Origin of the sequence: Dyella agri, assembly GCF_044904705.1 — a bacterium.
In the GTDB taxonomy this organism is placed as follows: Bacteria; Pseudomonadota; Gammaproteobacteria; order Xanthomonadales; family Rhodanobacteraceae; genus Rhodanobacter_A; species Rhodanobacter_A agri.
Map to the genome: position 1 here is coordinate 57,672 of NZ_JADIKL010000002.1, position 57,671 is coordinate 115,342.

The 57,671-nt window shown below is 64.7% G+C and carries 46 protein-coding genes, 1 pseudogene and 1 riboswitch (2 of these 48 cut by a window edge); of the genes and pseudogenes, 20 read left to right on the top strand and 27 right to left on the bottom strand.

From position 1 onward, the window contains the following. The 3 genes in view from ISP14_RS02945 to ISP14_RS02955 are tightly spaced (each overlapping or abutting the next) and all read left to right on the top strand, a layout consistent with a single transcriptional unit that may run on beyond the window. On the top strand, nt 1-606 hold the 3' portion of the coding sequence (locus ISP14_RS02945; RefSeq protein WP_404536167.1) for a DUF4194 domain-containing protein. 72 nt of this gene lie to the left of the window's left edge; the window shows 606 of its 678 coding nt (coding positions 73-678); the start codon falls outside the window, past its left edge; its stop codon occupies nt 604-606. Continuing rightward, nucleotides 603-4,325: an SbcC/MukB-like Walker B domain-containing protein gene (locus tag ISP14_RS02950; protein WP_404536168.1), complete on the top strand. Its 3,723-nt coding sequence runs from the start codon at nt 603-605 to the stop codon at nt 4,323-4,325. Before ISP14_RS02945 ends, ISP14_RS02950 begins: the two co-directional genes overlap by 4 nt. After that, a complete protein-coding gene (locus ISP14_RS02955) occupies nt 4,325-5,551 on the top strand; it encodes a hypothetical protein (RefSeq protein ID WP_404536169.1) in 1,227 nt (408 codons plus the stop codon). The genes ISP14_RS02950 and ISP14_RS02955 overlap by 1 nt, the downstream gene beginning before the upstream one ends. 478 nt (nt 5,552-6,029) lie before the next feature. On the opposite strand, the gene ISP14_RS02960 is transcribed toward ISP14_RS02955, so the two are convergent. The 13 genes from ISP14_RS02960 to ISP14_RS03020 form a co-directional block, all read right to left on the bottom strand. After that, nucleotides 6,030-6,767 carry a MobA/MobL family protein gene (locus ISP14_RS02960; protein ID WP_404536170.1) on the bottom strand — a complete coding sequence of 246 codons (738 nt, stop codon included), beginning with the start codon at nt 6,765-6,767 and terminating at the stop codon, nt 6,030-6,032. 849 nt (nt 6,768-7,616) lie between these two features. Then, entirely contained in the window at nt 7,617-9,047 is a 1,431-nt protein-coding gene (locus tag ISP14_RS02965) for a YfjI family protein (RefSeq protein ID WP_404536171.1), read from the bottom strand. A gap of 4 nt (nt 9,048-9,051) precedes the next feature. Then, nucleotides 9,052-9,372, bottom strand: a complete 321-nt coding sequence (locus tag ISP14_RS02970; protein WP_404536173.1) for a hypothetical protein — start codon at nt 9,370-9,372, stop codon at nt 9,052-9,054. Between the two features lie 14 nt (nt 9,373-9,386). After that, nucleotides 9,387-9,719 (bottom strand): helix-turn-helix transcriptional regulator, encoded by a 333-nt coding sequence (locus tag ISP14_RS02975; protein ID WP_404536174.1) that lies wholly within the window; start codon nt 9,717-9,719, stop codon nt 9,387-9,389. A gap of 128 nt (nt 9,720-9,847) precedes the next feature. Continuing rightward, the gene (locus ISP14_RS02980; RefSeq protein ID WP_404536175.1) at nt 9,848-11,431 is read right to left on the bottom strand and encodes a hypothetical protein; all 1,584 of its coding nucleotides are present in this window, start codon (nt 11,429-11,431) and stop codon (nt 9,848-9,850) included. A 22-nt stretch (nt 11,432-11,453) separates the two neighbouring features. Beyond that, nucleotides 11,454-13,997, bottom strand: a complete 2,544-nt coding sequence (locus ISP14_RS02985) for a S8 family peptidase (RefSeq protein WP_404536176.1) — start codon at nt 13,995-13,997, stop codon at nt 11,454-11,456. A 46-nt stretch (nt 13,998-14,043) separates the two neighbouring features. Next, the gene (locus ISP14_RS02990; protein WP_404536177.1) at nt 14,044-15,054 is read right to left on the bottom strand and encodes an AAA family ATPase; all 1,011 of its coding nucleotides are present in this window, start codon (nt 15,052-15,054) and stop codon (nt 14,044-14,046) included. Between the two features lie 508 nt (nt 15,055-15,562). Then, on the bottom strand, nt 15,563-16,489 hold the full coding sequence (locus ISP14_RS02995; RefSeq protein ID WP_404536178.1) for a hypothetical protein: 927 nt from the start codon (nt 16,487-16,489) through the stop codon (nt 15,563-15,565). 332 nt (nt 16,490-16,821) lie between these two features. Then, the gene (locus ISP14_RS03000) at nt 16,822-18,993 is read right to left on the bottom strand and encodes a helix-hairpin-helix domain-containing protein (protein ID WP_404536180.1); all 2,172 of its coding nucleotides are present in this window, start codon (nt 18,991-18,993) and stop codon (nt 16,822-16,824) included. Between the two features lie 2 nt (nt 18,994-18,995). Beyond that, the gene (locus ISP14_RS03005) at nt 18,996-19,766 is read right to left on the bottom strand and encodes a PP2C family serine/threonine-protein phosphatase (RefSeq protein ID WP_404536182.1); all 771 of its coding nucleotides are present in this window, start codon (nt 19,764-19,766) and stop codon (nt 18,996-18,998) included. Beyond that, the gene (locus ISP14_RS03010) at nt 19,744-20,421 is read right to left on the bottom strand and encodes a vWA domain-containing protein (protein ID WP_404536184.1); all 678 of its coding nucleotides are present in this window, start codon (nt 20,419-20,421) and stop codon (nt 19,744-19,746) included. The genes ISP14_RS03005 and ISP14_RS03010 overlap by 23 nt, the downstream gene beginning before the upstream one ends. 228 nt (nt 20,422-20,649) lie before the next feature. Next, nucleotides 20,650-21,198, bottom strand: a complete 549-nt coding sequence (locus tag ISP14_RS03015; RefSeq protein ID WP_404536186.1) for a hypothetical protein — start codon at nt 21,196-21,198, stop codon at nt 20,650-20,652. A gap of 834 nt (nt 21,199-22,032) precedes the next feature. Further along, on the bottom strand, nt 22,033-22,275 hold the full coding sequence (locus tag ISP14_RS03020) for a hypothetical protein (RefSeq protein WP_404536187.1): 243 nt from the start codon (nt 22,273-22,275) through the stop codon (nt 22,033-22,035). Between the two features lie 191 nt (nt 22,276-22,466). On the opposite strand from ISP14_RS03020, the gene ISP14_RS03025 reads away from it, so the two are divergent. The 4 genes from ISP14_RS03025 (at nt 22,467) to ISP14_RS03040 (ending at nt 25,675) form a co-directional block, all read left to right on the top strand. Next, a complete protein-coding gene (locus tag ISP14_RS03025) occupies nt 22,467-23,066 on the top strand; it encodes an anthranilate synthase component II (protein ID WP_404536188.1) in 600 nt (199 codons plus the stop codon). Beyond that, entirely contained in the window at nt 23,063-24,112 is a 1,050-nt protein-coding gene (gene trpD, locus ISP14_RS03030; protein WP_404536189.1) for an anthranilate phosphoribosyltransferase, read from the top strand. The genes ISP14_RS03025 and trpD overlap by 4 nt, the downstream gene beginning before the upstream one ends. Before the next feature lie 64 nt (nt 24,113-24,176). After that, the gene (trpC, locus tag ISP14_RS03035) at nt 24,177-24,971 is read left to right on the top strand and encodes an indole-3-glycerol phosphate synthase TrpC (RefSeq protein WP_404536190.1); all 795 of its coding nucleotides are present in this window, start codon (nt 24,177-24,179) and stop codon (nt 24,969-24,971) included. 20 nt (nt 24,972-24,991) lie between these two features. Then, nucleotides 24,992-25,675, top strand: a complete 684-nt coding sequence (locus ISP14_RS03040; protein ID WP_404536192.1) for an HAD family hydrolase — start codon at nt 24,992-24,994, stop codon at nt 25,673-25,675. Between the two features lie 80 nt (nt 25,676-25,755). On the opposite strand, the gene ISP14_RS03045 is transcribed toward ISP14_RS03040, so the two are convergent. Further along, nucleotides 25,756-27,399 carry an NAD(P)/FAD-dependent oxidoreductase gene (locus ISP14_RS03045; RefSeq protein ID WP_404536193.1) on the bottom strand — a complete coding sequence of 548 codons (1,644 nt, stop codon included), beginning with the start codon at nt 27,397-27,399 and terminating at the stop codon, nt 25,756-25,758. A gap of 239 nt (nt 27,400-27,638) precedes the next feature. Between ISP14_RS03045 and ISP14_RS03050 the strand changes: the two genes are divergently transcribed. Beyond that, complete coding sequence (locus ISP14_RS03050) at nt 27,639-28,502, top strand: aspartyl protease family protein (protein ID WP_404536194.1); 864 nt, start codon at nt 27,639-27,641, stop codon at nt 28,500-28,502. Nucleotides 28,503-28,547: 45 nt separating this feature from the next. Here ISP14_RS03050 and ISP14_RS03055 read toward each other — a convergent pair whose 3' ends face one another. The 7 genes from ISP14_RS03055 to rmuC all read right to left on the bottom strand — a co-directional run bounded on the left by ISP14_RS03055 (nt 28,548) and on the right by rmuC (nt 34,940). Then, nucleotides 28,548-29,054: a DUF1993 domain-containing protein gene (locus ISP14_RS03055; protein WP_404536195.1), complete on the bottom strand. Its 507-nt coding sequence runs from the start codon at nt 29,052-29,054 to the stop codon at nt 28,548-28,550. Next, entirely contained in the window at nt 29,051-30,337 is a 1,287-nt protein-coding gene (locus tag ISP14_RS03060; protein ID WP_404537108.1) for a TCR/Tet family MFS transporter, read from the bottom strand. The genes ISP14_RS03055 and ISP14_RS03060 overlap by 4 nt, the downstream gene beginning before the upstream one ends. 72 nt (nt 30,338-30,409) lie before the next feature. Then, nucleotides 30,410-30,745 (bottom strand): EF-hand domain-containing protein, encoded by a 336-nt coding sequence (locus tag ISP14_RS03065; protein ID WP_404536196.1) that lies wholly within the window; start codon nt 30,743-30,745, stop codon nt 30,410-30,412. Nucleotides 30,746-30,854: 109 nt separating this feature from the next. Then, entirely contained in the window at nt 30,855-32,048 is a 1,194-nt protein-coding gene (locus tag ISP14_RS03070; protein WP_404536198.1) for a GGDEF domain-containing protein, read from the bottom strand. A 228-nt stretch (nt 32,049-32,276) separates the two neighbouring features. After that, nucleotides 32,277-32,876: a GTP cyclohydrolase I FolE gene (folE, locus tag ISP14_RS03075; protein WP_404536199.1), complete on the bottom strand. Its 600-nt coding sequence runs from the start codon at nt 32,874-32,876 to the stop codon at nt 32,277-32,279. A 61-nt stretch (nt 32,877-32,937) separates the two neighbouring features. Continuing rightward, nucleotides 32,938-33,513: an FUSC family protein gene (locus ISP14_RS03080; protein WP_404536200.1), complete on the bottom strand. Its 576-nt coding sequence runs from the start codon at nt 33,511-33,513 to the stop codon at nt 32,938-32,940. Next, nucleotides 33,510-34,940 carry a DNA recombination protein RmuC gene (gene rmuC, locus ISP14_RS03085; RefSeq protein ID WP_404536202.1) on the bottom strand — a complete coding sequence of 477 codons (1,431 nt, stop codon included), beginning with the start codon at nt 34,938-34,940 and terminating at the stop codon, nt 33,510-33,512. The genes ISP14_RS03080 and rmuC overlap by 4 nt, the downstream gene beginning before the upstream one ends. A 123-nt stretch (nt 34,941-35,063) precedes the next feature. Here rmuC and ISP14_RS03090 point away from each other — a divergent pair, with 123 nt between their 5' ends. Continuing rightward, nucleotides 35,064-36,257, top strand: a complete 1,194-nt coding sequence (locus ISP14_RS03090; RefSeq protein WP_404536203.1) for an NAD(P)/FAD-dependent oxidoreductase — start codon at nt 35,064-35,066, stop codon at nt 36,255-36,257. Nucleotides 36,258-36,273: 16 nt separating this feature from the next. On the opposite strand, the gene ISP14_RS03095 is transcribed toward ISP14_RS03090, so the two are convergent. The 5 genes from ISP14_RS03095 to metF form a co-directional block, all read right to left on the bottom strand. Continuing rightward, a complete protein-coding gene (locus tag ISP14_RS03095; protein WP_404536204.1) occupies nt 36,274-37,176 on the bottom strand; it encodes a hypothetical protein in 903 nt (300 codons plus the stop codon). A 61-nt stretch (nt 37,177-37,237) separates the two neighbouring features. Next, nucleotides 37,238-38,413 carry a class I SAM-dependent rRNA methyltransferase gene (locus ISP14_RS03100; RefSeq protein WP_404536205.1) on the bottom strand — a complete coding sequence of 392 codons (1,176 nt, stop codon included), beginning with the start codon at nt 38,411-38,413 and terminating at the stop codon, nt 37,238-37,240. Between the two features lie 60 nt (nt 38,414-38,473). Then, on the bottom strand, nt 38,474-39,391 hold the full coding sequence (locus tag ISP14_RS03105) for a branched-chain amino acid transaminase (protein WP_404536206.1): 918 nt from the start codon (nt 39,389-39,391) through the stop codon (nt 38,474-38,476). A gap of 89 nt (nt 39,392-39,480) precedes the next feature. Beyond that, a complete protein-coding gene (locus ISP14_RS03110) occupies nt 39,481-40,044 on the bottom strand; it encodes a DUF4124 domain-containing protein (protein ID WP_404536207.1) in 564 nt (187 codons plus the stop codon). A gap of 52 nt (nt 40,045-40,096) precedes the next feature. After that, the gene (metF, locus tag ISP14_RS03115) at nt 40,097-40,921 is read right to left on the bottom strand and encodes a methylenetetrahydrofolate reductase [NAD(P)H] (protein ID WP_404536208.1); all 825 of its coding nucleotides are present in this window, start codon (nt 40,919-40,921) and stop codon (nt 40,097-40,099) included. A gap of 146 nt (nt 40,922-41,067) precedes the next feature. Here metF and ISP14_RS03120 point away from each other — a divergent pair, with 146 nt between their 5' ends. Next, nucleotides 41,068-41,625 carry a DUF3228 family protein gene (locus ISP14_RS03120; protein ID WP_404536209.1) on the top strand — a complete coding sequence of 186 codons (558 nt, stop codon included), beginning with the start codon at nt 41,068-41,070 and terminating at the stop codon, nt 41,623-41,625. 95 nt (nt 41,626-41,720) lie between these two features. Here ISP14_RS03120 and ahcY read toward each other — a convergent pair whose 3' ends face one another. Then, nucleotides 41,721-43,160, bottom strand: a complete 1,440-nt coding sequence (ahcY, locus tag ISP14_RS03125) for an adenosylhomocysteinase (RefSeq protein ID WP_404536211.1) — start codon at nt 43,158-43,160, stop codon at nt 41,721-41,723. Nucleotides 43,161-43,183: 23 nt separating this feature from the next. Beyond that, nucleotides 43,184-43,261: riboswitch (S-adenosyl-L-homocysteine riboswitch) on the bottom strand. A gap of 145 nt (nt 43,262-43,406) precedes the next feature. On the opposite strand from ahcY, the gene ppc reads away from it, so the two are divergent. The 10 genes and pseudogenes from ppc to ISP14_RS03175 form a co-directional block, all read left to right on the top strand. Continuing rightward, the gene (ppc, locus tag ISP14_RS03130) at nt 43,407-46,124 is read left to right on the top strand and encodes a phosphoenolpyruvate carboxylase (RefSeq protein WP_404536212.1); all 2,718 of its coding nucleotides are present in this window, start codon (nt 43,407-43,409) and stop codon (nt 46,122-46,124) included. Nucleotides 46,125-46,192: 68 nt separating this feature from the next. Then, nucleotides 46,193-46,747 (top strand): hypothetical protein, encoded by a 555-nt coding sequence (locus tag ISP14_RS03135; protein ID WP_404536214.1) that lies wholly within the window; start codon nt 46,193-46,195, stop codon nt 46,745-46,747. Between the two features lie 88 nt (nt 46,748-46,835). Beyond that, nucleotides 46,836-47,023 (top strand): annotated as a pseudogene (locus ISP14_RS03140) (phosphoenolpyruvate carboxylase); the annotation flags it as partial. A 60-nt stretch (nt 47,024-47,083) separates the two neighbouring features. After that, nucleotides 47,084-47,707: a TIGR00645 family protein gene (locus ISP14_RS03145; protein ID WP_404536215.1), complete on the top strand. Its 624-nt coding sequence runs from the start codon at nt 47,084-47,086 to the stop codon at nt 47,705-47,707. A 148-nt stretch (nt 47,708-47,855) separates the two neighbouring features. Further along, complete coding sequence (locus ISP14_RS03150; protein ID WP_404536216.1) at nt 47,856-49,109, top strand: efflux RND transporter periplasmic adaptor subunit; 1,254 nt, start codon at nt 47,856-47,858, stop codon at nt 49,107-49,109. Between the two features lie 149 nt (nt 49,110-49,258). Beyond that, nucleotides 49,259-50,023 (top strand): ABC transporter ATP-binding protein, encoded by a 765-nt coding sequence (locus tag ISP14_RS03155; protein WP_404536218.1) that lies wholly within the window; start codon nt 49,259-49,261, stop codon nt 50,021-50,023. After that, on the top strand, nt 50,020-52,434 hold the full coding sequence (locus ISP14_RS03160) for an ABC transporter permease (protein WP_404536220.1): 2,415 nt from the start codon (nt 50,020-50,022) through the stop codon (nt 52,432-52,434). The genes ISP14_RS03155 and ISP14_RS03160 overlap by 4 nt, the downstream gene beginning before the upstream one ends. Nucleotides 52,435-52,515: 81 nt before the next feature. Beyond that, nucleotides 52,516-54,978, top strand: a complete 2,463-nt coding sequence (locus tag ISP14_RS03165; protein ID WP_404536222.1) for an ABC transporter permease — start codon at nt 52,516-52,518, stop codon at nt 54,976-54,978. Then, nucleotides 54,975-57,404: an ADOP family duplicated permease gene (locus ISP14_RS03170; RefSeq protein WP_404536223.1), complete on the top strand. Its 2,430-nt coding sequence runs from the start codon at nt 54,975-54,977 to the stop codon at nt 57,402-57,404. Before ISP14_RS03165 ends, ISP14_RS03170 begins: the two co-directional genes overlap by 4 nt. Before the next feature lie 28 nt (nt 57,405-57,432). Next, on the top strand, nt 57,433-57,671 hold the 5' end (the start) of the coding sequence (locus ISP14_RS03175; RefSeq protein WP_404536224.1) for a sigma-54-dependent transcriptional regulator. It continues 1,153 nt past the right edge of the window; only the first 239 of its 1,392 coding nucleotides appear in the window; its start codon is at nt 57,433-57,435; its stop codon lies off the right edge, out of view.

Below are 57,671 nucleotides of genomic sequence, written 5' to 3' on the forward strand. Positions count from 1 at the left end.
CGTTTTGCCGAGCTGGCGAGCCGACTTCTGGCCAGCGGCGTCGTGTGGCGTGAGCATTCGCGTCCGGAGGCCGGCCTATACGACGATGCTATCCAGTGCGAGCAATTGCTGCGTGAATGGTTTGCCAGTATCGGTTTCGTTCTGGTGCACGACAGTGATGCTCGTCTATTGCGGCTCTACCCACCGGGCGACGCCGGTGGCGAGGATGAAGAGGACGGTGTGCGGCGACTTCGCGCGCGACTGTCTCGGGATTTTGTGGCTGCCGTTATCGCCCTGCGCTTTCTCTATACCGAGGCGCTGACCGGGCGGCGACCACTGGTAGACGAGCGGCTGGCGATCAGCCTGGAAGAGTTGTCACAGGCGGTGGTTTCGCTGTTGGCGCACAAGCTACCCAATACCACTAGCGATCGCGCGGCGCTGCTGCGCGAATTGCGCAAGCATCGCGTGCTTCATTTCATCGAGGGTGACGACATGGGCGATATGCAGATGGGCTTGGCGGTCTTGCGTCCGGTGATGAGTTTCGTCAGCGACGAGGCTCTCGAGGAGGCGTTGCAGTTGGCGGGGCGCATGCGCGTGGCGGCGCCTTCTAGCGGGGTGATGGAATGAAGATCGCAAAGCTGCTTACCTGGCACTGGGGCTCGCTGGAGAACCGCGAGTGGGTATTTGCCGATACCGTCCTTCTGACGGGAGAGTCCGGGTCGGGTAAATCCACGCTACTCGATGCTATCCAGACCGTGTTGACTGCGGCACATCAGCACGTGGTGCACTTCAATATCGGCCAGGACGAATCCACGCAAAGTCGACGTGGCGGCAAAGAGCCACGCACATTGGCTGCCTACGCGCTGGGCCAGCAGGCCGACGGCGTATTCCTTCGTCCCCGATCAACCAGCTACGCGGCGATCGTCTTCGAAGCGTCCGAGCATGCGGGGGAGTTGGTCGAACCCTTTACAGCGCTGGTCGGTGTGGAGGCTTTCGAGGATGGACGGCGTGCGGTCCTGCAAGGGACGCCTCAGTTCTTCATTGTGCGTCGCGCGCTGTCATTGGAACATCTGAATCTTCGCGCAGGAGAGTCGCTAACGGCCACGCCTATTCCGCTGAAGGAACTGTATGTGCAGCTCCAGCATCGGTTGCAGGTGGGTAGCGATAAGTCAGGCACGCTGATACAGCGCTTTCCAGACAAGGGCGGGTATCTGCAGCACCTGTATGGGGCGCTCATGGGAAAGACCGCGGTGGGTGAGAACGACGCCACCCGCGCGGCCAAGTCGATTGTCAAGGCCATGGCCTACAAGGAGCTCGGTAACGTCAACGATCTGGTCCGCGACGAGATTCTCGAGCCTCACGATTTCACCAAGGATCTGGACAAGATGCGCGAGCTGATGCGCTCGATCGCCAGTCTAAAACTGGAGGCGGAGCGCCTAGCGCAGAACTTAGAGCGATTGGATGTGGCCGCGGCGAGTGCCGATCAGGTCATGGACGAGGGGCGCCGGTTCGTTACCACAACCATTGCACACGCTCTGCGCGCGCGCAGCGAGGCAAGGGATGAGCTGGCTTCCGTGGAGCGCCAGATTGCCGTGCAGGATAAGAAGCGGGCGCGGCTAGTTGAAAAGTTGAACTCGCTTGGGGCACAGGAAAATGAGCTGCGAGATCAGCTTCACCTTGTCGATAGGCGCCTGGACGATAGCGATGTGGCCCGGGAGAAGCAGGCGCTGGAGACTCAAATGCGGCAGCAGGCGGACCAATTTCGCCTGCATTGGCGGCGGGTGCAGGACGCGGCTCGTGGTATCGGCGGAATGGCTAACCAACTCGAGCAACTGCTGGCGATCGATCTCTCGGCCGTACCCGCGCTGGCGGCGGCAGTGAACGCGTTACGTCCCGTTGCGCAGCAAGTCCTCAACCCCTGGCCAATGATGGGGCATGCATATTCACGTGAAGCCCAGCTGGATGTGGAACTACCGGCCGTTGAGGTCGAGGCGTTTGACGCGCAACTGGAGGCCTTGCGTCATGGTATCCATGATGGTGAAACCTCAGTACAAGGTGCGGTGTTGCGCGCGTTGACCGACGTGGGTGTGCGACTTAATCAGGTCAAAGACGATACGGTGCAGTACGACGCTGAACTGCGTGGCCTGCAGGCTGGCCGTGCACCGGGTCCGAGTGACTCGCGTGATGCGGTGGCGCTGATTGAGCGGGAGCTTCCTTCGGCCCGCCCCCACCTTTTGGCCCAGCTCGTAGAACCCCATCCGGGAACGACCTGGCAGCAGGCTATTGAGGGCTACATGGGGGGCGATCGCTTCGCCATCATCGTCGAAGCAGGCATGGAAGCGCGCTGCGCCCGATTAGTGAAGCGCCATTATCCCGTGCGCTCACCCAAAGTCGTGCAGGGACGCAAGGCAATGGATGACACTGAAGGGCGGCGGCTGGAAGAGCGCGCCGTCTTGCACGAGTTGGTGTGCAAACACCCGGTGGCCAACGCCTTCCTGTTGGCGCAATACGGTCGCGTTCGCAAAGTAGATAGCGAAGACGAGTTGGCCCGCACCCCGCAGGGGTTGATGGAGCAGGGGCTGGGAAGCCGGGGATACGGCATGTTCGCGTGTCGCGAGCCCGATGCGAAGCTCGCCTTCGGTGAAGCCGCGCGGCAACGCAGGCGCCAGTGGTGTGAGGACGAGCTGAAGCGGCTAGCGATGGAAGCACGTGAGTTGGAGGCGCTAAACAAGTCGCTCGGGGCAATCACTCGCATGTTCAACGGGTCCGTATTCACGCCGTTGACCCCGCTACTACTGGCCGTCTTGGAGAGCCAGGTTCACTACGTTAGTGCCGAGCAGGCGCTCAAGGCGCTCGACCTATCCGCGATCGATGCGCTGCTGGTGGAAAAGGACAAATTGAACGGACGCATCGCTGAAGTGAAGGCACGACGCGATGCCGAGTTGATACAGATCGGCGGCACCGACGGGGAGCTAACGGATCTGCATCGCCGTGAGAAGGCATTGGGGGAGCGCATACCCAATCTCGATGTTGACTGCACGAACGCGGCGGTGTGGGCCTCACGCTTCGCGAATGCCGTTTCCGCCTTTGTCACTGAGCGGCAGCTGTTGGAGGAGGCCCAGACGCTGGCAGACGACATGGGCACCAGTCTGGATGCGTTGCGTCAGCGTGTCCAAAGCCTTCGTGAGGGCGTGCCGCGCACCTTGAGGGAGCTTGCTCAGGCGGTGGGCATATATCTGTCCGGTGCGCGCGATGATAGCGAACGCTTCGCCTGGACGGATCCGCCGCGAAGCGTCGATCGACTGGAAGAGCTTCTGCCAACTGTTCTGCATACCCGTATGGCCATTGCCGAGCAGGCGAAGCGACAACGAGCGATCGGTCTTGCCGACAACGCGCGTTCCTTGCGTGAAGCCGAAGCACAGTTCAATCATGTCTTCACTAGTAGCTTCTGCTTCAGGGTACGCGATGACGTCAAAGAAGGTGCGAGGACCCTGCAGCGTCTCAACCATCACCTTGGCGACATTCGGTTCGGAAGCGATAGCTTCAAGCTTGACTGGGACTGGGTGCCGCGCATGCAGCAGGTGCAGGAGTTTTTCGAGGCCGTCGAGAGCGCGGTCGAAGGTCTAGAACACGATCACGGGTCGATCTTTTCCTCTCCCCGACTCACCGATGCCCAGCGCGCAACCGCGGAGGAGATTCGCCGTCTGCTGCTTGCCAACGACCAAGGTGCGAGTGAGCGCGCATTGCGTGAGTTAGCCGATTACCGCAACTACCGGCGCTATGACATCGTTCGTACCAGTCCGGTGGGCACAACGAGGCTATCGACCTGGGGCACGGGTTCCGGTGGCGAGCTGGAAACACCCTTCTACGTGGTGCGCTCGGCGGTTCTGGCGCATGCGCTTGGGCACTTCGGTCGCGACCGGCGCGAGGCGCCAGCCCTTCGCTTGATGCTCAACGATGAGGCTTTTTCCAAGATGGACGAGACGCGGTCGCGGAACGTGCTGCAATTTCTTTCCCAGACGCTGGGCTTGCAGCTCGTCGTGGCGATGCCAACCTCAAAGTCGGGGGCGGTGAAGCCCGAATTCGACAAGGAGTTCACCTTCTCCAAGGTGATGGCGCGGCGCGCGAACGGCGGAGGCTTCCAGGAGCTGTTCATCAGCGAAGCACAGGAAAAGGTCCTCAATAGACCGGCCCTAGCCAGGCTGTGGGAAGCACACGCAGCGCAGGCGCGAGATGCCGCACGCGCCAAATGGCAAAAGGCAGGGCCGGGAACTCCTTCCGACGGGTCCTCGACGGGGTCCGGAGGCTCGGTGGGTGGCGCGCCGCTTGGCTCCTCCGAGGCCTGATGATGGACGACGCACCGACACCTTCATTCCCTGCCGCGCTTTCGCGTGATCCCTTTCTGTTGGGACTGGCCCGGCGACTGCTGACCAAGGCGGAGCGCAGTACTGCGTCGGCTCCGATTCGCCTGGCGCTGGACCGCAAAGCCGCCTCCGAGCTGTACGACGCCGTCGATGATGAGAAGGTTCAGTTGTTGCGGATGCAACTTCATGATCTGTGTGCGACAGGGTGGGTGGTGTTGCATCTGGATCCTCCGCGCACGTTTGCCAGCTTCACAGACCGTAAACCTCGGCTTGAGCTATGCAATTTTGATGCTCTGGCCACATGGGCTGATTACGTACCGTTGGCCCAACGCTGGCAGTGGCAATGGCGACTGCATCTGGCTGCGCAGTGGGCGAACCATCCTGAGGCTGCCCCGGCCGATTCGATCGCCACGCTCGACTATTTGGCCCGCAATCCGCTGGCGCAGATGGAAGGGTTGTCGTTGGAGGAGGCCACCGACAGTCTTTCTACGTTAATCGGGCTGTGTCGCGCGGGCCGTGTGCTCGCTTTGCGCGAAGCTTCTGCACAGGCATTCCAGGGACGTTCCAAGTTGCTGGATCATCGAGAGGAACTCCTGCGTTTGCTCGGTGCAGCGCCAGGCCAGTTCACGGAGCCGCCCATCCAACTGCTTTTGGCGCCACCGGTTCCGGCTAGTGTCGGTGGGAGCGCCTTCAAAGACGTGCTGTTCGTCGAGAACCTGACCACATTCGAGCACATGGCCGATGTGCGTGCTCCGGCGTGGATGGATAGCCTGCTGATCTACGCAGCGGGTTTTCGCGGTAGCGCACGGCGGTTGAGAACGCGTCCCGGTTGCCGCCTGTATCTCCGCGCATTTGCGCCAGCCACTTCACTACTCGCCATCGAAGACTGGTTGTTCGATGAGCAACCGGAAAGCGGCGACACTGGGCAGCAGGCTCCCGTGCATTTCTTTGGCGATCTGGACTACGCCGGCATGCAGATTCTCGCTAGCCTGCGCGAGGTTTTCCCTCAGGCTGGTGCCTGGCGTCCCGGTTACGACTATTTGGCAAGTGGGCTTGCAGCGGGCGGTGGACATCGACCGGAGCAGGCCGCCAAGACGCAACAAGTCGACCCTGAGCGCACAGGTTGCGACTATGCGGATAGAGAACTTCTCCCACTATTGCGAGAGCGCGGGCGCTTTATGGATCAGGAGGCCTTCGTCCCAGGCTGAATGGTTGAGCAGCGGGCCAGATCAGAGCCTGGCTGCTGCCATTGAGGCACGTTTCCAAAAGAGGCTTCGTGGGTGCCCGCTTGCTCTAGTAGACATTGCCCGAAGCGCCTTACGCGCCAGCACAGAGTCGAGCGCGTTCAAAAAGCCATGTAATTGCACATGGATTTCCGCCATTGCCAGCGGCGGGCCAGGAGTCTCGACGTGGTTGTACTGAGCTTTGACTGAGGCGTGACATAGCGCGGATCTGGTCAGATGTCAGAACAAGGAGAGGGAGGGCTGGGCTCGCCGCATGCCCCAGGAGCTCTATATACGGCTTCATAAGGAAACGTGGACGCTCGGTCGTCTTACCGACGCTATTCCCGCTACGAATAGCACGAATAGCACCGGTTTGCGGGGCGGCGCTGGGAAAGGACGAGACAATCCGACGCGGAGCGGGATGCGTTGCTTGACCTACCCGGGCATCTCGAACGGCAAAATATCACTTGAATGTTGATCCTTCGTCTTTGCGCCGCTGCCTCTGGCGAGCATCGAGGTACTGTTGTTTGTCATGCGAAGACATGCGGCGAACCCTGGCGGGACCCAGGTAGGACTCTGGCTGTCGAGATTCTCCGCGTTGGCGCAGCGTTCGATGGTCAACGCGATCATGATGGCCGTGGCGTTCCAACGCTTCATTGATGTGCTCAGCCACGAGTTTGCGCTGTTCAATGACCCAGTCCCGATGCTCCGCTCGGTTCTTTCCGCCACTGTCCTTCCGGCATCCTCCCTTTTCGGGGTGGCTCGCGTTGTATCGACGAAAGGTGAGCTCAGCCGATCGTTCGATGTCATCCGGCATCCTATCCGACATCATCAGGTGTCCATGAGGGTGAAACTCGCCAGCTAACGCCGAAACAGGTGCATGTACGGCAAGTAGGAATGGTTTTCCAGCGGTTAGCGCGTGAGAGATGTCGATCGCGAGTCGCTTGTTCTGCTCGATCGTCAAGTCCTTAGGAAGATTGAAGGTCATGGATCGAAACGCTGGCGCATTCTTACGTTCGTACTTCTCCGAGGCCCTGAAGAAGGCCTTGGGGTCATTTCCCGCCCACGTAGGAAGGTTTCCGAACGCCGTAGTGACAAGGTCTTCGTGTTCGCCGTGGGCACCGGTTCGTGTGACGTAGTTGATGTGCTCCAAGGAAGATCCGCGCTTTCCGCTCTTGATCTCGAAGTGATATGGAATCATGCAATGCTTTCCCTTCTTTCGGGCATGGAAAAAGCCCGCAAGCATTCACCAGCGGGCGGTCTATGTGGCGATAGTTGTGCGATCAGATCCGGCTCAGGATGAGAAACGGAAAGTGCACGTCGTGCATCCACCGCTTATGCTGTTATCGAATGCATCTTCATGATTGTGCTTTTGGCAGCTACCAAGACGTTGTTGTCATCGGTCGAGCAGTCTGTGCAACGGCATGTCAGTACATACAGTTACCGTTGAAGATGTAGAAAATTACGTTGCCGAATTGAATTGGTTGGTTCAGTGAAGATCCGCGGACGGTCTTGTCACCTAGTGCGGTCTATCCGCGGCGTGCAAGGTCGATACGTACAGGCCTCGTTGTGGCACGTACGAATTCGCGAGAGATCTTCACCGTAGCCCTTGGTGTGGCGATCAACGCCATTGCGCGGAGTTGCTGGGCAACCGGACTCGCTAAGCACATCGTGCTGCACAACGGAGCCGGGCATCGGTAACGTGATGCGAAGTGCTGGAGGACTCTCTAGCTGCGGACGTCTCTCCGCCTTTTAGGTGATTGCCTCATGAATTCGATCGGCTTTTCGCCTTTCAAGCTGCGTGATGCCGAAGGCAGGCTCCGCTGTAGCGTTGTACGAGTGACGGCCTGGTGCTTAGTGCCTTGACGTTTGATGAGGTACCGATGGGAGGTTGTCAGCGAAGGAACGACGCGGCGCGGGTGCGTCTGGCGTGATGGGTAGGCAGTCCGGGGTGCATGTGGTGAATCGATGACCTGCTGAATCAGGTTGCGACGTCGACGCAAAAAAAGAGGCCCCCGTAAGGGGGCCGTTGGCATGAGGGCGATCTGGGTTAGATCGGGTTTTCGTAGAAGAACTGCGGATTGAATACAATGATCTGCGTATTGTTCTGGCTGCGCTGAATCTCGATGGCCCGCATCATGATCAATTCGTCAAGAGCACGGTAGTAGCGTTCGCCACGTACACCGCAGCGCTGGCGAACATAGTTCTTTGATACCGAATTCATGTTGCGGCGGTAATAGCGGCTATAGAGGTAGCCGTACACGGCCTCTGCATCGATGCTCTCCTCGGAACGTTGCATCTCCGTGGAGAAAATGGCCTTGTACTCGTTCAGATGCCAGCAGGCGATCGCCTCCGCGCGGAGCAGCGTGTCTACCGAGATCTTGCCAGGCACGTCATCGAAGACATGCATCGTGGTGGCGATACGGCCGACGATGTCCATGTATTTTGACGCGAAGTCGCCGATGTCGCTCAGAAAGCTGCCCGGTTTGAGATCGGCTTCGACCTTGTATGCAATCTGAAACCACTCGATCTTCGCCTGCTCATCGAACTCCAGGAGCGCGTGCTGCATCGGCGCGACCTCACCGGCATCCAGTTGGAGAAGCGCGGTAATGCGGTGGTGAAACGGTACAAGATCGATCAGGCCTGTATTGATGGCGTTGGTGTGCCGGTAACCCTGGATGGACGGAGAGCGGGCGAACAGGTAGCGCGCGAAGTGGCCGGAACCGTGGGTGATGGCACCATGGCGCTGGAGGAACTTATTGAATACCGTGGGCTGCACCATGATGCTGATGCATGCGCGGGGATTACGGACGATGATCGTGTCGTGCTTGGCGCGATCGTACGTCAGGATGGCGGCACCGTCCCAAATCTTATTCAGTACGCCAAGATGGCGCATGATGTCACCTTCGAGAAGGATCTGTCCCTCGTCGACCATGAAGGCTGCCGTCGCCCCATCGCCCTCCAGGGCTTCGTAGATGGCACGCTTGGTGATGTCCTGCCGAATGAGGCGACGCAGGCGCGGCTCGTTCGGTTCCAGTGCAGCATGTGCCTCGGCTTCAGCTTCAGCGTCGGTGGTGTCCTTGCCCTCGCGAGTCAGCTTCTTGATACGGTTCTTCAGGCCGGCATGGATCGACGACCAGGTGGTGTGAGCGGACTTGAACGCCTTGATGCTCTCGGCATGCTTGAGGATGTTTTGAGTCTCCTCCTCGTAAATGGGGCTGCATGCCAAGTTGTCCGCCGTCGTCTTGCGATCACCGGAAACGGCGAAGATCATGGAGTACAGTGTCGACGGATGGAATTTGCCGGTAGCCGGGTGTTTCCAGCTCGCTTTACCGCAGATGGCAACGTTGGCCGCATTGAGGATGGAGGTGCCTGCGATGATATCGGTGCAGGCGACGATATCGGCGAGCTCCAACGCCGCTTTGGAAAGGTTGGGCGTCAAGCTGGCGATCGGGTAAGCGTTGGGGTTGTTCTGGAACATGGGGTTACTCCCGTCCGTGGGTGGTCAAGGTGAGAGACTCGACGGCAGCGTGGCTGCGGCCGTGATCCTCCTGGCGGTGACGGCGCTCGGCATTCAGCAAGTTCGTGAAGGTGCGGGCGCAAACGCAGGTCTTAGCGATCTCGTTGAAGAGCTCCCGGGCTTCCGTCAGCGTTTTGCCATTGGCGAGACACTGCTCGATTTCATGAAACAACTCATGAAAGATCTTGCGCGTCTGTGCGCGCTTGCTGGGCTTGCTCTTCTCCGCAAGGCGAGCAAATTTGGCTTGGAGGGAGAGCCTGTTCTTGGCGGGGATGCGATGGGTCACGAGGGCATCTCCAGTTAGTGAACGCGAGACGAGGCGTGACGTTCGAGCCAGATTTCCAGCTCGTCGACGTACCACACGGTCGGACTGTTGGCGGAGCGCCCCAACTTAAAGCTCTTGGGAAAGGTCGGATCCCACGAAGGCGACTTGACGTTCTGGCGTGCATAGAAGTCGGAGCGCTTCAGGCCAAGGATCTGCTGCGCTTCCTTGGCACGAACGGCACGGCGACGGCCATCGGTGGTGGCTGCACCGTTCGGATAGAGCGCGGCAAGAATGCGGTGAAGGGCCTGGATCACCCACTGCACGTGGGGTTGGTCGGCGGGCGCGACCGGAATGGTGTCGGTAAGCATGGCTTGCTCCTAATAAGGTTGACCGCCAGGGAAATCCCCTGGCGGTCAACATGATTAGGTGCGGGGATGGGACCCAGGTCCGGACTTTTCTGGACGACGTCGGACGGCCCCAAGGGGTGGAGCGCTGCTTAACGAAGCGCGGCTAGGTTCGGTCGGACGTCCGACAGATGAGCTTCAAGTGTCTGAAACGCGGCTTCAATGATCTCGATGTCATTGAAAGTCATACAAAACATGGCCTTCTCGAAAATCGTGGCGCGAAGCGCAAACCTCTGTGCCGCCAAGTCCGGGGCACCGTCGAGGGCCGCCAGAACCCATTCTCGACGGTGGTGCCAGAGCTGCACATATCCCTCGGGGAGCACTTTGTCCGGATGGAGATCGGTAATGTCCAGGGGCTGTTCAAGCGGCGTAATGATCGATCGCGTTTGCTTGGTGCTCCGAAATATCGAAGGGCGATAGATTGTCCTGTGCCGTAGAGCTTGAGCGACAGTACAGAGGCTGCTGGTGATGTCGCGAAAGCTCACCCGGACTTCGTCCCGTGGCACGGGTACGTCGCTACCAAAAAACTTGACGCGGAAAAGTAGTTCACCCGCGAGCGCTATGGACCGCTCGTATTCACTTTCGCTTGGCACCCATCCCAATGAGCGGTGAATCAGGTCAACAAAGACCTCTTTGCATGTGCTCGTGATGTGGTCGAACGCCTCGAGCCAAAAATTGTCACGGCAGACGTCCCTGGGGGTTCTCCGGCCGTCCGTTATCTGATTCAGCGCGAGAACCATGTGGTCCCGGATAGGGGTGATCGGGGATGGTGGGGCGGCGAGCTGGTAAATTTCGCAGAGCGATCCAGCGAAGTGCATGAATTCGAGCTTCTGTAGGTGCACATACAGATCCTGATCGAGCCGCGTGCGTTGCGGATCCTTGAATTGAGAGAGATCGATGCTATCGACCTGATCAATGAACTGTCTGAAGTTGCGAGCGATATCGTTGGGATTTTCCGCGTGGAAAGCTAAGGCGTCGAGTCGACCTCTCGCCTCGTTCACTCTTTCAATGAGGGTGTAAAAGAGGCTATCGATACGGACTAACGTGTCGCGTTCGATATCGATGCCTAAGTAGCATCGCAAGTCATTTAGGAGAAAGCTGTTGGTTTCGCCGTCGGCCGTCGGGTAAGCGACTCTCGTCTCAAACGAAAACTTGTCTCTTGGTGTCTTGATGAAGGTGAGAAACCGCTCTGCGCGTCCATCCTTGGCATACCTCGGGTGGGTCATCAGCTTATCGATCAAGTAGACGACACGAATGGCGTTCTGCTTGTCGCGGTAGTCGCCGATCCGCCTTCCTGTAATCTTCTTGATCGCGGCGGTGATGCTTTGAAATTCTTTCTTTCGAGTTGCGACATCGTCGAGCTGATTCTTTTCCTTTCTAACCTTCTTGGCCAGGTACGTGAGGGACAGCTTGTCTTGCGATATGGCTTTGAGGCTCCCCAGGTCAAAAGCGCTAGTAAAGAGTTTGGAACGCTTTTCCTCGTCTAGGCCAAACCTAAGCATCGTGCTCAGCAAGGTCAGCGGTCCCGTAGGATGCTTAAAGACCTGCTGATTTCTGATACGCGCAAGGCGATGATCATTGCCGAAGATGAAGTCTTTAGTATACGGCTCTAGCTTGTGAAGGGTTCGTACGGTTTCGAGTTCGAGGCTAAGAATTGGATCAATTAGTTCGTTCATTGCGAGGTGAGGGCGCTTCAGATCAGCCGAGATCGATCTCGATCTCCTTGGCGTGAACAAGGCTGGCAACTTCGGTGTGAAGGTCGATCGCCAAGCCTTGGGCGGAAATGGAAATGACGAGCGAGTAGCGTGCCTTATCTATCATGCGTCGTTGACCGATGTGTGACTTCCACCAGCCTCCTACGGGGTAGACCGCAATCGCGTCGTGACCTGATAAATCGATGGCATGGCCGCGCCAAAGGTCGCAATGAAGTGATCCTGCCTGTATGGCCTTGGACCCGAGCAACCAGAAATCAGCTTCGCTTTCGTTCGTGGATTCATCACGCTCTTGGGCCGCATTGACGCGGGCCCGAAAGGAGGTGGCCGTTTCGCTGCGTTTCTTCATCGCGAATCGCAGGCCAAAAGAACGATAGGTGTCTGGGCGTGTTGCCGCCTTCCCAGTCAAGTTTGGCTCGACGAAGTAAGAGAGCGTCACCTTCATGGTGACGACCTGGTTCTCAAGTTGTTCTAAGGCACTCCTTGGCCACGGCAAGTCGTAGAAGTGCATCTCGTTGAACACGGCAGCGCGACCGTCTGCACCGATGGCGAACGGTTGAATCTCAGCTTGAGCGATCATGCTCATGTCATTGCGAGCCGACAAAATGGCTCGCTCGATATCGGGCACGCCGTATCCGACTTCACGTAAGACTTTCTGCTTCTGGCTCTTCGTTCCAGTTTTCCAATGGGCTCCCGTACCTATCAACTGTTTTCGAATAGGCATCGGCCATGTGGCTGCGTCAACGGTCAATGCCCGAAGTGTTTCTGGCCATAGATCGGGATGAGCTGCGTGTAGTTGGCCGATGAAGTTGCCCGCTACACCTGCGGCCGCGCTTGTAGCCCAGAACGGAACGAGAGGCTCGTTAGCAACATCTGAGCCTGGTGCAAGGAGCGATACGGCAGGGTTCCAGCCACAGAATCCGGAGTTGTCTGAGACCATATTGCCGGCCTCGAATAGGACTTCCGGTTTAATCGGAGTCAAGTCGTCAGGCAATGATTGAGAGCCGCGACTGAAGGGGCTTCGGTGGTTTGCCAGCACGACGGGCTTGTATGCAGGTGGCGGAGTGGGAATCTGCTCCTTGCGTGTGAAGCCGCCAATGGTTAAAGCATTCCAGCTTTGTGATGGATCTTCGATTGGCTGTGACGGCGTGACGTCGTCTAACATTCCGCCAGCGACATTTCCCGTCGAAACCAAGACGAGTCTCTTCGGTGATTGGCTAGCCGGAACGTCGTCGGCCGCATCGCCAGGCATGGACCCGGCTGCAATCTGATCTAGCGCGCCACTCCAGCTTGAGGGCCGGGCAGGGGAGAAGTCTGTTGTTGACGTTGCCAGACAGAAGGATCGTTTGGCACCCGGTTGTTCCGTCTCTACGAGTGCAACGGCACCCTGAGTCACTATCCCGTAGCTCGGCGGCATCGTGGGCGGGAACCCATGAGGGGGAAGCAACTTCATGGATTCCACCCCGTGGCTGAGGACAACGGGGCCCGTGCTGTTCATGTGGGGCTCGAGATCACCATAGAGTGTCAACCCGGCAATGGCAGTCCCGTGGCCCCCATCGGGCGCATGATCGTCGGTTCCCCACGCCGCGTCGTAGGCCCATGCTCCTCTGAGGCCCGGCAGTACGAGGGGATGACCTCCAGCGACGCCGGTGTCCAGTGCGCAAACAACAGGTGCATCGAGAGGCGGCGATACGACGCGCTGAGCGAGCTCTGCAACCCAGTCACTCGGCTCTGCGCCATCTACCGAATTATCAAGGAAGGGCTCAATGCTACCCGTTGAGCGACGGATCTCCGTCACAGCGCCAGGCAGCCGCTCTGCAAATGCGGCTATTCGCTGCGCAGAGGCATGAATGAAGAGGACGGTAGTCTCGGGAAAGGTGAGTCGGTCGGGGTGAGCATCCAGCTCGGCTTCCCGGGCGAGTGTTGCAATGTGCGTAGCGCGTTCGGAGCCACCCGGAAGCCAGAGCTCCCACCACGCAATTGCAGCATCGTCGAGATCGACGTCGCCGATAAATAGAGAGGCGACTGGTGCAGCAGCGATCGTTTCAATAATCTCAAATCGCTCTATGTCGGCCCTACGATTTTCTCCGGGATCTTCGCCGTAGGCAGCGATGCGATGCCGGAGAAATTCGCGCGCATCGTCGGGGACAAACAGGACCGCGCTTTCCGTACGGTCGTCCCGACGGGCGGTGCGAAGCACGGAGATCTGCTGGGTCGTAAAGTCCAGGTTCGCAGGGATTTTTGTCGCCTTTGAGCGTGAACCTTGAGCTGGCGGTAGTGTTGCAAGCTCGACAATCGTGCCGGGTTTCAGTCCGTCAATGCGTAGACGAAGATCGTTCGCATGTGGTGGGACTGCTCCAAGCGCTCTGGTGAGCTGATCAAGCAAGGCGTCGGCGTGTGCTGCATAGTCGTTGCGGAGCGGTCTCCGCTGCTGTGCGCGCAGGGGGGAAGCATATTGAGCTCCCTCTCGAAAAGAGTTGATGGAGATGTGCCGGCGATCTCGCGCCCCATAATCCTCGGGTTCCGTCATGCCAGCCTAGTTCCGAACGACCATGTTCTCTTCACCCCGAAGTCTCTTAGGTGCTTATGTGACGACGGAACCTATTCTTCAGTATTTGGCGATTTTCAAGCGCGTGTTTGAGCGCTGTGGCCGAGATCTTGGGCAATCCTTCGAGGATGGCGTCCTTAACCACCGCGTCAGCTGCGCGAACAAGCTCTCCTTGGCTCAGTCCGCCAAGTGCCGGTGCAATAGAGGACAAGGAGCGTTCACTCAGCCTTAGCTTGCCCAATCGCCGTTCAATGATCGCAAGTGCAGCGGCTTTGCCTGGAAGTTCGTACGCGATCACCTCATCAAAGCGGCGCGCGAGTGCCTCATCCAGGATCTCCGAGTGATTCGTGGCAGCGAGAACGAGGCTGTCCGTGCTGTTTGGCTCCTCCATGAATGCGAGCACGGAGTTAAGGACGCGTCGGATCTCGCCGACATCATTCGGGTCACCGCGGCGCGCGCCAATCGCGTCAAACTCGTCGAAAAGATAGACGCCGCGCGTCTGCCCTATCTGGTCAAAGATCAACCGAAGCTTTCCGGCGGTTTCACCCAAGAATCGGCTAAATAAAGATTCGAGTCGAACCGTGAACAACGGTAGGTGCAACTCGCCAGCAAGTGCAGAGGCAGTCATCGTCTTGCCAGTGCCCGGCGGGCCGACCAGAAGCATATGGGTAGTAGGCGTCTGTCCGTGGTCCCGGAGCATTGCACGCTGCTGCTGCTGCTTCACGACGCGGGCGAGTCGGCCCAGTACGTCATCAGAAAGCACCATGTTCGCGAGCGTGACTTTGGGGTACGCGCTCTCGATGAGTCCCTGCAATTCACCCCGCGGGCGAGCCAGCGGGATCGGGGTTTGGCCACCGGCCGGCCTTCCGGTGCGCTGTTGGTCTCGCGCCCTTTGCACTAAGCGCTTTAGCTTTTCTGCCTCGTCTAGTCGACCCTGGCGTGCTTCTTGGGCGGCAGCTTGGAGGACGATAGAAAGGAACTGCTCTTCGTCGCCCTCAATGTGCGAATTAAGGAGCGCAAGCAGATGCTTATTTGACATTGGCGCCTCCTTCATTACTGCTGCTTTGCAACAGGACTTGTCGCCATACTGAGAGTGGGCGCTGCCCCCAAAAACACTAGCTGAACGGTCCACGTCCCGCTAAGCGATTTTAGCCAGAAAGTGGCAGGCGAGTAGTGTCGGGACTAAGCCGCTCAATTCCCAAGACAAATTGGGGACCAGGTTGGTGTAGGTGGGGGGGCTCCGGCCGGGCACAAAGGCCCTGTCATGCGGGTTTTGGGTCGAGCTGCCCTGCGACAGGCATGACCACAACTGGCATTGGCGGATTCGTGCCCTCAACTTGGCTGGCGCGTCCGAGATTGAGTGGGCGCACCCGAGGGTACCCTTTGAGGAGCACCAAGCCGATTCAGGCGAAAGACGTCGCTCCAGTACCGGCTATTCCATCGTGATCTGCGTGCCATCGGGGCAGGCCGACCGGTTCCTGGCCCTGTCCTGGGGACAGGCGTCCATCGCGGCGCGTCCCGTTGCTGGGACGCGCCGCGATGGATCATTAGCGAGGCCAGCCGTCGTATCGCACGTTGTCGAAGAAGTCGGGGCCGACTTCAATACGTAGCGAATCGTGATGCCGGAGGATCTTCTTCGCTACCTTGGGCGACGCATACTCTGTGAAGTCGAGGATGTAGCTGTAGATCATTTCTCCGCTATGCCCATCCTGTGGTTCCGCCTCAACGTCGACGAGGTCTCCAACCTCGTCCACGTCCAGGCCAAGGAGATTCGCGTAGGCCTGGGACTTGCTGATGTCCGGTGGCTCACCATCGTGATCATCATCCCCCCAACCCATATCCAGTGCTGCCTTTGTGACTTGGCAATCTACGGAGCCAAAGCACCGGCGGCCCATGCGTTCCACGCTCAGGGCGCCCTCCACATTTACGATGTGGCCGGAATAGGGGTGCTCGGTGTCGATGCGAAGACGAACGTGTCCGTCTAGATCTACGTCCAGCGAACTGCCCACGGGGACCTGTTCCAGCTCGACCTCGAAGTCGAAATAGATCTCGTCGACACCATCGTAGTTGGCGTTGGCCATCTCGCTGTTCACGGTGTTGTCTTCAAAGACCACCCTGTCCACCTGTTCCCGCAGGTAGTTCTCAAAGACATCGAAAGAGCTATGGGTGCGTGCGTGTGAAGCTCGTTCCTGGAAGGCCCGGCCAATCAGTTCAAGCAGCTGGTTCGGCGCTGGGTTGGTGCCGAGTTCACTTGCACGCTGATTGAGCATGTCGTGGTCGAGTACGGCGTGATGGACGTCGCTCAAATGTTCAGGCTCCTGGCCCGCCACCTGCGCAGCTTGGTAGGCAGCAAGGGATTTATAGCCAAGTGCAGCAACAATGAGCTGTTGGGCGTGGCCAAGTTGCACTGGGGCAGCCATGGACGCGCTGTTCTTGCGAACAGAATGGGCAAGGTCGGAAATGCCGATTGTCATACGAGTCTCCTGATTTCAGCGCGGACCATCGAGCGATTACTTGGCCCACGCCCAGGCGATGTCGCATGGCGTTGGCAAGAAGATCGAGAAAACGCGAGAAACGGAAAACAGTCTTGATTGAGCCGCTCGAAGCTCAGGCGGACAAGGCCTTGGCTGCCATTGTCCGCAAAAAATCGGCTGGTGGCAAACCCTATAGGGATCGAGCGGCTGGGCAGTGATGGCTAAGTAACGTGGCGGATCAAGCCGTCGCGCAGCGCATTTTGAATCAGCCGCGTGTCGGACCGATCGACGTGGGTCGGCTCACGTCGATATGGATGGCCGCCCTTCTATACTTAGTTACGCGTTCCCTTGCATGACGGGAAACGAGAGCATCCCCAGAACTGGTTGCCCGCATGGGCGCCCTTATGCGCCCTGCGCCGAATCATTGTTGAACCGCATCGTGGGCACGAAGGTGTCCCCGATGATTTTGGTGGCGCCTGAGCTGGACGGTAGGACGGGCGAGGGGGAGCAGGCGGTTGCGGCGCTGGCGCCGCGGGCGGCGGCACATTCACGTTGATCGAACCATGCGGTGGGACCGCAATGCCCAAAGTCTGGCAATCGCGTTCGACTCTGGCGCGCTCCAATAGTGCGTGCAAAAGTGCTTGATCGGGTGACGCCTTCTTGGCTGCAAAATTAGCTGGCGCGGCCTGCAATGCGGCGAGGCCGGCCTGCAGCTTCTTTTGCAGTCCGAGCTTGCGATTGGCGGACGATGAGCGCGCGTCGTTCTCGGCGAGGGTGTCGTCCGGTGAGGGGTTCGGGTTGTAGCGGAATTTGGCTTCCTGTTCTCGACGCCATTGGAGGAGGCTGCCTGTCAGTGCCTCGCCGAAACCCGGCACTGCGCGCACTGCCGCATAATTGATGTCGGCGGCGCTCTCGATGCCGAACGAGGCCAAAGTCGCCGTCTTCGCCGGACCAATGCCATGGATTTTGACGCGGCGAATCAAGAATCCGTCCAAGAAGGCGGTGCGCTGTCTTTCCTCTCGCGTGGCGCGCAGGCGATCCAGCGTCTTAGTCAGTTCTCCCTCCACGCGTTGATACTCAACAACGCACGATTCCAACTCACTGCGAAGGGCGAATATTTCTGTGTAGCCAATGCGCCGCAGGAAGGCCAGTGAGGCCGATTGCACGCGACTGTCTGCCTCCTTAAAGGCTTTCAGCAATGGCGCTGGATTCGTTTTGGCGGAGAAGAGGCGATAGACGCCAAAAATGGCGAGGCCGATCCAGAGAGGGAAGCCTCCCTTCGCGCCGATAAACCCGAGCAAGGCGATCGCAAGTGCGATGGCGCCAAATGTTCGTTGGCCTGCCTGTCCCTGCTTGGCTTCTGCCAGGGCAGGGCTGGGGGCGCTGATGTCGCCACTCCATGTTGGAAGGACGTCGAGAGGGCGCGGCAGCGGCGTCGCGCGGATAGCTGCACTGATCTTGGCGAGATCAAACGGTGCACCGGATGGAACCGGGCCAGACGTATGTGCCTGAGGAAACATCTCGACGCCGGACTGATCTGTCAGCCGACACCAAATGCAGCCCTTCGCGGCGTGGGGGAAGTAATGGGTTCGAACTTTCGAACACTGACGAAGGTTCGTTTCCAGTTCACCCAGCAAGGTCACCCACGTGGCGGGGCTGGGGCGTGCCTGCGGGTTGAGGCCGAACGCCGCCTCAAACGCTGCGGCCAGCTGCGGTGGGAAATCTTCAAGCTTGATGGCCCCCGGCGGAGGCGTCGTGCGAGTGGTGTCCTTGCGAAGGACAGAGTAGGCGAAGAGATGCCGTGCAATGGCCTCGCCCAAACTTAAGTCGCCCGCGCCACTGTAGCGGCCTGCATAGGGATGCTTTCCCATGCAGAGCAGCTGAAAGATCGCGACGGCCAGGCCGAAGTTGTCATGAGCGACCGTGCGCTCAATCTGGCTTAGGTTGATGCCATGAAGCTCTGGCGGGGTGAAGTCCTCCGTACCCACGACGCAGGGATAGGCTTGGCCGCCCAATTTGAACTGGAAGCTGTCCGCGTCAATGAGGGCGACCGTGGCGTCTTTCGAAACCAGCACACCGGAGTGGTTGAAATCTCCGATAACGCAGCCGGCTTGGTGCACGGTGGCGACGGCTCGCGCGATGTTCTGGGCTGCCCGGACCAGAAAACGATAGTCAGCTGTCGGGAAGTGCAGCTTGCGGGACTTGGGACTGTAGAGCTCGTGGATGGCGCGGTATCCAGCGACCAGCCGCATCGTGAAGCCGGTGAAGGCGCCCGCCGAATCGGTAGCCACGTTGACCGGGAAAGCGACAAGGTTGGTCTTCTCGGCTAGCCGACTCTCGACCATTGCACGGACTTTCCCCTCACGCGATCGACGTAAGTTGTCCTTGTAGACCTTGATGGCCTGGTCACCTCCAGTCGCAAAGGCATAGACATCACCTTCGCCGCCGCGACCAATTCGTTTCCCGAGAAGCGTGGTCTTCCCACCAATTTGTACAGATTGCATGGTCACTGGCGCGAAATGAGGATCAACGTCTTGTCGTCGTCCGTGCGTTCGCACAAACCAGGGCTTTCCAAGTAACGACTAAGGGCCGTCGACAACTCACGAAGCCGGCCGTGCCCCATAGCCAGGTCCACGGGCTTGATCATGGGGTCAAGGAACCGGGGGTAGGGTTGTTGGCTGAGGTGCTCGAGGGCCACGGAGTCCAGTCCGTCCGAGAACAGCGCGAATGCGTCGTATTCGAGTGGGAGTCGATAAGTGCGCAAGCGCACTGTCGGGTCATCGGTCACGAAGTAGGTGGTGGAGGCAAACTCGCCATTTTCGGGCCAACAAATAGCCTCCCATGCGCCGTGCTTTCGGGCGACCAGGGCACTGTCACCCACTTGTAAGGCGAGCAGTTCTCCTTGGTGAGCGATCAACATCACCAGCGTTGCCGCAAACTGACGCCGAGTGACGTCGCGTTTGGCAGCGATGTCGCTGAGGCGGTCCCGGAGATCGTCAACCCAGCAAAGAACTTGTTCGTCATCGGGCAGGCGGTCGTGCGTCAACAGCCATTGCTTGGCGTTCGCGGTCAGCCAACGGCATACCAAAGAGGCCCCTTGTCCCCCATGGCTAGCGCTGCCGGCGCCATCTGAAACGACGGCGCACAGCGAGTCCTTACCCTGCCGCGAGACCCGGAAGGCGTCCTGTTTTCTTGTGCCCAGGCGTAGGTGCGATGTGCCGATCTTCGAGGCGGCGGCCCAGCGCCACCGGGCGTTACCCGGCAATGGCCCAGCCATCGGGTGCCGTGGGGTTGGTCAGGGGAACAGCATCACCCGGGTTCGACTGGGAGACTGCACTGAGAGAGCTGGACAACCAGGCAAATAGTTCCCGGAACGCTAGGCCCTTGAGTTTCAGCGGCTGCCGGGTGGCAATTTGGCTCAACGTAGTCATGTCGGCGCCTTCGACACCGACCGCGTAGAACATGAACTCCTTGCGATCTTCGCCAGCGTGAACGCGCCGGCGGGCTTCCTGCCACTGATCGGTTGGAGAGCCATCGGTGATCAGAAAGATCCAGGGGCGGTAATACTTGATGCCGTTCGCCTTGTAGCGATCTTTGCGATCGCGCAGCATGTCTAGGCCGCGCTCAATCGCTTCACCCATGGGGGTTGCGCCGGTTGCTTCAAGCATCTCGGGATAGAAGCCATCCACGGTGGTGAAGTCGGCTCGTACATTGACCGGTCCAAACGTGACTACCGCCAATTCGACGCGTTTTGCCGCCAGCGCGTCAGCGTGCAGATCTTCCTTGAAGAACTGGAGGGCGTCGTTGAGCTGGTTGATCGCATGCCCTTGCATGGAGCCAGACGTGTCCAGCAGGAGTACGCAGGGGCACCGCTGCTCAGGATTCTCTGCGAACTCCGCATCTGCAAAGGGTTGTTGTTCGAAATTGTCCATGGTTCCCCTCGAATGTCGTCCAATGAAGAGGCAGCCCTTCCTTTCCGGAACTTAGGGGTACGGAAGGCATAGGGGCCTCGTGCGTGCCGGAAGCCGTAAGCGGTGCGCTGCTAGATATTTGATCCTTTATCGACAGCTATCCGCAAGCCTTAAGGGTATCTGTGGTGCGCCATGCGGGTTCCGGTCGGGTTGATCCCCCATTCTCGATGGCGCCATACACGCCTGAGTTCATCGGGCCGGACAATCGCACTGCTCCAATACCTGCGTGACCCAGAGCTCGATGCGAGCCTCAGACACCGTCGTGCCATCAAGACTGGGGCTGCCACGAGGCACTTTGAGCGACCAGAGCGCCATTGGGCTGAGATGCGGAACCTCGATATGAATCTTGCTGGCCAGTCGATCGGCCACCAAGCGCTCCACGTGCTGGGCCTTCTTGCCACACCAGACGATCAGGTTGCAGTCCTTCAATTCACGGACTACGCGGTCCCTATTACTGCGACCTTCTATCTCGCCTACGGTGGCTTCTGATCGTCCGTTGTTTTGCTTTGGCCAGATCGGCTTGTCGTAGGCATTCGTGATGCGGTAGTCGTACCTCTTGCTCGACCCAAAGAGGTCAGGCCGTCTGCGGTGCAAGATGGTGAGGGCGTCGTCCAGGTTCCTTCCTGTGGCGCCAGCAACGGGTTGAGAGCACGTCTTTTCATGGCGGCCAGGCACACTGAAGACAAAAGCGGTGCGCAGTTTTCCCGGCCAGAAGTGCGGGGCGGCTTTCAGGCTCATGGGTTCTCCCGATCTATGGCAAGTAGCCACATTTTCACGTGCTGCTGGGGCGATGCCAGGAAACTCGCCACAAGGTAGTCTCCAAAATCCGCAGGCTTAAAGACCGCCTTCATTGCATTGTCGAAGCCGCGCATAGAGCCGGGTCGAACCGGTGCGCAAATCGTGAGACAGAAGGCCGCGGTGGGCCCCATGGCGACCAGAGCGCGACGCGTCTTACGGCGGAGACCTTTCGAGGCTCGGGGTAGAGTCGGAGCTTGGTGCGCAAAGAGCCGGGCAGTTCCGCCCGGTTCAAGCATGACTCTCACATCTGCTTCGTCAACCCCAATCGGGCCCTGATAGCTCGTGGACAGAACCGTGCACATGAGGAGCTGAAGCAATGCTTCCCGGCGGCTCCCTAGAAAGATGACTCGAACCGTCGGGACATCCTTGATCTTCCGCGGAACGCCTTCGAGCTCCCGAGATAGCAATATTGGCGGGTACTTTGGTAGTGCCAGCAAGGGCGCTAGCGACGGGTTCCAAAGGACCACAACATGCCACGCGTCGTCGGGGAGTCTGTGATCGTGCGGCCAGGCCCGGCAGTCGATAGCCGGGTCTAAGTTGTCGAGGTCGCCAAGGGCCGCTATGTCCTCACTCCGCCCAAGCACGTAAACCCGCGTCCGCGGCTTTTCGTACGGACTCAACAGCAGCGGGATGGATTCGCCCATGGACCCCTACCTTAGAGACGTAGTGCTTGCATTGTCGCGCTCGCCTGCCTCATGGGCTGAGATCGAGGGAGGGCTGTGCCCATCACCCAGCACCAGCTGTAGAGGTGGGCAGCATCGATCGTTTCTTCCCTCAACCGGCTTCCAAGCCCGCGGCAAGGCTATCGAGGGCGTCCAAATCCAGTTGTGCGCGCTCGATCATGGCCAGGATCCTTCTTGTGTGTGGCATTTCAGCTATTCCCTCAAGCCCATCGACAGATGCCGCGCACCTGTTCGGCGCCGGCGATACCTCTATTAGCAGGTCGCCCGCACATATCTGCTGCGGCGCGGCAAGGGAGCCCGGTACAATGGGCAGTGCGTTGGTCTGGTCATTCATCGGCCGCACCACGGCTCCCCCACTGCAGGCACCTACTCTGCAACGTCCGGACCACCCCTTTGTTCGTAGAAGCGGACATAAATCGGGGTCGCTTGGCGACTTGGTGACTCCGCAAATTGAGGGTACCGTTGCGGGTATTGATGAAGGTCGGCGGTGAAAATATATTATTAATTCAATGAGATAAGCTAATTATGCTGCTCATGATCGACAACTACGACAGCTTCACCTTCAACCTCGTGCAGTACCTGGGCGAGCTGGGACAGGAGGTGAAGGTGGTGCGCAACGACGCGCTGGACGTGGCGGGCATCCGTGCGCTGAAGCCTTCGCACATCATGATCTCGCCCGGGCCCGGGACGCCCGATGACGCGGGCGTGTCGCTGGACGTGTTGCGCGAACTGTCGGATGAGGTCCCGGTGTTTGGTGTGTGCCTGGGCCACCAGGCCATCGGCCAGGCGTTCGGCGGCAAGGTGATCCGCGCCAAGCAGATCATGCATGGCAAGACTTCGCCGGTGCGCCATCGAGGCCAGGGCGTATTCGCCGGGCTGCCCGACCCGTTCGAGGCCACGCGCTACCACTCGCTGGTGGTGGAGCAGGGCTCGCTGCCGGATTGCCTGGAAGTGACCGCGTGGACGGAGAACCCGGACGGCTCGATCGACGAGATCATGGGGCTGCGCCACAAGACCCTGCCGGTCGAGGGCGTGCAGTTCCACCCCGAGTCCATCCTCACCCAGCACGGCCACGACATGCTGGCGAATTTCCTGGGCTTGCCGCGGCGGAAGCTGGCGGCATGAGCGGGCGCGAGATCAGCATCACGCCGCAGGAGGCCTTGCAGCGTACGATCGAGCACCGCGAAATCTTCCACGACGAGATGATCGCGCTGATGCGCCAGATCATGCGCGGCGAAGTCAGCCCGCTGATGACCGCGGCGATCATCACCGGCCTGCGCGTGAAGAAGGAGACGGTGGGCGAGATCACCGGCGCGGCGCGGGTGATGCGCGAGCTGGCGGAGAAGGTGCCGGTGGCGGGCGACGACGCGCATCTGCTCGACATCGTCGGCACCGGCGGCGACGGCGCGTCCAGCTTCAACATCTCCACCGCCTCGATGTTCGTGGCGGCGGCGGCGGGCGCGCGTATCGCCAAACACGGCGGGCGCAGCGTGTCGTCGAAGTCCGGCAGCGCCGACGTGCTGGAGGCGCTGGGCGCGCGCATCGACCTCAAGCCCGCGCAGGTGGCCGAATGCCTCGCCGAGACCGGGATCGGCTTCATGTTCGCGCCGAACCATCATCCGGCGATGAAGGTGGTGGCGCCGGTGCGCAAGGAAATGGGTGTGCGCACCTTGTTCAACATTCTCGGGCCGCTGACCAACCCGGCCGGCGCGCCGAACATCTTGATGGGCGTGTTCCATCCCGACCTGGTCGGCATCCAGGTGCGCGTGCTGCAGCAGCTCGGCGCACGGCGCGCGCTGGTGGTGTGGGGCCGCGACGGCATGGATGAGATATCGCTGGGCGCGGCCACCCTGGTGGGCGAGCTGAAGGACGGCGTGGTGCGCGAGTACGAGGTCGAGCCGGAGGATTTCGGCCTCGCGATGGCCTCCAGCCGCAACCTGCGCGTGGCGGATGTGGCCGAGTCGAAGGCGATGCTGGAGCAGGCGCTGGCCGGCGAGCGCGGCGTGCCGCACGACATCGTCTGCCTCAACGCAGGCGCCGCGCTGTACGCGGCCAACGTGGCCCCCTCGATCGCCGAGGGCATCGCGCTGGCGCAGGCCACGATTGCCAGCGGCGCGGCCCGTGCGAAAATGCAGGCATTCGTGGCAGCGACCCAGCGGCTTCAGGCATGATCGGCTTGACGGCGCGACGACATTCGCGCCGCCACGATGCCCCGGCCCCGACTTCCCCAAGCCCATGACCGACATCCTCAATCGCATTCTCGCCCGCAAAGCCGAAGAAGTAGCCGAACGCCAAGCGCGGCTGCCCTTGGCCGAACTGGCTGCCCGCATCCCCGACCTGCCGGAGACGCGCGGTTTTGCCGCGGCGATCGAGGCGAAGATCAACGCCGGCCAGCCGGCGGTGATCGCCGAGGTCAAGAAGGCCAGCCCCAGCAAGGGCGTGATCCGGCCCGACTTCGACCCGGCGGCCATCGCGAAAAGTTACGCGAAGGGCGGCGCAGCCTGCTTGTCGGTGCTTACCGATAGCGATTTCTTCCAGGGTAGCGAGGCCTTCCTGCAGCAGGCGCGCGCTGCCTGTGCGCTGCCGGTGCTGCGCAAGGACTTCATCATCGACCCCTACCAGGTGCACGAGGCGCGCGCGATCGGCGCCGACTGCGTGCTGCTGATCGTGGCCGCGCTGGACGACGACGTGCTGCTGCAGCTCTCGCTGCAGGCGGCCGAGCTGGATCTCGACGTGCTGTGCGAAGTGCACGACGAGGAAGAGCTGGAGCGCGCGCTGGCGCTGCCGGTGCCGCTGATCGGCGTCAACAATCGCAACCTGCGCAACTTCGAGACCTCGCTGGATACCTCGCTGGCGCTGCAGGAACTGATGGAGTACGACCGCATCCTGGTCGCCGAATCCGGCATCCGCACGCCCGAGGACGTGGCGCGGCTGCGCGAGGGCGGCATCCATGCCTTCCTGGTCGGCGAGGCGTTCATGCGCGCCGAGGATCCCGGCAGCGAACTGAAGCGACTGTTCGGCACGAAGTAATGCAGATGGATACAGGGGACATGGCGCCACCCGCGGTGGCGAGCGACGACGTGCAAGCGTCGCGCGTGGTGCTGTTCGATTTCGACGGCGTGCTGCTGCACGGCGATGCGTTCTACCTCTTCGTGCGCAGCCGCTACGCACGCTCGTGGCTGCGCAAGCTGCTGGTGTTGCCCTGCCTGCCATGGCTGCTGCTGCAACTGCCGTTCTCGCGCCGGCATGCGGCACGCACCTTGGTGCACGCCGCCTTGTTCGGCACCAGCGAAAAGCGCTACCAGGCGCAGGCGCGCGCGTTCGCCGTCGAGCTGGTGCAGCACTCGCGCCTGTTCAACCGCGATGCCTTGCGCCAGCTGCGCCGCCACCAGCAGGCGGGCGACCGCGTGATCGTGGTAACCGGCTGCGAGCAGGCACTGGTCGGCGGCATCCTCGAACAGCTGGGCCTAGGCGATATCGAGCTGCTGGCCTCGCGGCTGCGTTCCAGCTGGGCAGGCATGCGCACCGGCTTCCACAACATCGGCGCGAACAAACTCAAGGCATTGGCCGCGCACGGCGTGCGTGCATGGCAGCTCGCTTACAGCGATTCGCTGATGGATGTGCCGATGCTGAAGCCCGCCGCCGAGCCGGTGCTGGTCAACGGCACGCCCAAGCTGTGCAAGAAGATGGATGCCGCGCTGGGCCGGGTGGTCGGCCGCGTCGAGTGGCAGTGACGCGTCCGTAGGAGCGCACCCTGTGCGCGAACGCTCTTGCTTCCATCAAGGCGAAAGGCCATCGCGCACAGGGTGCGCTCCTACGGCGATTCCGTCCGTTCGCCGGTGATCGACAGCGCCACCGCCTCCGCCACGCGTATCCCATCCACCGCCGCAGAGAGAATCCCGCCCGCATAACCCGCGCCCTCGCCGGCGGGGTACAGCCCGTGCGTGTTGAGGCTCTGCAGGTCGTCGTCGTTGCGGCGGATGCGCACCGGCGACGAGGTGCGCGTTTCCACGCCGGTAAGCATGGCATCGGGCAGCGCGTAGCCGCGGATCTGGCGGTCGAAGGCGGGGATCGCAGCGCGAATCGCCGCCACCGCGTAATCGGGCAACGCAGTGGAAAGATCGGTGAGATGCACGCCCGGCTTGTACGAGGGCTGCACCTCGCCGACGGCGCGCGAAGCCCTGCCGGCGAGGAAGTCGCCCACGCGCTGGCCCGGTGCGCTGTAGTCGCCGCCGCCCATGTGGAAGGCATGGGTTTCCCAATGCCGCTGCAGCGCGATGCCGGCCAGCGGGCCTTCGCCGTAGGGCGCGTAATCGGCGGGACGGATGTCGCAGACCAGCGCCGCGTTGGCGTTGCGCTCGTTGCGCGAATACTGGCTCATGCCGTTGGTGACCACGCGGCCCGGCTCACTCGTGGCCGCCACCACGGTGCCGCCGGGGCACATGCAGAAGCTGTACACCGAGCGGCCGTCCTTGCCGTGGTGCACCAGCTTGTAGTCCGCCGCGCCCAGGATGGGGTGGCCGACCTGCGGGCCGAAGCGTGCCCGGTCGATCAGCGATTGCGGGTGCTCGACGCGGAAGCCGATCGAGAACGGCTTGGCCTCCAGGTAGACGCCGCGTGCGTGCAGCATCTCGAAGGTGTCGCGCGCGCTGTGGCCCAGCGCCAGCACCACATGGTCGCTGCGCAACTCGCCGCCGTCGGCAAGCCGCACGCCGCGAACCTGGCGCTCGCCTTGCGCATCGGTTTCCACCAGCAGGTCGTCCACGCGCTGGTCGAAACGGATCTCGCCGCCGAGCGCCTCGATGCTCGCGCGCAGGTTTTCCACCATGGTCACCAGCCGGAACGTACCGATGTGCGGCTTGCTGACGTAGAGGATTTCCTCCGGCGCGCCGGCTTTCACGAACTCGGCCAGCACCTTGCGGCCATGGTGCTGTGTGTCGCGGATCTGGCTGTGCAGCTTGCCGTCGGAAAACGTGCCCGCGCCGCCCTCGCCGAACTGTACGTTGGAGTCCGGGTGCAGGTTGCGCTTGCGCCACAGGTCCCAGGTGTCCTTGGTGCGCTCGCGCACGGCCTTGCCGCGCTCCAGCACGATGGGGCGGAAGCCCGATTGCGCCAGGATCAGCGCCGCGAAGATGCCGCAGGGGCCGAAGCCGATCACGATCGGCCGGTGCTCGAGCTTCGCCGGCGCCTGCGCCACGAATTTGTAGCTGGTGTCCGGCGTGGGCTGTACGTGGCGGTCGTCGGCGTGGCGCGCCAGCAGCGCGGCCTCGTCGGCTACTTCCACGTCCAGCGTGTAGATCAGCGCGATGGCGCCGCGCTTGCGCGCGTCGTAGCCACGGCGGAACACGGTGAAGCTGCGCAGTGCTGCGGGCGCGATGCCGAGCTTCGCGCGGATCGCGTTGGGCAGGGCTTCCGCGGGGTGGTCCAGCGGGAGCTTGAGGTCGGTGAGGCGCAGCATGGGGTGAGCCGGCAGGAGCAGGCCGCGATTTTCGCATGCCGGTACGCGATGCGTGGCCGATCGCCGCAGATGCTGCGGGGATGCGCCGCTTCCGCCCCGGTCGTGTGCCGGGGGCTGGTGGCCGGGATACGGGGTAGGGCAGCCCCTGACTTCGGGCACATGGCGCGGTCTGGACGGCCAGCGCAGTATGCAGGCGGTCATGCCATTGGCGGCGCGCAAAGACGTAAAGGAGAGACGGCGTGCGGAAGAAGCTCCTGGTTCATGCACTCGCTTCGTTCGGCCTCATGGCGGCTTGCGGTACCGCGTCGGCTTCGGCTTCGCCGCCAGTGACGATCAAGCTGGAGCCCTATCTGGGCTCCGCATTGGCGATGCACGCCGAAGTGAACGGCCATCCGGGACTGTTCCTGTTCGATACGGGGGGCGGGGTCACGATCATCGGCCCGGATGTCGCCAAGGCCATCGGCTGCACGCCATGGGGCAGGATCACGGGATTCCGGATGACCGGGGAACGCCTGGACTTCCAGCGTTGCGACAATCTCGTGTTCAACGTCGCGGGCATACCGATGAAGGCCTCGGAAGCGGGCGTGTTCGACATCATGGGCCTGGTGCCCAAGGATGCGCCCCATCTGGATGGTTCGCTCGGGCTGGATCTGTTCGCCGGCCGCTCGATCACCCTCGATGCGTCCGGACGCACGCTCACGATCGAAAGCGCCGAAAGCCTGCAGGCGCGCGTGCGCCATGCCAGGGAAGTCCCAATCCGCCTGGTGCGGGATGCCGAGGGCGTGGCGCTGACCGTTGACGTTGCCGTGCCGACGCCGAAGGGCACGGCATGGATGGAACTGGATTCGGGGAACGCCGGCGGGGCCTACATCATTGCGAAATACCTGGCCCCGATGTTCGGGCTTGATCCCGGCAAGAGCGGTCCGCAGCCGGTACGGTTCGACGTGGCCGGAGGCATTCCGGTCGAAGGGAAGGCGCTGGCGATGGATCTGATCAAGGACGGCAACCTCGGGGCGCCGTTCTTCAAGCAGTGGGCATTGACCGTGGATCTCGCCTCGGGCCGCGCGTGGCTGTCGCATGCCGCGCCGGGCAACGCGCCTTAGTTTTGGCGGTGGCGGCAAGATGCCGCCACCGCGCTTCCGGCGTCGTCAGATGTCGCCGATGAAGTCGTTCTTGCCGATCTCCACGCCCATGCCGCGGAACAGGTTGTAGGCCGTGGTGCAGTGGAAGAACAGGTTGGGCAGGATGAACTGCAGCAGGTAGGACTGGCCTTGCAGGTCCAGTTCGCCGCTGCGCATCTTGAGGTGGATGGCGCGGCTCTCGCTGCCGTCGATCTGCTCGGCCTTGAACGACTGCACGTAGGCGACGGCGCGATCGATGCGGTCGTACAGCTCGGCCATCGTGGCCTCGTTGTCCTCGAAGCTCTTCGGCTCCGCGCCGGCGAGGCGGGCGGAGCCGCGGCAGGCCATGTCGCAGGCGATCTGCACCTGCTTCACCAGCGGCAACATGTCGGGGACCAGGCGGGTCTGCAGCAGCACGGCGTCGGTGACGCCCTTGGCCTTGGCGTGCGCCTCGCCTTTCTGCAGCACCTGGCGCAGGTTGCCGAGCGCGCGGACGAAGACGGGAACGGAGGCTTGGTACATGGAGAGGCTCATGGGACGTGCTCCAGAGGTTCGGGCGTAGAGGGGGCGGGCGTGAACGAAGGTGCGATGTGGCGCGTGGCGCGGATCGCCACCAGCGTCGCACCGACCAGCAACAGAGCGGCCAGCACGAAGGCCGCGCCAGGCAGGTGCTGCACCGGCGCATGGTCGCTGATGAACAGCGCGAACAGGTTGGCGAACATCGCCGGGCCGAAGATGCCGGCGAGGCTGGCGAGGCTGGTCAGCGCGCCCTGCAGGCGGCCCTGCTCGTGCGGATCGACCTGGTGGGTCATCATCGACTGCGCCGGCGGGCCGGCGAGGCCGCCAAGGCAGAACACCGGGATCGCCAGCAGGAACAGCCAGGCGTTGGGCGCGAGGCCGAACGCAAGGTAGCCCATCACGCATAGCGACAGGCCGATCAGGATCATCCGCCGCTCGCCCAGCTTCGGCATCAGCCGGCGCACCAGCACCGCCTGCACCAGGCCGCTGCACAGGCCGACCAGGCTCAGCGTGTAGCCCACGGCCTGCGGCCCCCAGCCGAAACGGTAATCGGCGTACAGCACGTAGGTGGAGTTGAGCGAGAACTGCGCAAGGTTGAGCAGGAAGAACACCGCAGCCAGGGCGAACACCTGCGGATAGCGGCGCAGCAGCACTACGGCACCAAACGGGTTGGCGTGGCGCCAGTCGAAGCGTGGCGAGCGGCGCTCCTTGGGCAGCGACTCGGGAAGCACGAAGAATCCGTAACCGAAGTTGAGCAGCGACAGGCACGCGGCCGTCCAGAACGGCAGGCGCAGGTGCCAGTGGCCGAGGAGGCCGCCCAGCGCCGGCCCGATGATGAAGCCGATGCCGAACGCTGCGCCCAGCATGCCGAACGCCGCGGCACGCTTCTCCTTGGGCACGATGTCGGCGATGTAGGCGTTCGCGGTGGAAAAGCTCGCTGCACAGGCGCCCGAGAACAAGCGCCCCACGAACAGCAGCCACATCGTGGGCGCCAGCGCCATCACGATGAAATCCACGCCGAGGCCGAAGCTGGAAATCAGGATCACCGCGCGGCGGCCGTAGCGGTCCGACAGCGCACCTTGCACCGGCGAGAACACGAACTGCATCGTCATGAACAACGCGGCGAACGAGCCCACCCAGGATGCGGCCTTGGCAATATCGCCGCCGATCAGGTCGCGGATCAGGTGCGGCAGCACCGGGATGATGATGCCGAACGCCAGCATGTCCAGCATCACGGTGACGAAGATGAAGGCGAGGGCGGCGCGGCGGCGAGGGATGTGGTCGGCGGGCTGGTTCATGGCACGGGTGGCGACGGCAGACGGGGAACGATAGCGCATCGCATTGCGATGCGGCGGGCCCGCGGTCAAACGTCAGCCCGGCGGCGCCGTGAGTTCCTGCGCGTCGAGGCAGCCGGTGTGGCGGCGGTCCAGTCGGTGGAACTGGCGGCGCAGGTTGGCCTGCCATGCCTTGAGCGTCACCGGCTTGCCGTGGCCGCCGGGCAGCTCGCTGGGTTCCAGCACGCCGTCGTGGTTGGTGTCCATGCGTTCGAAGCCGCGGCTCATGTAGGCCAGGTATTCGGCTTCGCTCACGCAGCCGTTGCCGTCCGTGTCGAATTGCCGCAGATAGGCGTTGCGCGAATCCTGTGCCGCCGCCGCGAGGGGCAGCAGCAGGCATAGCGTGGCAAGGCCGTGGCGAAGGTGGCGCATGGCGGGCGGCATGCGCCGCAGTGTGCGGCATGCTGCGTGGCCGCGTCGAGAACGGATGCACGCCATGCGGGTGCGGGCGATCCGCAGCTGCCTGCTGGCCCGTCGGCGGTTATTCGGTGGCGCCGGGCTGCACTGGCGAGGCATCGCCGATGGCGGCGACGACGCGGTTGCGGCCGCCGCGCTTGGCGTCGTAGAGCGCGCGATCCGCGCGGCGTACCAGATCGTCCACACTGGCGTCCTCCGGCCGGTATGCGGCGATGCCGGCGGAAATGGTGACGCCCGGCATCCCGGCCTCGGGCACAAGCTGCATGGCGGCGACCGCCACGCGCAGCTGCTCGGCCAAGGCCATGGCTTCGGCCACGCCGGTGCCGGGCAGCAACGCAAGGAACTCCTCGCCGCCCATGCGACCCAGCACGGCCGGCGGCGGCAACCGCCAGCGGATGCCGGCGGCCAGGGCCGCCAGCACGCGATCGCCGGCGACATGGCCGAAGTTGTCGTTGATGCGCTTGAAGTGGTCGACGTCGATGACCAGCGCCGCCAGCGTATTGGGGCGGTCCGCTTCGCGGAACAGCCGCAGGGATTCCTCATCCAGTGCGAGGCGGTTCAAGGTGCCAGTGAGCGGATCGGTGCGCGCCAGCCGGTGCAGCTCGATCTGCACCGTTTCGTTGTACATCAGCAGGAAACCGACGCTGGCCAGTACCGGCTCCACCGCGCTGTAGATCATCTGCACCACGTTGGCCGGCGAGTAGGCAAGCAATCCAGTGCCGCTGGGATGGAGGGCCAGGTCGCCGAGCCGGGCGCACCAGCCCAGCAAGGCGCCCAGCAACACCAACAGCATCACCCGTTGCGCGGTCGAACCGCCGCGACGCAGCGCGTGGCGCAGCGGCCACAGCAGCAATAGCAGGTAGGCACACAGCGCCAGCGTGGCGATGTACACGCGCATACGGTAGTCGGGGGTGGCTACGCCGAACCAGGCGATGCCGAGCCAGCCGGCCACACCGATCGCCACCAGCAGGGCCCGGCGCTGCGGCACGCCGAGCAGCAGGCGCAGCGCGCGCGTGGTCTCGGCATAGGAGACCATCAGCACGCCGTTCGCGAGCACGATCGACAGCCAGTCGCTGACCTGCCCGCGCAACCCCATCAGCACCCAGCCGATCGCCTGCAGCAGCAGCACGGTGCCCCAGATGCGCAGGCTGGTGCGGGCGACCCCGGCATAGGCACGCGTGGCGGCGAGCAGCAGGGGCGCCAGCAGCAGCGCCTGCAGGGCGCCGAACAGGGCGATAGTGGCCAGGTCGATACGCACGATATCCGGGGTGACAGGCGGGGCCGGTACGGCGATGGTAACCCCGGCACGCCACGGCTATCGGCCGTGGACCGGTTTACTGGAGCCTGCCCGATGCCTTCGTGTAGCCCGCGCCGCTCCCGCATGGCGGCCACGCGGGGAGCAACCTGGCGGGTCGGGTTGTTCGCTTCCATGCCTACGCACAAGCAGCTCTCGGCGCGGACCGCGCGGAGGCGTGGGAAGAGGCGTTTAGCGCAATCCGCCGTGGATGCCGATGAACTGCAGGAATTCGGCGCGGGTGCGTGCGTCGTCGCGGAACGCGCCGAGCATCTGGCTGGTGACCATGGATACGCCGCGCTTGTGCACACCGCGCGTGGTCATGCACTCGTGGCTGGCATCGACCACCACCGCCACACCGGCCGGCTGCAGGTTCTCCTGGATGCAGTGGGCGATCTGCGCGGTGAGCTTCTCCTGCACCTGGAAACGGCGCGCGTAACCTTCCACCACACGGGCCAGCTTGCTGATGCCCACCACGCGGCAGGTCGGCAGGTAGCCGACGTGGGCGCGGCCGATGATCGGCGCCATGTGGTGCTCGCAATGGCTCTCGAACTCGATGTCGCGCAGCACCACCATTTCGTCGTAGCCCTCCACCTCCTTGAAGGTGCGGCGCAGGTACTCGCCCGGATCTTCGCGGTAGCCGGAGAACCAGTCGCGGTAGGCCTTCACCACGCGCTTGGGCGTGTCGAGCAGGCCTTCGCGCGCAGGATCCTCACCGGCCCAGCGCAGCAGGACGCGCACGGCATCCTCGGCCTGCTCGCGGGTGACGTCGTTCGGGGTGGAGTCGCTCATGGGGAATTCCGGGGAGATCAGACCGGCCTAGTGTAACGGCCGCTGTCGCAGCCGGGGCGGATCACGGCGGCGCCTCGCCGAACCAGTGCCGCTCCAGCAGGCCGAACCCGCGCGTCACCAGCAGCGCCGCCGTCGCGCCCAGCGTGACCTCGCCCAGTCGGAACAGCGCGAACTGCCAGAACGCGCCCGCGTGCGGCACCAGCATGATGATCGTGGTGGTGGTGCCGCTGATGCGGCCGGCCGCGCCCAGGTTGAGGACCGAACACAGCATCATGCCGATCATCACGGCCAGCACATAGGTCAGGTAGTGCTCGTGGCCGAGCGTGGCGACGGCCATGCCGACCAGGCCGCCGATGATCGCCCCGAGGAACTGGTCGCGCGAGGAGCTGCGCACCTCCGCATAGCTGCTCTGGCTCACCGAGATCGCCGTGATGGCGGCCCAGTAGCCTTGTTCCAGACCCAGCGCCAGCGCGCCGAAGTAGCCGATCGTGGCGGCCAGCACCGCGCGCAGCGCATGGACGAGGCAGGTGAGCAGCCGCTCGCGCCGGGGCAGTGCCACGTGCAGTCGCAGCAGCTCGTCGGCCAGCGCGTTCAGTCGGCGGCGGTATTCGACGAACGGCCGGCGCGGGACGTTCATGCCTCCTCGTCCGGCTCGACGTCGTCGACTGCGGCGTTGTCGAGCAGGCCGGCGGCGTCCTGTTCCGGCAGCGACTCCACGTCGCGCAGCTTGCGCGTGATCGCGCGGGTGCGCACGCCGGTGGCCTCGATGTGCTTGCCGGCCTCGTCGAGTTTCTTCTTCACCTTGTCGAGCACTTCGCCGAACTTGCCGAACTCGCTCTTCACCGCGCCCAGCAGCTGCCACACCTCGCTGCTGCGCTTCTCGATCGCGAGCGTGCGGAAGCCCATCTGCAGCGCGTTGAGGATCGCGGTGAGCGTGGTCGGCCCGGCCACGGTGACGCGATGCTCGCGCTGCAAGGCCTCGAACAGCCCCGGGCGGCGCAGCACTTCGGCGTACAAGCCTTCGGTGGGCAGGAACAGGATCGCGAAGTCGGTGGTGTGCGGCGGCGCCACGTACTTGGCGCGGATCGTCCTGGCTTCCTCGCGTACGCGGCGTTCCAGCGCAGCGGCGGCGACGCCCGCAGCCTCGGCGTCGGCGCGTTCCTGCGCGTCGAGCAGACGCTCGTAGTCCTCGCGCGGGAACTTCGCGTCGATCGGCAGCCACACCGGATGCTCGGCGTCGGCGCCGGGCATGCGCAGCGCGAACTCCACGCGCTCGTTGCTGCCCGGCACCGTGGCGTGGTTGGACTTGTACTGCTCGGGCGTCAGCAACTGGTCGAGCAGGGCGCCCAGCTGTACTTCGCCGAGGATGCCGCGCGTCTTCACGTTGCCCAGCACGCGTTTCAGGTCGCCGACGCCGGTGGCGAGACTCTGCATTTCGCCCAGGCCGCGCTGCACCTGTTCCAGCCGTTCAGAAACCAGCTGGAACGACTGGCCAAGCCGCGTCTCCAGCGTGGACTGCAGCTTCTCGTCCACGGTGGCGCGCATTTTTTCCAGCTGCGCGGCGTTGTCCTCGCGCAGCGTCTTCAGCTGGCCCTCAAGCGTGCCGCGCACTTCGCCCATGCGCTGCTCGTGCTGGGCGCCTAGTGCAGTGAGGCGCTGCTGCTGCTGTTCGCCGAAGCGGTTCAGCGCCAGCGTGAGCTCTTCGCGGCTCCGATGGGCGTCCTCGGCGAGGCGTTGGGCCAGCGTCTGCATGCCCTGGCCGGTCTGCTCGGTGAGCGCGGCGAGGCGCTGGCCGAAGCCGTCGATGCGCTCGCCCTGCTGGCGCGACATGCCATCCAGCTGTTCGTTGACGTGGCCACGGAAGCGCTCGAAGCCCTGCTGCAATTCCTCGCGGCCACTGCGCTGTTCTTCGCGCAGCGCGCGCTGCAGGCGCTCGTTGTCGTCCCTCAAGGCATCGAGCTTCGCAGCCACCCCGGCATCGCCACGGCCGCGCAGCAGCAGGGCGACTTGCAGTGCCAGTACGAGCACGACGAGGACGATGAGCAGGGTTTCGCTGGCAGGCATGGGCAGGTTTCGCGCGGAACAGTCCACGTCAGTGTACGTCCTGCCGTCGCAGGTCTTGCGACTTCACACCGCATTCGCTGCGGACGCGCATGATGGCCGGGGCGTTTCGCGCGGGAGCGGGTCATGGACCATGTGCACGATTACCTGATCGTCGGTGCTGACATGGCGGCTGATGCGGCGGCGAAAGCGATCCGCGAGGTCGACGCGGCGGCGGACATCGGCGTGATCGGCGAGGAAACCTCGCCGCCGTACCAGCGGCCGCCGCTGTCCAAGGCGCTGTGGAAGGGCGACAAGCACGTGGCCGACATCGATCTGGGCACGGCCGCCAGCGGTGCGAAGCTGTACACCGGGCGCCGTGTCGTCGCGCTGGATCCCGCGGTGCGCATCGTGCGCGACGGGCAAGGCGACAGCTACGGCTACCGCCGCCTGTTGCTCGCCACCGGCGCTACGCCGCGGCGGCTGCCGTTCGAGGGCGGCGACCGCGTCATCCATTACCGCACGCTGGACGATTACCAGCGGCTGCGCCGTTACGCGGAGCCCGGCGCGATCATCGCGGTGATCGGCGGCGGCTTCATCGGCGCCGAGCTGGCCGCCTCGTTGTGCGGTGTCGGCTGCAAGGTGTGCATGTTGTTCCCGGATGCGCACATCGGTGCGGGCCGCTACCCCGACGGCCTCGCGCAGCACCTGGACGGCTACTACCGCCAGCACGGTGTGGACGTACGCAGCGGCGTGCGGGTGAACGGCGGCAGGCCCACCGACGGCGGCGTGGAACTCGGCCTTTCGGACGGCAGCCTGCTGCGGGTGGAGGCCGCGGTAGCCGGGCTCGGCGTGACGCCGAACACCGCCCTGGCCGAGCAGGCAGGCCTCGAGGTGGACAACGGCATCGTGGTCGACGCGCAACTGCGCACGAACGCGCCCGACATCTGGGCCGCCGGCGATGTCGCCAACTTCTACAACCCGGCGCTGGGCCGGCGCCTGCGCGTGGAGCACGAGGATGCGGCCATCGGCATGGGGCGGCACGCCGGTCGCGCGATGGCTGGTATCGCGGACAGCTACGACACGCTGCCGTTCTTCTATTCCGACTTGTTCGATGACGGTTATGAAGCCGTCGGTCTGCTCGACACCCGTTTGCAGGTGGTCGAGGACTGGCGCGAGCCGTACCGCGAAGGCGTGGTGTATTACCTCGAACAGGGGCGCGTGCGCGGCGTGCTGCTGTGGAACACCTGGGGCCAGGTGGAGGCGGCGCGCGCCTTGATCGCCGACCCCGGCCCGTTCGATGCGACATCGCTGCGCGGCCGGCTGCCACGCGGCACGTGAGCGGGTTTCCGGCTGCTCAGTGTCCCGGGTTGGCGGGGCCGGACTGCCAGAAGTCTGCGGGATAGTGCAGCTTCAGCACCGCCACATTGTCGCCTTGCGGCTCGAACGGAAAGGAGGTGCAGCCGTGGGCGATCTGTCGCTGCGCAGCGAGCAGGGTCAGTTTCACGACGGCATTGTCTTCCGGGGGCGCTTTGCTGGAACTGGCCGCGGCGGCATTCAAGTCGGTCTCGCGGATGGCGATGCCGAAACCATCCGGAGCGACGCCGTCAACGTATCCGGCGGGGGCGGCAGCCGTGCCCGTCATCACGTCGATATTCATCTGCTTGCCGCAACCGCCGACGCTGACTACCTGCACGGCCGGGAGCACGGAACGCAGCAGGGCATCGGCGGCAGCCGGCAGATCGGCGGCCTCGCTGGCCGGTACGTCCACGCGTAGCTTGTAGTCGTACAAGCCGTGGTGGAAGAGGTAGGTGCGCGATGCGGCCTCGTCCTGCTGGTGGTGCACTTGCATGGGGATCATGCGGCCCTGCCACGCGCTGCCGTCGTGCTGCTGCAGTTCGTAGCCTTGCGGCTCGCCCCAGCGGACGTCGCTGTAGATGCCATGCGTGGCCGCGCTTTTCACGCTGTCGCGGAATGTCTGTTCGGCGTGCTCGAGCGTCTCGTTGTCGCCGCCGGGATAGACATAGATGTCAGCAGCCATCGACGGCAGCAGCTTGTCGCGATAGCGCAGGGCGGCGCCGGCCAGCAGTTCTCCCTTTTCCCCGTAGTTCACCGTTTCGACCAGCGCGTATTCGCCGACCGAGCGGGGCGCGATGATGTAGGTGTCCTCGATGACCGGGCGCGCCGGCTTGTCGGCGGCCAGGCAGGGTGCTGCCAGTGCGAGGCAAGCGGATGCGGCGACGGCGACGATTCTGGGCATGCGCGGATCCCCCCGGATTCGCCCGCATGCTATCGGCCCGGTCGAGGCGCCCGCAAGCCGGTCACTCCACCCGGCAGAACACGGCCTTGAGGTAACGGCTTTCCGGCACGTCGGCGCGCACTGGATGGTCGGTGCCGGCGCCGCGCACTTCGAGGATCTGGATTTCGCGGCCGGCGTTGATGGCCACGCGGCGCAGCATTTCAAGGAAGTCCGCCTCGCTGACCAGGCCGGTGCAGGAGCAGGTGAGCAGCAGACCGCCGGGCGGGATCACGTCGAGCGCGAGGCGGTTCATCGCGAAGTATTTCTTGAGCGCGTCGAACACCTTGCTGCGGTCGCGGGTGAGCTTGGCCGGATCGAGGATCACCGCGTCGTATTTTTCGCCGCGCGCCACCGCCGCGCGCAGCCAGTCGAAGATGTCGGCCTGCTGGAAATCCACCGCCACATTGTTTGCGGCGGCGTTGGCGCGGGCGATCTCCAGGATGCCGGCATCCATATCCACGCCGATGGCTTCGCGCGCGCCTGCGGCCATCGCGTGCACTGCGAAGCCGCCGGCGTTGCAGCACAGGTCGAGCACGCGGCGGCCCTTCGCCAGTTCGGCGAAGCGGCGGCGATTGTCGCGCTGGTCGGCGAAGAAGCCGGTCTTGTGGCCCGCACCGGGCGCGGCATGGAAGGCGAGGCCGTGCTCGTGCACCGCCACCGGTACCGGCGGTTCGTCGGCGCGGCAGTCGAAGGATTCCTGCTTCTGCACATGGGTTTCGGCGAAGCCGTAGATACGCGCGCCGGGGAAATGGGCAAGCAGCGCCTCGCGGATCGCGTCGCGGAATTTCCACATGCCGGCGGCGAAGTATTCGACCACCAGGATGTCGGCGTAGCGGTCCACGATCAGGCCGCTGAGGCCGTCGCCCTCGCTGTGCACCACGCGCCAGGCATCCGTTTGGCTGTCGAGCTGCAGCAGTTCGCGGCGCAGCCGCACCGCGCGGGCGATGCGCGCGGCGATCCAGTGGGTGTCGATGGTTTCAGCAGGGTCGGTGGCGAGCAGGCGCAGCGCGATGCGCGCGTGGCCGTTCCAGAAGCCGCGGCCGGTGAAGCGGCCCTTCGCATCCACCACGTCGACCACGCTGCCCGGCGGGATGCGCGATTCGGGCTTGTGCACCTGCGCCGACCACACCCAGGGGTGGCCGGGCGCGCGGTCGGATTTCAGGCGGATGAGGGGAAGGGCGGATGCGGTATCGGTCATCCGCCCATGATAGCGGCTTGCGACAGCTCTCCCCGGGAAAACCGCGGGGAGAGCCGGAAATCAGACCGGCTCCAGCCAGCCCCACTGGTCGTTGGTCTTGCCGTTGAACAGGCCGAAGAACAGCTCCTGGATACGACGGGTGACGCGGCCGGCCTTGCCGGCGCCGACCTGCTTGCCGTCGATGGCGCGGATCGGGGTGACTTCGGCGGCGGTGCCGCACATGAACACTTCGTCGGCGAGGTAGAGGTATTCGCGCGGGATATCGCGTTCGATCACCTCGATGCCGTCCTCGCGCGCCAGCGTGATCAGCGAATGGCGGGTGATGCCGGTGAGGATGGAGGCGCTGGCCGGCGTGGTGTGCAGCGCGCCGTCGAACACCAGGAACAGGTTCTCGCCGGCGCCTTCGCTGAGCAGGCCGCTGGAGGCCAGCGCGATGCCCTCGCCGAAGCCGAGGCGACGCGCCTCGCGCGCGATCAGCTGACCGGAGAGGTAGTTGCCGCCGGCCTTGGCGCCGGCCGGGATGGTGTTGGGCGCGAAGCGCTGCCAGCTCGACACGCAGGCGGTGATGCCTTGTTCCAGCGCCTCCGGCCCGAGGTAGGGGCCCATCGGCCACGCGGCCACGGCCACGTCGATCGGCGTTTCGGCGGAGAGGCCGAAACCGCCCAGGCCGCGCCACGCCACTGGCCGCAGGTAGGCGGCGGAGAGGCCGTTCTTCTTGATTACCTCACGGCAGGCCGCGGCGAGCTCGTCGCGCGTGTACGGCAGCACCATGTCGTAGATCTTCGCGGAGTGGTACAGGCGGCTGAGGTGGTCGGTGAGGCGGAAGATCGCCGCGCCGTCCGGCGTGGCGTAGCTGCGGATGCCTTCGAACACCGAGGAACCGTAGTGCAGCGCATGCGACATCACGTGGGCGGTGGCTTCGGCCCACGGCTTGATCGCGCCGTTTTGCCAGATCCATTCGGGGTACTGCTGCGCCATGACGATTCTCCGTGGGGGACTGCCCATGATAACCGGGCAGGCGGCAGGGCAGTGTCAAAGGCGCGTCTCGCAGGCTCCCGGCAGAGCCTTCAACCGCCGTAGCGCAGCCACAGGCAGCCGGCCTGGCGGGCGACCGCGAAGCGCGCGCTGCGTTCGTCGCCGACGCCGCCGGTGCGCAGTTGCAGTTCGTCCGCCGACGCGGGTGCGGCTGCGGGTGTGCCAGTGCTGCCGGGCATGGCGGGATCGTCGGCCGTGTCGGCGCCGAGGTGGATTTCCAGCAGCGGCTGCCGCACCAGCCCGGCCAGTGCGCGTATGTCGTCGACCGCCGACACGTGGCCGTAGCCATGCCACAGCATCAGTCCGGCCAACTGGTTCGGATCGCGTGCGGCGAAGGCGTCGATCACCCGCTGGCGCAGTTCCGTTGCCGTGGTGGCGCAGCCTTGCAGAGGGACCGGTACTCCGGGTGCCGCGACGCTCGCAGCAGGTGTAGGCGGCGGTGCCTGTACCGGCATGGCCTGCTGGGAGGTGCAGGGCTGGTCGGTGAACAGCGGGTTGCCGTGCGCGTCCACGCAACGATGGATGGGGTTCTGCGCCCGCGCCGGCAGGGCGAAGGCAAGCAGCGGAAGCAGCAGGAGCAGGGCGAACGTGCGCATCGCGGCAGCATAGCGATGCGCCGGCCCGGCGACCGTGAATCAATCCGGCGGATTAATCCAGTTGTTCGAGGATGGCGCGGGTGGCCTTGGCGCGGTTCAGCGTGTAGAAGTGCAGGCCCGGCGCGCCACCGTCCAGCAGGCGGCGGCACAGCTGCGCCACCACCTCCGCGCCCAGCGCACGCACCGACTCGGCATCGTCGCCATGTGCCTGCATGCGCTTGGCGATCCAGCGCGGGATCTCGGCACCGCACATGTCTGAAAAGCGCTTCAGCTGGGTGTAGTTCGCGATCGGCATGATGCCCGGCACGATTGGCACCCGCACGCCGAGCTTGTGTGCGTCGTCCACGAAGCGGAAATACGCATCCGGGTTGAAGAAGTACTGGGTGATCGCGCCGTTCGCGCCGGCGTCCACCTTGGCCTTGAAATGGAGCAGATCGGCGTGGGCGTCGTCGGCCTGCGGATGGATTTCCGGGTACGCCGCCACTTCGATGTGGAAATGGTCGCCCGAATGCTCGCGGATGAAGCGCACCAGTTCGGCTGCGTAGCGGAAGTCGCCCGCGCTGGCCATGCCGGACGGCAGGTCGCCGCGCAGCGCCACGATGCGGCGGTAGCCGGCGGCCTTGTAGCCGTCGAGCAGAGCGCGGATCTCGGCGCGCGTGCCGCCCATGCAGGACAGGTGCGGCGCCACCGCAAGGCCGTGCGCCGCGTGCAGGTGCGCCACGGTGTCGCCGGTGTAGCTCAGCGTGGAACCGCCGGCGCCGAAGGTCACCGACGCGTACTCGGGTTGCCAGGCCTTCAACACCTGCGCGGCCTGGTCCAGCTGAGCACGCTGTTCGTCGGTCTTGGGCGGGAAGAATTCGAGGCTGATGGCGGGCATGGGAGTCCTTCGGAGCTGCTTCGGGTAATTTTATACGTTCATCGCGATGAAAAGATAGATGTCCAAATGCCAGGCACGCCACGAGCCGGGAAATGACGGGTTTGCGGCATGCGCTAGGCTGGCGCCCTTTCCCTGCCGGCCGCGCCATGTCGATTGTCCTTACCCCGTTCGCCCGAGCCCGATTGTTCCCGCGCGAGCCGCGCGGCAACACCATCCAGGACTGCACGCCCGAAGCCTTCGAGCGTCGCTTGAACGACGAGCCGCCGCAGCGCGTGCTGGATGGCTACGCACCGTTCTGCAAGCTGCACGTGCACCGCAACTGGACTTCGACGCGCTGCCTCACGGTGCCGATCACTGACGCCAACCGGCATCGGCTGCGCAGCGCCTACGAGGCACGCACCAAGGCCGAGCTGCCGGTGCTGGTGCGCTGGTTCGAAGGCGTGGAATCGCCGGTGGCCAACTGGCTGGTGGTCATCCTCTACAGTCGCGAACAACTGGCGAAAGAAGGCGAGCCTATCGACGCCGACTGGGGCATCGTGGGCTGCATCTACACCATGGAGCCGGAGGAAATTCCGATGGCGCCGATCACCATGATGCGCAACGCGCTGGGCGTGGAAGAGGGTGGTTCCGGCGTGCCGCTGGACCGCGAGGCGTACCGGCGCAGCGTGGCGTTCTGGGAGAACAACGCGAACTGGCGGCCCTGATCAGTCCAGGCCGTTCGCATGGCTGCTTGCATCCACGCAAAAAAAACGGGCGCCTTGCGGCGCCCGTTTGGTTTCCACTATGCCGGAACCGCCGATCAGTAGCGGTAATGATCCGGCTTGTACGGGCCTTCCACCGGCACGCCGAGGTAGGCGGCCTGCTCGGTGCTGAGCGTGGTGAGCTTCACGCCGATCTTTTCCAGGTGCAGGCGCGCGACTTCCTCGTCCAGCTTCTTGGGCAGGATGTAGACCTTGGCGCTGTAGGCGTCCTTGTTCGCCCACAGGTCGATCTGCGCCAGCGTCTGGTTGGAGAACGAGTTGGACATCACGAAGCTGGGATGGCCGGTGGCGCAGCCCAGGTTCACCAGGCGGCCTTCGGCGAGCAGGAAGATCGCGTTGCCATTCTTGAAGGTGTACTTGTCCACCTGCGGCTTGATGTTGAGGCGCTCGGCGCCGCTGGTGTTCAGCGCGTCGACCTGGATCTCATTGTCGAAGTGGCCGATGTTGCAGACGATGGCCTGATCCTTCATGGCCTGCATGTGCGCCAGCGTCAGCACATCCTTGTTGCCGGTGGTGGTGACGTAGATGTCGCCGCGGCCCAGCGTGCTCTCGACGGTGTTGACCTCGAAGCCTTCCATCGCCGCCTGCAGCGCGTTGATCGGGTCGATCTCGGTGACCACCACGCGGGCGCCGTAGGCACGCAGGCTATGCGCGCAGCCCTTGCCGACGTCGCCGTAGCCGCAGACCACGGCCAGCTTGCCGGCCAGCATCACGTCCATCGCGCGCTTCAGGCCGTCGGCCAGCGATTCGCGGCAGCCGTACAGGTTGTCGAACTTGCTCTTGGTCACCGAATCGTTGACGTTGATCGCGGGCACCAGCAGCTTGCCGGCCTCGGCCAGCTGGTACAGGCGGTGCACGCCGGTGGTGGTCTCCTCGGAGACACCCTTCCAGTCGGCGACGACGCGGGTCCAGTAGCCCGGGCGCTCCTTGGCGACGCGCTTCAGCAGGTTCTTGATGACCTGCTCCTCATGGCTGCCGGAGGCGCTGTTGACCCAGCTCTCGTCGCCCTTTTCCAGCTCGTAGCCCTTGTGGATCAGCAGGGTGACGTCGCCGCCGTCGTCCACCACCAGCTGCGGGCCGAGGAAGCCGCCCTTGCCGTCGGGGAAGGACAGCGCGTCCAGCGTGCAGTCCCAGTATTCCTCCAGCGTCTCGCCCTTCCATGCGAACACCGGGGTGCCGGTGGCGGCGATCGCGGCCGCGGCGTGGTCCTGGGTCGAGAAGATGTTGCACGAGGCCCAGCGCACGTCGGCGCCGATATCCTTCAGCGTCTCGATCAGCACCGCGGTCTGGATCGTCATGTGCAGCGAGCCGGTGACGCGCACGCCCTGCAGCGGCTTGGCGGCGGCGTACTTGCGGCGGATCGACATCAGGCCCGGCATCTCGTGCTCGGCGATGTCCAGCTCCTTGCGGCCGAAATCGGCGAGGCTGATGTCGCGGATCTTGTAGTCGTGGCTGTTTTCTTTGAGTGCGGCGTTCATGTGTTACTCCGGTTTCGATGGGGACAAACCGGGCGCCGTTGCTGAAAGAAGCCGTCGAGCCTGGCCGGGAACAAGTCACGGTCGCAGCGCCCCTCGACGGGAAGGGGCGATTATAGCGTCGCAGATGCGGACATGCCTGCGGCGCGACCGACCGCCAGCCGGTCGAAGGGTTTTGCGGCATTGCAGCAAAAGTGTCACGCATGCGCTAGGCTTGGGATTCCGCCCCTGCGAGCCGATGTCGTCGCGATGAACGCTTCCCGCAGTTCCGAGCCCGCCTTGCCCGATGCCCCGCTGCGCGACGACGTGCGCCGACTCGGTGCTCTGGTCGGCCGCATGTTGGCCGAGCAGGTGGCGCCGGCCTTCCTCGACGAGGTGGAGCGCGTGCGCGTCGCCGCCATCGCGCGCCGGCAGGAGGGCGCGCCGCTGGCCGGGCTGGCCGATCCGCTGGGCGGGCTGGATGCGTCGCACGCAGAAGCGTTGGCGCGCGCCTTCGCCACCTACTTCAACGCGGTGAACATCGCCGAGCGCGTGCATCGCATTCGCCGTCGCCGCGACTATCAGCGCGAGGGCGGCGCGCCGCAGCCGGAATCGCTGCGCGACGTGCTGGAGCAGCTGAAGGCGCAGGGCGTGACGGCGGACGAACTGCTGGAATGGCTGCTGCGGCTGGAAGTGGAACCGGTGTTTACCGCGCACCCCACCGAAGCGGTGCGCGCCTCGCTGCTGGAGAAGGAACAGGCGATCGTGCGCGCGCTGGTCGACGGCTTCGACGGCGGCCGCACGCCACAGGAGCGCGGCGAAGACGAGGAGCGCATCCACATGGCGCTCACCGCCGGCTGGCAGACCGCCGAGGCTTCGCCGGTGCGTCCCAGCGTGCAGGACGAGCGCGACCACGTCGACTTCTATCTCGCCGACCCGATCTACCGCATCGTGCCGGCGCTGTACGAATCGCTGGCCGAAGCGTTGCAGGAGGTCTACGGCGTGGCGGTGCCGCTGCCGCGCCTGCTCTCTTTCGCCACCTGGGTGGGCGGCGACATGGACGGCAACCCCAACGTGGGCGCTGACACCATCGCCGCCAGTCTCGCCAGCCAGCGCACGCAGGTGCTGGAGCGCTACATCGCCGACGTCTCCGCGCTGGCGCGCCTGCTCAGCCAGACCGAGGGCCGCGTGCAGGTCGACCCGCGCCTGCGCAAGAGATTGGACGACTGCCGCACACGCTTCCCTCAGGCTGCGGAGCGCATACGCCCGCGTTACGCCGACATGCCGTACCGCTGCCTGCTCAGCCTGATCGGCGCGCGGCTCGAGGCGACCCACGAGGACGGGCATCCGGAGGCCTATGCCTCGGCAGACGAGCTGCGCGACGACCTCGAACTGATCGCTGCCAGCCTGGTCGACCATCGTGGCTTGCATGCGGGCGCCTATGCGGTGCAGCGGCTGATCTGGCGCGTGCGCAGCTTCGGTTTCCACCTCGCGCGGCTCGATGCGCGCCAGGATTCCCGCGTGCATGACGATGCGCTGGCCGCGTTGTTCAACGACAGCGAATGGTCGCAGCGCAGCGTGGCCGAGCGCGTGGCCGCGCTGCACGCCTACCTGTGCGGCGAGCGCGGCTTCGTTGTCAGCGAGGACAGCGTGGCGACGTCGCTGCGCGCGGTGTTCGCCGCCCTGCACGACGCGCGCCACCGCTACGGTGCGGCGGCAACCGGCCTCTACATCATCAGCATGGCGCGTTCCGCCGCCGACGTGCTGGCGGTACTGGCGCTGGCAAGACATGGTGGCCTGGTCGAGAACGCAGGTGCAAAGAGCCTTATTCCACTGGATATCGCGCCACTGTTCGAGACCATCGACGACCTGAGCAACGCACCGGACACGCTGCGCGCCCTGCTGGCCGATCCGCTCTATCGCGCCCATCTTGCCGCGCGCGGCGACCGCCAATGGGTGATGCTGGGCTATTCCGACAGCGGCAAGGACGGCGGCACGCTGGCCTCGCGCTGGGGCCTGCAGCGTGCCCAGGTGGAGCTGCTGGAGGTGGCGCGCGAGCACGCTATCGCGCTGTCGTTCTTCCATGGCCGCGGCGGCTCGGCCAGCCGCGGCGGCGCACGCATCACGCCGGCGCTGATGTCCTCGCCGCGCGGCTCGGTGGCCGGCGTGCTGCGTGTCACCGAGCAGGGCGAGGTGATCCATCGCAAGTACGGCATCCGCGCGCTGGCCTTGCGCAACCTGGAGCAGACCGTGGGCGCAGTGCTGCGCGCCAGCCTGCGTCCGCGCGACGAGGAAGCGCGCGAGACGCAGTGGCGTGAATGCATGCGCGCGCTGTCCACGCGCAGCCGGCAGGCCTACCGTGCGCTGGTCGAGCGGGACGGTTTCGTGGACTACTTCCGCAGCGCCACGCCGATTGACGTGATCGAACGCATGGCGCTGGGTTCGCGCCCCTCGCGCCGGCGCAGCATGCGCGGCGTGGAGGACCTGCGTGCGATCCCCTGGGTGTTCGCCTGGACGCAATGCCGCTCCATCATTACTGGCTGGTACGGCCTGGGCAGCGCGCTGGAGTGGGGCGTGGCCGAATACGGCGAGCAGGCGTTGGTCGAGATGGCGCGCGACTGGCCGTTCTTCGCCAACGCACTGGACGACGTGGAGATGCTGCTGGCCAAGTGCGACCTCGCCATCGCCGAGGCCTTCTCGAAACTCGCCGGCCCGCTGCACGAAGGCTTCTTCAGCCTGATTCGCGACGAATTCGAACGCAGTCGCGCCTGGGTGCTGCGGCTCAAGGGAGCGGATGAGCTGTTGCAGGGCGACCAGCGGCTGGCCGCTTCGATCCGCCTGCGCAATCCTTACATCGACCCGATGAGTTTGCTGCAGGTGGACCTACTTGCACGCTGGCGTGCTGGCGATCGCCAGGACGACGCCTTGCTGCAGGCATTGGTGGCATGCGTCAATGGCGTTGCCCAGGGTCTGCAGAACACCGGTTGAAACCTGTGCAGGATGGTTGATCGACGCTCTCTGGGGCATGTCGCCCTGGAGTGAACAGGGGAATGGACATGAAGAGACTGTGGTGTGCCATCGCAACGGGGGCGCTTGCCTGGGGCTGTGGCTGGCCTGCGCTGGCGCAACAAGATGCATCGTCCGGCGGCGCCCAGTTGCAGCGGATGTTGGTGGACTACCACCTGGCGCAGATCATGCGGATAGCGTTCGAGCGCGCCCAAGCCCAGATGAGCAGTGCAACCGCCCAAAACCAAGTCTTCCAGCAAGTATTGCGGCAGCTCGATCGGATGACGGATTCGCAGTTCGCGCGGCTCGCGGCGCCGTCGGTACGTGATTGCATCTCGGAAGACAACGCCCGCACCGTGGCCGACTTTCTGGAGACGGATTCGGGACGTGCACTGGTTGCTTGGATGATCCAGGGTCTGCAGCAACCTGGGCAGGCTGTTCCCAAACCATCGATCGATCGCAAGCTTGCACAGGCATTCGCCGCGCAGGGAGGTGCGGCGGCGATGAGCCAGTTCGGTACCTGCGTGCAGACTCCGGAACGGCAGCAGCAACTCGGCCTGGCTTTGGTGCACTACGCCACGCAGCCGGCCAGCACTTCGAATTGACGGCAATCGGCAAGCGCCTGGCCAGGCTCGGTGCACCTAGGCGTTGTCCGGTCGTGCCCGGGTGCTGCGGCTCAAGGGCGCGGATGAGCTGTTGCAGGGCGACCAGCGGCTAGCCGCTTCGATCCGCCTGCGCAATCCTTACATCGATCCGATGAGCTTGCTGCAGGTAGCCTGCTGGCACGCTGGCGCGCTGGCGATCGCCAGGACGACGCCTTGCTGCAGGCACTGGTAGCCTGCGTCAACGGTGTGGCGCAGGGGCTGCAGAACACCGGTTGAGCGGGATCTGGCAGCCTTGCCGCGCGCCCGCTACGCTGGCACGCCGACTGGATATTTCCGATGCAGGACCATCCCGCCCCCCGACTCGGCTCGCTGCCTCTGCTGATCTTCAGCGCGCGCTGGCTGCAGCTGCCGCTCTACCTCGGTCTGATCGTGGCGCAATGCGTCTACGTGTTCCTGTTCGGCAAGGAACTGTGGCACCTGATCCACGAGGCGCCGCAGCTTGGCGAGCAGGAAATCATGCTGATCGTGCTCGGCCTGATCGACGTGGTGATGATTTCCAATCTGCTGATCATGGTGATCGTGGGCGGCTACGAAACTTTCGTTTCGCGCCTGCGGCTGGAGCAGCATCCCGACCAGCCGGAATGGCTCAGCCACGTCAACGCCTCGGTGCTCAAGGTGAAGCTGGCGATGGCGATCATCGGCATCTCCTCGATCCACCTGCTCAAGACCTTCATCGCCGCGGGCGCGCTGCAGGGGCTGCCGTTCTGCTCGCCCGACGTGCTGGCGAGCATCGCCGAGAGCGGTGCCAACGGCTTCGGGCTGAAGTGCTCCACGCTCACTGCGGTGGGAGTGATGTGGCAGACCATCATCCACGTGGTGTTCATCTTCTCGGCGATCGGCATCGCCTGGACCGACCGCATCATGCAGGCGGGCGTGCACAAGTTGCGCGAAGCGCATTGAGCCGGATCGCGGCGTCCGTTGGCGGACGCCGCGATCCGGATGCGGACACTACCTGAGTCCGGCTCCGGCGTGCGGCGGCAACGGGCACTGATCTGCAAGGAGTTTTTCCACCAGCACTGGTTGGCACGCGGCTTGCCACGCAGGGTGCATGGATATCGCGAACCCGATGTATGGCATCCGCAAGCGCCGCCGCTTGCGACTGATGGTGGGCGGTGCGGCGCTGGCCGTGGCCGCACTGGCTGTGCTGGTGTGGCGGCTGGGGCCGGCGTTGCCGGCGGCGGACCGCGGCAGCCTGTGGATCGATGCCGTGCAGCAGGGCGAGATGCTGCGCGAGGTGCGCGCCACCGGTACTCTGGTACCCCGCGAAATCCGCTGGCTGGCCGCGGCTACGCCCGCCCAGGTGGAGAAGATCGAGGTGTGGCCGGGTACCACGGTGCGGCCGGATACCGTGCTGATGCGCCTGTCCGATCCGCAGACCGAGGACGCGTTGCGCAACGCGCAAGCCCAGGTGGCTGCGGCCGAGGCCCAGGTGGCCGCCAAGCGCGCAGAACTCGAATCGCAATTGCTCGACCAGCGTTCCGCCCAGGCGCAGGCGCAGTCGGACTACGCCTCGGCCAAGGTCAAGGCCGACGCCGACACCATCGCAGCGAAGGAGCATCTGATTCCGCGCGTGCAATTCGAGCAAGGCCAGATCGCGCTGAAGCAGTTGCAGGCCCGCACCGTCATCGAGCAGCAGCGCGTGGCGGCGTTCGCCGCCAGCATGAAGGCGCAGATCGAAGCGACCCAGGCTGCGTTGCAGCAGCAGCGCAGCAACCTTGAACTGCGCCAGCGCCAGGCCGACGCCTTGCTGGTGAAGGCCGGCATCGCCGGTGTGCTGCAGGAAGTGGCGGCGCAGGAGGGCGCGCAGGTCGCTGCCGGCGCCAACCTCGCGCGGGTCGCCAGGCCCGACGTGCTGATCGCGCGCCTGCAGGTGCCCGAGGTGCAGGCCAAGGATGTGGCGCTAGGCATGCCGGTGAGCGTGGACACCCACAACGGCCTGGTCGACGGCAAGGTCGAACGCATCGACCCGGCGGTGCGCAACGGCAGCGTGCAAGTGGATGTCGACCTGACCGGCAAGCTGCCGGCGGGTGCGCGCCCCGACCTTTCCGTCGACGGCCGCATCCTGATCGCCCAGCTGCACGACGTGCTGTCGGTGGGCCGCCCCGCGCTGGCCAGGGCCGATGGCGACCTCAGCCTGTTCCGCCTCGATCCCTCCGGCGACACCGCTACCCGCGTGCCGGTGCGCATCGGCGCGGCCTCGGTGGACCGTGTCGAGGTCCGGCGCGGGCTGAAGGCGGGCGATAAGGTGATCCTCTCCGACACCAGCCAGTGGGATAAATACGATCGCATCAAGCTGAAGTGAGCGTCAGCGATTGAACCCCGCTTCCCTTGGGAGCGGGCAAGGGTACGGGCGAAGCGAAACGCGACGTGGTACTCGACCTTCATTCGGCCCTCCGGGCCACCTTCTCCCGGAGGGAGAAGAAAAACCGAAGCCTCAAAGTGGACTAAGCCATGACCCATGCCGCCAGCGTTATCACCCTTCAGGACCTGCGCAAGGTGTTCCAGACCGACGAGGTGGAGACCCACGCGCTCAGCGACGTGCACCTCAACATCGCGCGCGGCGAATACGTTTCGATTTCCGGTCCGTCCGGCTGCGGAAAGACCACGCTGCTGTCGATCCTCGGCCTGCTCGACACAGCAAGCTCCGGCAGCTACGTGCTGAATGGCCACGACGTCGCCGCGCTCAACGCCGCGCAGCGCGCACGCATCCGCAACGCCGAGATCGGCTTCATCTTCCAGGCGTTCAACCTGATCGGCGACCTCACCGTCGAAGAAAACGTGGAACTGCCGCTCACCTACCGCGGCGGCATCGACGCCGCCGAGCGACGTGCGCGTGTGCAGGAAGCGCTGGAGCGCGTGGGTATGGCGCACCGCATGCGCCACTATCCCGCGCAACTCTCTGGCGGCCAGCAGCAGCGCGTGGCGGTGGCGCGCGCGCTGGTCGGCAAGCCGGCGATCCTGCTTGCCGACGAGCCCACCGGCAACCTCGACTCGCGCAACGGCGAGGCCGTGATGGCCTTGCTCGATGAGCTGCACAAGGGCGGCGCCACCATCTGCATGGTCACCCATGACGCGCGTTACGCCGAACTTGCGCAGCGCAAGGTGCGCCTGTTCGACGGCCGCGTGGTCGACGAGGAAACCTATGACCGCCTGCGTCGCGAGGACGAGTCGCGCCTCGACGCATTGATCGGCCAGCGCATCGAGGTGGGGGCGTGAGCGTCTGGCTTGCCGAGATCTGGCGTGCCTGGCGCGCCAGCCTGCGCCGCCCCGGCTTTCTGCTGTTGGCGGGTGGCGTGCTGGCGCTGGGCATCGGCGCCACCGTGGCGGTGTTCGCGCTGATCCAGGGGGCGTTGTTGCGGCCTCTGCCGTATGTGCAGCCGGATCGACTGGTGGCGCTGGGCATCCAGGACGACGGATTCTCCATTTCGCCGCGCGGCTACCAGCATCTGTCCGGATTGAATGGCGTGGTATCGATGGGCCTGGTGGAAGGCATCTCGCCGCCGGTGAACGTATCCGGCGACGGTACGCCGGAACGCGTAAGCGGCATGCGCATCGACCGCGGCGTGCTGCCCACGCTGGGCATGCACCTGCCGGCCGGGCGCAACTTCAGCGCGGAAGAGGACCGCCCGCACGGACCATCGGCCGCGATGCTCGGTTATGGCTTCTGGCAGCGGCGCTATGCCGGCGACCCCCGGGTTGTGGGCCGGAATCTCGTGGTCGAAGGCGTGCCGCACACCATCGTCGGCGTGCTGCCGCCGGATGCGGATGTGTTCGCCAGTGCCGACGTGGTGTTGCCGCTGGCGCTGCCGGCCGACAGCGGTGAAGACGGTCCCAACTACGAGGCTGTGGCGCGGCTGGCAGCTGGGGCAGCTGTCGGCAGCGTCGCTGCTCAGGTCGAGCTGCGCCTGCATGCGTTGGCCGTGGCGGATGGCGATACCGACGGCCAGCACCGGCCCCATGGCGCGGGCAGCCTGACGGCCAGCCTGCGCCAGGATCAATCGCAATTGCTGCCGCTGTTCCTCGCCTGCGCCTTGTTCGTGTGGTCGATCGCCTTGGTCAACCTGACCAACCTGATGCTGCTGCGCGCGTTGTCGCGCAGCCACGATGCGGCCGTGCGCGGCGCGCTGGGTGCTTCGGGCCTGCGGCTGATCCTGCCGGCGTTGGCCGAGGGCTTGCTGGTAGGCCTGGTCGGCGCCTGCGCCGGCATGGCGCTGTCCACGCTGGGGCTGACGCTGCTTGCGAAGGCGGTGCCGCCGGAATGGTTGGCCGGCACGCCGTTGCATGCGGGTAGCGCGGCATGGTGGCTGGCGCTCGGCATGGGCGTGTTTGGCGCGCTCTTGTCGGCGGCGCTGGGCTTGTGGCGCAGCCGTGCCGGCGACGGGTTGGAGGAGCTGCGCGAAGGTGGGCGTGGCGGCATGAATCGCCGCAGCGGCCGTCTTGGGCGCGTGCTGGTGGTGGCGCAGATGGCGTTGGCCGCCACCTTGCTCAGTGCGGCGGGCCTGTTCCTGCATGGCTTGTACGATGCCGCGCGGGCACCGCTCGGTTTCTCCGCGGACCATGTGCTGGCGTTCGAACTGGCGCCGGTCAAAGCCGATTATCCCGATGTCGCATCGGTGCATGCCCTGAGTTCGCGCGTGCTGGATCGACTGCGCGCGGTGCCAGGCGTGGAGAACGCCAGTGCGGCGACCAACTTGCCGATTGGTCGCTGGTTCAACTTCGGCGGCTTTCACCTGCCCGGCGGCGAGAAATTCAATACCGAGGTGCGCGGCGTCGAGCCCGGCTTCCTCGCCACCTTCGGCATCGCGGTGCGCGAGGGGCGCGCGTTCGCCCGCACGGACGTCCGCGGCGGCGAGGCGGTGGTGATGGTGAGCGAATCCTTCGCGAAGAAATACTTCGGTGGCCGCGCGCTGGGGCAGGTGATCGACGTCCCTGGCGACCACGATCAAGCCGTCCCGGCACGGGTGATCGGCGTGGTGGCCGACACGCACCAGTACAGCGCATTGCAACCGGCGCCGCCGATCCTCTACATGCCGTTGGCGCAGATGCCGGATTGGGCCATGAGCATGTTCCGCAGCTGGTTCCCGCTGCGCTTCGCGCTGCAGGTGCGCGGCAATACCGATGATTACGGTGCCGCCGTGCATGCGGCGATGGTCGAGGCGGCGCCCGCGCAACCCATCGCCAACCTGCACCCGTTGCAGCAGGACGTGCGTGCCAGCACGGCAGACGTGCGGCTCAACCTGCTGTTGATCGGCGTCTTCGCGCTGTTGGCGCTGTCGCTGGCCGCGGCCGGCATGTACGCGGTGATGGCGATGGCAGTGGCCACGCGCGAGCACGAGTTCGGCGTGCGCATGGCCTTGGGGGCGCCGCCCGCGCGCTTGCTGCGCCTGGTGTTGGGCGGCGGACTGGTGCAGATCGGCATGGGTCTGGCGTGTGGCCTCGGGTTGGCCGTGCTGTTGTCCGGAAACTTGCGCGGGCTGCTCTACGCGCTGGGTCGGAACAATGCGATCGATCCGGTGGCGATGCTGCTGGTGGCCGTGGCGCTTGCCGTTGCCGGTCTGCTTGCCTGCATGGCGCCGGCCATCCGTGCGGGGCGTACCGCTCCGATGCGCGCGTTGCGAGGGGAATAGGGCCATGCATGCAGAGCCAGAAGGACGGGCGCGCCATCGGGTGGTCGCGATACGAAGCGCATACAACAAGAGGGTGCACGCATGACGATCTGGTTTGCTGAAGTATGGCGTGCATGGCGGGCGAGCCTGCGCAAACCGGGCTTTCTGCTGCTGGCGACCGCCGTACTGGCGCTGGGCGTGGGCGCCAGCACGACAGTGTTGACCCTGATCGACCGGGTGCTGCTCGAACCGCTGCCCTATCCGCAGGCGTCGCGGCTCGTGCAACTGGGCATGGAAAAGTTTGGCGTGGCTTACTGGGTCTCTCCGCAGGAGTACCAGCATGCGCAGCACCTGCAAGGCGTGCAGTCCATGGGCATGGTCGCGCGGTTCCCGGCGTCCCTGAATATCGCCGGCGACGGTGAACCCGAGCTGGTCCCGGCCTTGTATGCGGACCGCGGCTTGCTGCCGACACTCGGCATCCCGCTGTCGCTTGGGCGCAACTTCACGGCCCAGGAGGACCAGCCACACGGGCCGAAGGCGGTGATCCTGGGTCATGGATTCTGGATGCGCCGCTATGGCGGCGATCCGGGCGCGGTGGGGCGCACGATGTCGATCGAGGGCGTGCCTTACGCCATCGTCGGCGTGTTGCCCCAACATGCCGGACTGAGTCAGGGCGACTTGCTGCTGCCTGTCGCGCTGCCGGCCGGCAGTACCGACGATGGTTCCAACTACCGTGCCATCGGCCGCCTCGCCCCGGGGGTGCCTGCCGCCGCGGTTGGCGCCGAATTGCAGGTGCGGATGCATGCAATGCTTGCGGATAGCGGTGCGTTGAGCGGCCCCGATGGCGCCTACTGGTCGCGCCAGCAATTCCGGGCCGACGCACTCGACACGGCACTGCAGGTCCGGATGCGGCCGGTGCTGACCATGTTCCTGGCCAGCGCGCTGCTGGTGCTGCTGCTGGCCATGGTCAATCTCGCCAATCTGATGCTGTTGCGCATGCTGGCGCGCAGCCACGACGCCGCGGTGCGCGATGCGCTGGGCGCCTCGTGGCAGCGCCGCGCCATGCCGATCGCCGCCGAGGGGCTGCTGGTCGGTGTCTGCGGTTCGCTGCTGGGGGCGTTGCTAGCCATGGCCGCCCTGATCGCGTGGCGTGGCCTGATTCCGCCGGACTGGCTGGATGGCAGGCCGCTGCCGATCGATGCTTCGATCGTGCTGACGGCGTTGGGCCTGGGCCTGGCCGGTACCGTGCTGGCGGTGGCGCTGGGTTTGTGGCGGGGCCTGGCCCGGACGGTTTCCATGGAAGAGCTGCGCGAGGGCGGGCGCAGCGGCATGGCGCAGCGTGGAGGCCTGCTGGGACGCGTGCTGGTGACGGCGCAGGTCGCCATCGCGGCATGCCTGCTGTGCGCGGCAGGATTGTTCCTGCATGCGCTCTACGATGCGGCGCATGCGCCGCTGGGGTTCCGCAGCCAAGGTGTGCTGACCTTCGACCTTGCGCCGGTACAGGCGAATTATCCGGATGCGGCATCGGTGCGCGATCTGGATCGGAGGCTGCTGGAACGATTCCGGGCGCAGCCCGGGGTGGAGCAGGCCGCGGTGGGCACCGGCCTGCCGGTGGGCGACTACGCGCAGAATTTCTATCTGGGCAACATCCGCGCGCCCGGCGGCGAGCCTTTGGCAGACTCGCCGCAATTTCGCGGCGTGGGGCCGGAGTATTTCGCGACGTTCGGCATCGCCGTGCGCGAAGGGCGCGGTTTTCTCGCCACGGACGACAAGGGATCGGAGCGTGTGGCGGTGATCAACCAGGTGCTGGCCGAGCGCATGTACGGCGGCCACGCCCTGGGCAAGAGCATCGAATTCAGCTCGCCCGCACCCGGCGACGGCGGCCATCCGTTCGTCGCCCGCATCGTGGGAGTGATCGGCACGATCAGTCCGTTCGGCCCCCTGGGCGGCAAGGACGGCATCTTGTATGTGCCGTTCTCCCAGGTGCCGGATGGCCTGCTCGACGTCTACCGCAGCGGAAATCCCTTGCGTTTCGCCCTGCGCGTCGAAGGCAACCCGGAGGATTACCGCAAGACGCTGGTCGCCGCAGTCGCACAGGTGGCGCCCAACCAGCCCATTGCCCATGTACTGACCATGCAGCGCATCGTCCGCGATACCACCGGCGATACGCGGATGAATCTGTTACTGGTCGGCATCTTCGCGGCGCTGGCCCTGGTGTTGGCCGCCGTGGGCATGTATGCGGTGGTGGCCGTGTCGGTGGCCAATCGCGAGCGTGAATTCGGTGTGCGCCTGGCGCTGGGGGCGTCGCCGTCGCGGCTTGCATACATCGTGCTGCGCGGCGGTCTGCTGCAGATCGCCGTGGGCCTCGCTGCCGGGTTCGCCCTCGCGCTGCTGCTGTCGGGGATGCTGGGTGCCGTGCTGATGCAGATACAGCGCAATGTGTTCGATGTACCGGTGTTGCTGGCAGTGTGCATGGTGCTCGCTGCTGCCGGTCTGCTGGCCTGTCTGCTGCCAGCCTTGCGGGCGGCGCATGTGCCACCGATGCGCGCCCTGAGGGGGGAATGACGATGGTGGTCGTGCGCGAGTTGCGCGAGGCATGGCGGCGGCTGATGCGGCGCCCGGGCTATGCCTTGCTATCGGTGGGAATGCTGGGCGTGGGATTGGGCGTGGTGCTGTTCCTGTTTGGCCTGGTCAACACGATGATCCTGCGGCCGCTGCCGTTTCCGCAGGCGGATCGCCTGGTGGCGATCGGCGAACAGTCATCCAACGGCTACGGCATCGGCTACATCGACAGCGACCAGTACCTGCAGTTGCAGGGGCATCTGCGCAGCGTGGACATGTTCGGTGCCTATGCCGTCACCGGCGTCAACCTGGACAGCGGCGCTGGCGCGGACTTTTCGCGCGGCACCTTGCTCACCGCATCGATGATGGAACTTCTGGGAGTGAAGCCCATCCTCGGTCGCGGCTTCATTACTTCCGACGAGGTGCCTGGCGCGGCACCCGTGGTGCTCCTGGGCGAGACACTGTGGCGGCACGATTTCCATGCCGATCCGCATATCGTGGGGCGGGCGGTGCAGGTGAACGGCGAGCCGGCCACGGTGGTCGGCGTGCTGCCCGCGGATTTCGGTTTTCCGCAGGCCAGCCGGTTGTGGATGCCACTGCGGTTGAAACAGCAGCAGTATCTCGACATCCACGGCGTGGCCCGATTGCTGCCGTCCGTCGACCTGCCGCAGGCGCGCGCGGAGCTTGCCGCACGGGCGGATGCCATGCAGCTCGCCCTGCCGGCGGAGCAGCGCGGGTCGTCGTTGACGATCAAGCCGCTGACCCTGAGCTTCATTCCCGAGAACACCCGTGGCTGGGTGTGGATGATGTTCGGCGCCACTGGGCTGGTGCTGCTGCTGGCCTGCGTCAATGTGGCGAACCTGCAACTGGTGCAGACCTTGAACCGGCGCCGCGAGCTGGCCCTGCGCAGTGCTTTGGGAGGCAGCCACGGGCGCCTGATGATCGGTGTGCTGGTGGAAAGCCTGCTGCTCAGCGTGGCGGCGTTGGCGGTGGCCGTGCCGATCGTGCAGTTGGGCAATCGTTGGCTGGTCGGCGTGTTCATCGCCAGCGACGATCCGCCGAACATGTTCCTCCGCTTCGGCGTCGACGGCCGGGTGCTGCTGTTCGGCTTCGGCGCGGCGATGCTGTGCACGGCGGTGGCTGGACTGATCCCCGCCTGGCGTGCTGCGCGCGCCGACGACTTGCAGGAGGCGCTGCGCGACGGTAGCAAAGGCTCCGGCAGCGGCTTCGCCCAGGTGGCGAAGGTCCTGGTGGTGGCCGAGGTGGTGCTGACCGTGGTGCTGCTGGTGGGCGCGGGTACGTTCGTGCGGGCGCTGGGCGCGCTGCTGGTGGAGCGCTCGGTGGGCGCCACACATGCGGCGCAGGTGCTCACCGCGGACGTGGAGTTGCCGTCGGCGCGCTATGTGGACGATGCGCAGCGCATCCGTTTGCTGGATACCGTGGTCGAGCGCCTGCGCAGCGATCCAGCGGTGATCGATGCCTCCGCCTCGGATACCATTCCAAGCGCCGCGTTGGGCAGCCACGAGGACGTGTCCCTGCCGGGCCAGCCGCAGCCATCCGAGGGTTGGCCGCGGGTGCAGATGGGCATCGTCGATCCGCATTTCCTCGCCACCTACGGTGTGCGCCTGCGCGCGGGGCGCTTCTTCGATGCGCGCGACCGCGCGGACGGTGCGCCGGTAGCCGTGGTCGACGCCAAGCTGGCCGAAGCGATGTGGCCGCACGGCGAAGCACTGGGCCGCAAGCTGGTGCTGTGGCCTGGCCGCGTGCACGCTCGCGCGCTGACCGTCGTCGGCGTGATCGAGCCGCTGCAACTGGACAGCGCGCTGGAAAGGCCGCTGCCTGGCCTGCTGCTGCCGCTGCAGCAGTCGGCGGACCAGGGGCCGCTGCGCCGCGGCATGGGGCTGGCGGTGCGCACGCATGCCGACGCGGAAACCTATGCGCGGCAATTGGCTGCCGTGGTGCGCGAGGTGGATCCGCAAGTGGCTGTCCACGCGATGTACAGCCAGGCCAGGGCGATGGCGATATCGCGGGTCAAACTGCTGGTGCTGACCGAGGTGTTCGCGGTGCTGGGCCTGGTGGCGCTGCTGCTCGCCGGCGCAGGCCTGTACGGCGTGCTGGCGTTCTCGGTGGCGCAACGCACGCGCGAGATCGGCATCTGCCGCGCGATCGGCGCCGGGCATGGCGCCATCGTGCGCACGGTGGCGCGCCAGCTGGCGTGGCAGCTTGGCCTCGGGCTGGGTATCGGCCTGCTGCTTGCCGTGCCGGGGTCGGGTGTGCTGGCCGATCCGGGTTTGCACACGCGCGCGCACGATCTGGCGGTGTTCGCCCCGGTATTGCTGTTGGTGATCGGCGTATCCGCACTTGCTGCGCTGGTGCCGTTACTGCGCGCGTTGCGTGTCGATCCTGCCGTCGCCTTGCGCTACGAGTGATCGCTACACTGAGGGAATGAGCGAAGGCATGGCGCGCGAACCGACCCCTACCATTCTGTTGGCCGACGACCAGGCCGACGTGCGCGAGGCGCTGCGCCTGTTGCTGAAGGCCGAGGGCATCGCGAGCATGGGCGTGGCCGATCCGGCGGCGGCGCTGGAGGCCGTGCGCCGGCGCGAGTTCGCCTGCGCGCTGATCGACTGCAACTATTCGCGCGACACAACCTCGGGCGAGGAGGGGCTGGCCTTGCTCGAACAACTTCGCCAGGC

Excerpts from the sequence above, each read along its gene's own strand:
- ISP14_RS02950 (WP_404536168.1), top strand. The coding sequence starts at position 603 with ATGAAGATCGCAAAGCTGCTTACCTGGCACTGGGGCTCGCTGGAGAAC.
- ISP14_RS02955 (WP_404536169.1), top strand. The coding sequence starts at position 4,325 with ATGATGGACGACGCACCGACACCTTCATTCCCTGCCGCGCTTTCGCGT.
- ISP14_RS02960 (WP_404536170.1), bottom strand. The coding sequence starts at position 6,767 with ATGATTCCATATCACTTCGAGATCAAGAGCGGAAAGCGCGGATCTTCC.
- ISP14_RS02965 (WP_404536171.1), bottom strand. The coding sequence starts at position 9,047 with ATGTTCCAGAACAACCCCAACGCTTACCCGATCGCCAGCTTGACGCCC.
- ISP14_RS02975 (WP_404536174.1), bottom strand. The coding sequence starts at position 9,719 with ATGCTTACCGACACCATTCCGGTCGCGCCCGCCGACCAACCCCACGTG.
- ISP14_RS02980 (WP_404536175.1), bottom strand. The coding sequence starts at position 11,431 with ATGAACGAACTAATTGATCCAATTCTTAGCCTCGAACTCGAAACCGTA.
- ISP14_RS02985 (WP_404536176.1), bottom strand. The coding sequence starts at position 13,997 with ATGACGGAACCCGAGGATTATGGGGCGCGAGATCGCCGGCACATCTCC.
- ISP14_RS02990 (WP_404536177.1), bottom strand. The coding sequence starts at position 15,054 with ATGTCAAATAAGCATCTGCTTGCGCTCCTTAATTCGCACATTGAGGGC.
- ISP14_RS02995 (WP_404536178.1), bottom strand. The coding sequence starts at position 16,489 with ATGACAATCGGCATTTCCGACCTTGCCCATTCTGTTCGCAAGAACAGC.
- ISP14_RS03000 (WP_404536180.1), bottom strand. The coding sequence starts at position 18,993 with ATGCAATCTGTACAAATTGGTGGGAAGACCACGCTTCTCGGGAAACGA.
- ISP14_RS03005 (WP_404536182.1), bottom strand. The coding sequence starts at position 19,766 with ATGGCTGGGCCATTGCCGGGTAACGCCCGGTGGCGCTGGGCCGCCGCC.
- ISP14_RS03010 (WP_404536184.1), bottom strand. The coding sequence starts at position 20,421 with ATGGACAATTTCGAACAACAACCCTTTGCAGATGCGGAGTTCGCAGAG.
- ISP14_RS03015 (WP_404536186.1), bottom strand. The coding sequence starts at position 21,198 with ATGAGCCTGAAAGCCGCCCCGCACTTCTGGCCGGGAAAACTGCGCACC.
- ISP14_RS03020 (WP_404536187.1), bottom strand. The coding sequence starts at position 22,275 with ATGAATGACCAGACCAACGCACTGCCCATTGTACCGGGCTCCCTTGCC.
- ISP14_RS03025 (WP_404536188.1), top strand. The coding sequence starts at position 22,467 with ATGCTGCTCATGATCGACAACTACGACAGCTTCACCTTCAACCTCGTG.
- trpD (WP_404536189.1), top strand. The coding sequence starts at position 23,063 with ATGAGCGGGCGCGAGATCAGCATCACGCCGCAGGAGGCCTTGCAGCGT.
- trpC (WP_404536190.1), top strand. The coding sequence starts at position 24,177 with ATGACCGACATCCTCAATCGCATTCTCGCCCGCAAAGCCGAAGAAGTA.
- ISP14_RS03040 (WP_404536192.1), top strand. The coding sequence starts at position 24,992 with ATGGCGCCACCCGCGGTGGCGAGCGACGACGTGCAAGCGTCGCGCGTG.
- ISP14_RS03045 (WP_404536193.1), bottom strand. The coding sequence starts at position 27,399 with ATGCTGCGCCTCACCGACCTCAAGCTCCCGCTGGACCACCCCGCGGAA.
- ISP14_RS03055 (WP_404536195.1), bottom strand. The coding sequence starts at position 29,054 with ATGAGCCTCTCCATGTACCAAGCCTCCGTTCCCGTCTTCGTCCGCGCG.
- ISP14_RS03060 (WP_404537108.1), bottom strand. The coding sequence starts at position 30,337 with ATGAACCAGCCCGCCGACCACATCCCTCGCCGCCGCGCCGCCCTCGCC.
- ISP14_RS03065 (WP_404536196.1), bottom strand. The coding sequence starts at position 30,745 with ATGCGCCACCTTCGCCACGGCCTTGCCACGCTATGCCTGCTGCTGCCC.
- folE (WP_404536199.1), bottom strand. The coding sequence starts at position 32,876 with ATGAGCGACTCCACCCCGAACGACGTCACCCGCGAGCAGGCCGAGGAT.
- ISP14_RS03080 (WP_404536200.1), bottom strand. The coding sequence starts at position 33,513 with ATGAACGTCCCGCGCCGGCCGTTCGTCGAATACCGCCGCCGACTGAAC.
- rmuC (WP_404536202.1), bottom strand. The coding sequence starts at position 34,940 with ATGCCTGCCAGCGAAACCCTGCTCATCGTCCTCGTCGTGCTCGTACTG.
- ISP14_RS03090 (WP_404536203.1), top strand. The coding sequence starts at position 35,064 with ATGGACCATGTGCACGATTACCTGATCGTCGGTGCTGACATGGCGGCT.
- ISP14_RS03095 (WP_404536204.1), bottom strand. The coding sequence starts at position 37,176 with ATGCCCAGAATCGTCGCCGTCGCCGCATCCGCTTGCCTCGCACTGGCA.
- ISP14_RS03100 (WP_404536205.1), bottom strand. The coding sequence starts at position 38,413 with ATGACCGATACCGCATCCGCCCTTCCCCTCATCCGCCTGAAATCCGAC.
- ISP14_RS03105 (WP_404536206.1), bottom strand. The coding sequence starts at position 39,391 with ATGGCGCAGCAGTACCCCGAATGGATCTGGCAAAACGGCGCGATCAAG.
- ISP14_RS03110 (WP_404536207.1), bottom strand. The coding sequence starts at position 40,044 with ATGCGCACGTTCGCCCTGCTCCTGCTGCTTCCGCTGCTTGCCTTCGCC.
- metF (WP_404536208.1), bottom strand. The coding sequence starts at position 40,921 with ATGCCCGCCATCAGCCTCGAATTCTTCCCGCCCAAGACCGACGAACAG.
- ISP14_RS03120 (WP_404536209.1), top strand. The coding sequence starts at position 41,068 with ATGTCGATTGTCCTTACCCCGTTCGCCCGAGCCCGATTGTTCCCGCGC.
- ahcY (WP_404536211.1), bottom strand. The coding sequence starts at position 43,160 with ATGAACGCCGCACTCAAAGAAAACAGCCACGACTACAAGATCCGCGAC.
- ppc (WP_404536212.1), top strand. The coding sequence starts at position 43,407 with ATGAACGCTTCCCGCAGTTCCGAGCCCGCCTTGCCCGATGCCCCGCTG.
- ISP14_RS03135 (WP_404536214.1), top strand. The coding sequence starts at position 46,193 with ATGAAGAGACTGTGGTGTGCCATCGCAACGGGGGCGCTTGCCTGGGGC.
- ISP14_RS03145 (WP_404536215.1), top strand. The coding sequence starts at position 47,084 with ATGCAGGACCATCCCGCCCCCCGACTCGGCTCGCTGCCTCTGCTGATC.
- ISP14_RS03150 (WP_404536216.1), top strand. The coding sequence starts at position 47,856 with ATGGATATCGCGAACCCGATGTATGGCATCCGCAAGCGCCGCCGCTTG.
- ISP14_RS03155 (WP_404536218.1), top strand. The coding sequence starts at position 49,259 with ATGACCCATGCCGCCAGCGTTATCACCCTTCAGGACCTGCGCAAGGTG.
- ISP14_RS03165 (WP_404536222.1), top strand. The coding sequence starts at position 52,516 with ATGACGATCTGGTTTGCTGAAGTATGGCGTGCATGGCGGGCGAGCCTG.
- ISP14_RS03170 (WP_404536223.1), top strand. The coding sequence starts at position 54,975 with ATGACGATGGTGGTCGTGCGCGAGTTGCGCGAGGCATGGCGGCGGCTG.